General features: G+C 72.4%; 46 protein-coding genes, 9 tRNA genes and 1 riboswitch (2 of these 56 running past the window's edge). Of the genes, 28 read left to right on the top strand and 27 right to left on the bottom strand.

The genetic code is table 11. From position 1 onward, the window contains the following. Window positions 1-1,559 carry the 3' portion of a sigma-70 family RNA polymerase sigma factor gene (locus AB0946_RS34050; protein ID WP_366764535.1) on the top strand. Its footprint begins 385 nt before the window's first position, so the window shows 1,559 of its 1,944 coding nt (coding positions 386-1,944); the start codon falls outside the window, past its left edge; it ends in the stop codon at window positions 1,557-1,559. On the opposite strand, the gene AB0946_RS34045 is transcribed toward AB0946_RS34050, so the two are convergent. Then, window positions 1,546-4,941, bottom strand: coding sequence for a BTAD domain-containing putative transcriptional regulator (locus AB0946_RS34045; RefSeq protein WP_366764534.1), 3,396 nt, complete (start codon window positions 4,939-4,941; stop codon window positions 1,546-1,548). The two genes, AB0946_RS34050 and AB0946_RS34045, sit on opposite strands and share 14 nt — an antisense overlap. A 109-nt stretch (window positions 4,942-5,050) precedes the next feature. Further along, window positions 5,051-7,126, bottom strand: a complete 2,076-nt coding sequence (locus AB0946_RS34040) for an asparagine synthase-related protein (RefSeq protein ID WP_366764533.1) — start codon at window positions 7,124-7,126, stop codon at window positions 5,051-5,053. Window positions 7,127-7,862: 736 nt separating this feature from the next. Here AB0946_RS34040 and AB0946_RS34035 point away from each other — a divergent pair. From AB0946_RS34035 to AB0946_RS34020, 4 genes are all read left to right on the top strand, one after another. Further along, window positions 7,863-9,287 carry an MFS transporter gene (locus AB0946_RS34035; protein ID WP_366764532.1) on the top strand — a complete coding sequence of 475 codons (1,425 nt, stop codon included), beginning with the start codon at window positions 7,863-7,865 and terminating at the stop codon, window positions 9,285-9,287. A gap of 73 nt (window positions 9,288-9,360) precedes the next feature. Continuing rightward, window positions 9,361-10,578, top strand: a complete 1,218-nt coding sequence (gene lhgO / locus AB0946_RS34030) for an L-2-hydroxyglutarate oxidase (RefSeq protein WP_366764531.1) — start codon at window positions 9,361-9,363, stop codon at window positions 10,576-10,578. A gap of 33 nt (window positions 10,579-10,611) precedes the next feature. Then, a complete protein-coding gene (trmB, locus tag AB0946_RS34025) occupies window positions 10,612-11,445 on the top strand; it encodes a tRNA (guanosine(46)-N7)-methyltransferase TrmB (RefSeq protein WP_366764530.1) in 834 nt (277 codons plus the stop codon). Between the two features lie 42 nt (window positions 11,446-11,487). Then, window positions 11,488-12,783: a PrsW family intramembrane metalloprotease gene (locus AB0946_RS34020; protein WP_366764529.1), complete on the top strand. Its 1,296-nt coding sequence runs from the start codon at window positions 11,488-11,490 to the stop codon at window positions 12,781-12,783. A gap of 44 nt (window positions 12,784-12,827) precedes the next feature. On the opposite strand, the gene AB0946_RS34015 is transcribed toward AB0946_RS34020, so the two are convergent. From AB0946_RS34015 to AB0946_RS34005, 3 genes are all read right to left on the bottom strand, one after another. Continuing rightward, the gene (locus AB0946_RS34015; RefSeq protein ID WP_366764528.1) at window positions 12,828-13,772 is read right to left on the bottom strand and encodes an aldo/keto reductase; all 945 of its coding nucleotides are present in this window, start codon (window positions 13,770-13,772) and stop codon (window positions 12,828-12,830) included. A gap of 95 nt (window positions 13,773-13,867) precedes the next feature. Beyond that, the gene (locus tag AB0946_RS34010; protein WP_366764527.1) at window positions 13,868-14,905 is read right to left on the bottom strand and encodes a M23 family metallopeptidase; all 1,038 of its coding nucleotides are present in this window, start codon (window positions 14,903-14,905) and stop codon (window positions 13,868-13,870) included. An 11-nt stretch (window positions 14,906-14,916) separates the two neighbouring features. After that, a riboswitch (cyclic di-AMP (ydaO/yuaA leader) is annotated at window positions 14,917-15,082 on the bottom strand. Between the two features lie 242 nt (window positions 15,083-15,324). Then, window positions 15,325-16,506 carry a PP2C family protein-serine/threonine phosphatase gene (locus AB0946_RS34005; protein ID WP_366764526.1) on the bottom strand — a complete coding sequence of 394 codons (1,182 nt, stop codon included), beginning with the start codon at window positions 16,504-16,506 and terminating at the stop codon, window positions 15,325-15,327. A gap of 124 nt (window positions 16,507-16,630) precedes the next feature. Here AB0946_RS34005 and AB0946_RS34000 point away from each other — a divergent pair. Continuing rightward, window positions 16,631-16,704, top strand: a tRNA-Met gene (locus AB0946_RS34000). Window positions 16,705-16,855: 151 nt separating this feature from the next. Here AB0946_RS34000 and AB0946_RS33995 read toward each other — a convergent pair. Beyond that, entirely contained in the window at window positions 16,856-17,986 is a 1,131-nt protein-coding gene (locus AB0946_RS33995) for a dihydrofolate reductase family protein (protein WP_366764525.1), read from the bottom strand. Window positions 17,987-18,068: 82 nt separating this feature from the next. On the opposite strand from AB0946_RS33995, the gene AB0946_RS33990 reads away from it, so the two are divergent. Beyond that, the gene (locus AB0946_RS33990; RefSeq protein ID WP_366764524.1) at window positions 18,069-18,596 is read left to right on the top strand and encodes a MarR family transcriptional regulator; all 528 of its coding nucleotides are present in this window, start codon (window positions 18,069-18,071) and stop codon (window positions 18,594-18,596) included. 105 nt (window positions 18,597-18,701) lie between these two features. Then, window positions 18,702-19,346 carry a GTP cyclohydrolase II gene (ribA, locus tag AB0946_RS33985; protein WP_366764523.1) on the top strand — a complete coding sequence of 215 codons (645 nt, stop codon included), beginning with the start codon at window positions 18,702-18,704 and terminating at the stop codon, window positions 19,344-19,346. Here the strand turns inward: ribA and AB0946_RS33980 are convergent. Then, window positions 19,343-20,764, bottom strand: coding sequence for a DHA2 family efflux MFS transporter permease subunit (locus AB0946_RS33980; RefSeq protein ID WP_366764522.1), 1,422 nt, complete (start codon window positions 20,762-20,764; stop codon window positions 19,343-19,345). The two genes, ribA and AB0946_RS33980, sit on opposite strands and share 4 nt — an antisense overlap. A gap of 12 nt (window positions 20,765-20,776) precedes the next feature. Next, window positions 20,777-21,373 (bottom strand): NAD(P)H-dependent oxidoreductase, encoded by a 597-nt coding sequence (locus AB0946_RS33975; RefSeq protein WP_366764521.1) that lies wholly within the window; start codon window positions 21,371-21,373, stop codon window positions 20,777-20,779. Between the two features lie 147 nt (window positions 21,374-21,520). On the opposite strand from AB0946_RS33975, the gene AB0946_RS33970 reads away from it, so the two are divergent. Together AB0946_RS33970 and AB0946_RS33965 are read left to right on the top strand one after the other, a co-directional pair. After that, window positions 21,521-22,207, top strand: a complete 687-nt coding sequence (locus AB0946_RS33970; RefSeq protein WP_366764519.1) for a TetR/AcrR family transcriptional regulator C-terminal domain-containing protein — start codon at window positions 21,521-21,523, stop codon at window positions 22,205-22,207. A gap of 179 nt (window positions 22,208-22,386) precedes the next feature. After that, complete coding sequence (locus AB0946_RS33965) at window positions 22,387-23,040, top strand: hypothetical protein (RefSeq protein WP_366764518.1); 654 nt, start codon at window positions 22,387-22,389, stop codon at window positions 23,038-23,040. A gap of 132 nt (window positions 23,041-23,172) precedes the next feature. Here the strand turns inward: AB0946_RS33965 and AB0946_RS33960 are convergent. The 5 genes from AB0946_RS33960 to AB0946_RS33940 form a co-directional block, all read right to left on the bottom strand. Then, window positions 23,173-23,245: transfer RNA gene (locus AB0946_RS33960), tRNA-Lys, on the bottom strand. Window positions 23,246-23,344: 99 nt separating this feature from the next. Next, complete coding sequence (locus AB0946_RS33955; protein WP_366764517.1) at window positions 23,345-24,850, bottom strand: amino acid permease; 1,506 nt, start codon at window positions 24,848-24,850, stop codon at window positions 23,345-23,347. A 142-nt stretch (window positions 24,851-24,992) separates the two neighbouring features. Then, window positions 24,993-27,188: a DEAD/DEAH box helicase gene (locus AB0946_RS33950; protein ID WP_366764516.1), complete on the bottom strand. Its 2,196-nt coding sequence runs from the start codon at window positions 27,186-27,188 to the stop codon at window positions 24,993-24,995. Window positions 27,189-27,425: 237 nt separating this feature from the next. Then, window positions 27,426-27,938: a hypothetical protein gene (locus tag AB0946_RS33945; protein WP_366764515.1), complete on the bottom strand. Its 513-nt coding sequence runs from the start codon at window positions 27,936-27,938 to the stop codon at window positions 27,426-27,428. A gap of 265 nt (window positions 27,939-28,203) precedes the next feature. Beyond that, a complete protein-coding gene (locus tag AB0946_RS33940) occupies window positions 28,204-28,554 on the bottom strand; it encodes a metallopeptidase family protein (RefSeq protein ID WP_058081062.1) in 351 nt (116 codons plus the stop codon). A gap of 98 nt (window positions 28,555-28,652) precedes the next feature. On the opposite strand from AB0946_RS33940, the gene AB0946_RS33935 reads away from it, so the two are divergent. From AB0946_RS33935 to AB0946_RS33915, 5 genes are all read left to right on the top strand, one after another. After that, window positions 28,653-30,182, top strand: coding sequence for a metallophosphoesterase (locus AB0946_RS33935; RefSeq protein ID WP_366764514.1), 1,530 nt, complete (start codon window positions 28,653-28,655; stop codon window positions 30,180-30,182). Window positions 30,183-30,262: 80 nt separating this feature from the next. Continuing rightward, window positions 30,263-30,335, top strand: a tRNA-Glu gene (locus AB0946_RS33930). 36 nt (window positions 30,336-30,371) lie between these two features. Continuing rightward, a tRNA-Asp gene (locus tag AB0946_RS33925) sits at window positions 30,372-30,446 on the top strand. Window positions 30,447-30,470: 24 nt separating this feature from the next. Then, window positions 30,471-30,544, top strand: a tRNA-Phe gene (locus AB0946_RS33920). Window positions 30,545-30,629: 85 nt separating this feature from the next. After that, a complete protein-coding gene (locus AB0946_RS33915; RefSeq protein ID WP_366764513.1) occupies window positions 30,630-30,950 on the top strand; it encodes a hypothetical protein in 321 nt (106 codons plus the stop codon). Here AB0946_RS33915 and AB0946_RS33910 read toward each other — a convergent pair. Then, the gene (locus AB0946_RS33910; protein WP_366764512.1) at window positions 30,947-32,005 is read right to left on the bottom strand and encodes an ABC transporter permease; all 1,059 of its coding nucleotides are present in this window, start codon (window positions 32,003-32,005) and stop codon (window positions 30,947-30,949) included. The genes AB0946_RS33915 and AB0946_RS33910 overlap by 4 nt on opposite strands. An 87-nt stretch (window positions 32,006-32,092) precedes the next feature. Between AB0946_RS33910 and hrpA the strand changes: the two genes are divergently transcribed. The 3 genes from hrpA to AB0946_RS33895 all read left to right on the top strand — a co-directional run bounded on the left by hrpA (window position 32,093) and on the right by AB0946_RS33895 (window position 36,829). Then, window positions 32,093-36,037 (top strand): ATP-dependent RNA helicase HrpA, encoded by a 3,945-nt coding sequence (gene hrpA / locus AB0946_RS33905; RefSeq protein ID WP_366764511.1) that lies wholly within the window; start codon window positions 32,093-32,095, stop codon window positions 36,035-36,037. A 94-nt stretch (window positions 36,038-36,131) separates the two neighbouring features. Continuing rightward, window positions 36,132-36,206, top strand: a tRNA-Asp gene (locus tag AB0946_RS33900). A 428-nt stretch (window positions 36,207-36,634) separates the two neighbouring features. Then, window positions 36,635-36,829 carry a DUF6274 family protein gene (locus tag AB0946_RS33895; protein ID WP_366764510.1) on the top strand — a complete coding sequence of 65 codons (195 nt, stop codon included), beginning with the start codon at window positions 36,635-36,637 and terminating at the stop codon, window positions 36,827-36,829. Window positions 36,830-37,304: 475 nt separating this feature from the next. Here the strand turns inward: AB0946_RS33895 and bldC are convergent, their stop codons facing one another. Together bldC and AB0946_RS33885 are read right to left on the bottom strand one after the other, a co-directional pair. Continuing rightward, the gene (gene bldC / locus AB0946_RS33890) at window positions 37,305-37,511 is read right to left on the bottom strand and encodes a developmental transcriptional regulator BldC (protein ID WP_003949541.1); all 207 of its coding nucleotides are present in this window, start codon (window positions 37,509-37,511) and stop codon (window positions 37,305-37,307) included. 517 nt (window positions 37,512-38,028) lie between these two features. Next, window positions 38,029-38,871, bottom strand: coding sequence for a hypothetical protein (locus AB0946_RS33885; RefSeq protein WP_366764509.1), 843 nt, complete (start codon window positions 38,869-38,871; stop codon window positions 38,029-38,031). Window positions 38,872-39,071: 200 nt separating this feature from the next. Between AB0946_RS33885 and AB0946_RS33880 the strand changes: the two genes are divergently transcribed. Both AB0946_RS33880 and AB0946_RS33875 read left to right on the top strand, forming a co-directional pair. Further along, window positions 39,072-40,178: a Glu/Leu/Phe/Val dehydrogenase dimerization domain-containing protein gene (locus tag AB0946_RS33880; RefSeq protein WP_366764508.1), complete on the top strand. Its 1,107-nt coding sequence runs from the start codon at window positions 39,072-39,074 to the stop codon at window positions 40,176-40,178. A 288-nt stretch (window positions 40,179-40,466) separates the two neighbouring features. Further along, a complete protein-coding gene (locus AB0946_RS33875) occupies window positions 40,467-40,718 on the top strand; it encodes a DUF3073 domain-containing protein (protein ID WP_030656912.1) in 252 nt (83 codons plus the stop codon). A gap of 66 nt (window positions 40,719-40,784) precedes the next feature. Here AB0946_RS33875 and purM read toward each other — a convergent pair whose 3' ends face one another. The 9 genes from purM to purS all read right to left on the bottom strand — a co-directional run bounded on the left by purM (window position 40,785) and on the right by purS (window position 50,767). Continuing rightward, window positions 40,785-41,852 (bottom strand): phosphoribosylformylglycinamidine cyclo-ligase, encoded by a 1,068-nt coding sequence (gene purM, locus AB0946_RS33870; RefSeq protein WP_366764507.1) that lies wholly within the window; start codon window positions 41,850-41,852, stop codon window positions 40,785-40,787. 32 nt (window positions 41,853-41,884) lie between these two features. Then, window positions 41,885-43,414, bottom strand: coding sequence for an amidophosphoribosyltransferase (gene purF, locus AB0946_RS33865; RefSeq protein WP_366764505.1), 1,530 nt, complete (start codon window positions 43,412-43,414; stop codon window positions 41,885-41,887). A 201-nt stretch (window positions 43,415-43,615) separates the two neighbouring features. Next, window positions 43,616-44,071, bottom strand: a complete 456-nt coding sequence (locus tag AB0946_RS33860) for an META domain-containing protein (protein ID WP_366764504.1) — start codon at window positions 44,069-44,071, stop codon at window positions 43,616-43,618. Window positions 44,072-44,107: 36 nt separating this feature from the next. After that, window positions 44,108-44,905, bottom strand: a complete 798-nt coding sequence (locus AB0946_RS33855) for a sterol carrier family protein (RefSeq protein ID WP_366764503.1) — start codon at window positions 44,903-44,905, stop codon at window positions 44,108-44,110. Window positions 44,906-44,943: 38 nt separating this feature from the next. Next, a complete protein-coding gene (locus AB0946_RS33850; protein ID WP_366764502.1) occupies window positions 44,944-46,968 on the bottom strand; it encodes an esterase-like activity of phytase family protein in 2,025 nt (674 codons plus the stop codon). Further along, window positions 46,965-47,315: a hypothetical protein gene (locus AB0946_RS33845; RefSeq protein ID WP_366764501.1), complete on the bottom strand. Its 351-nt coding sequence runs from the start codon at window positions 47,313-47,315 to the stop codon at window positions 46,965-46,967. The genes AB0946_RS33850 and AB0946_RS33845 overlap by 4 nt, the downstream gene beginning before the upstream one ends. 256 nt (window positions 47,316-47,571) lie before the next feature. Beyond that, window positions 47,572-49,830 carry a phosphoribosylformylglycinamidine synthase subunit PurL gene (gene purL / locus AB0946_RS33840; protein ID WP_366764500.1) on the bottom strand — a complete coding sequence of 753 codons (2,259 nt, stop codon included), beginning with the start codon at window positions 49,828-49,830 and terminating at the stop codon, window positions 47,572-47,574. Continuing rightward, window positions 49,827-50,507, bottom strand: a complete 681-nt coding sequence (purQ, locus tag AB0946_RS33835; RefSeq protein ID WP_171154909.1) for a phosphoribosylformylglycinamidine synthase subunit PurQ — start codon at window positions 50,505-50,507, stop codon at window positions 49,827-49,829. Before purQ ends, purL begins: the two co-directional genes overlap by 4 nt. After that, window positions 50,504-50,767, bottom strand: a complete 264-nt coding sequence (gene purS, locus AB0946_RS33830) for a phosphoribosylformylglycinamidine synthase subunit PurS (protein WP_014673609.1) — start codon at window positions 50,765-50,767, stop codon at window positions 50,504-50,506. The genes purQ and purS overlap by 4 nt, the downstream gene beginning before the upstream one ends. A gap of 311 nt (window positions 50,768-51,078) precedes the next feature. Between purS and AB0946_RS33825 the strand changes: the two genes are divergently transcribed. The 8 genes from AB0946_RS33825 to AB0946_RS33790 all read left to right on the top strand — a co-directional run bounded on the left by AB0946_RS33825 (window position 51,079) and on the right by AB0946_RS33790 (window position 55,627). Then, window positions 51,079-51,396, top strand: a complete 318-nt coding sequence (locus AB0946_RS33825; RefSeq protein WP_171154906.1) for an Lsr2 family protein — start codon at window positions 51,079-51,081, stop codon at window positions 51,394-51,396. Window positions 51,397-51,563: 167 nt separating this feature from the next. After that, window positions 51,564-51,635: transfer RNA gene (locus tag AB0946_RS33820), tRNA-Gly, on the top strand. A gap of 80 nt (window positions 51,636-51,715) precedes the next feature. After that, a tRNA-Gly gene (locus AB0946_RS33815) sits at window positions 51,716-51,788 on the top strand. Between the two features lie 129 nt (window positions 51,789-51,917). After that, window positions 51,918-52,856: an ABC transporter ATP-binding protein gene (locus AB0946_RS33810; protein ID WP_366764499.1), complete on the top strand. Its 939-nt coding sequence runs from the start codon at window positions 51,918-51,920 to the stop codon at window positions 52,854-52,856. Next, entirely contained in the window at window positions 52,853-53,641 is a 789-nt protein-coding gene (locus tag AB0946_RS33805) for an ABC transporter permease (RefSeq protein ID WP_366764498.1), read from the top strand. Before AB0946_RS33810 ends, AB0946_RS33805 begins: the two co-directional genes overlap by 4 nt. 16 nt (window positions 53,642-53,657) lie before the next feature. After that, the gene (locus AB0946_RS33800; protein WP_366764497.1) at window positions 53,658-54,920 is read left to right on the top strand and encodes a histidine kinase; all 1,263 of its coding nucleotides are present in this window, start codon (window positions 53,658-53,660) and stop codon (window positions 54,918-54,920) included. Then, entirely contained in the window at window positions 54,917-55,531 is a 615-nt protein-coding gene (locus AB0946_RS33795; protein ID WP_366764496.1) for a response regulator transcription factor, read from the top strand. Before AB0946_RS33800 ends, AB0946_RS33795 begins: the two co-directional genes overlap by 4 nt. Window positions 55,532-55,554: 23 nt before the next feature. Then, window positions 55,555-55,627, top strand: a tRNA-Gly gene (locus AB0946_RS33790). A 44-nt stretch (window positions 55,628-55,671) separates the two neighbouring features. Here the strand turns inward: AB0946_RS33790 and AB0946_RS33785 are convergent. Beyond that, a complete protein-coding gene (locus AB0946_RS33785; RefSeq protein WP_366764495.1) occupies window positions 55,672-56,571 on the bottom strand; it encodes a phosphoribosylaminoimidazolesuccinocarboxamide synthase in 900 nt (299 codons plus the stop codon). 104 nt (window positions 56,572-56,675) lie between these two features. Beyond that, on the bottom strand, window positions 56,676-57,534 hold the 3' portion of the coding sequence (locus AB0946_RS33780; protein ID WP_366764494.1) for a N,N-dimethylformamidase beta subunit family domain-containing protein. The gene runs 641 nt beyond the window's last position; only the last 859 of its 1,500 coding nucleotides appear in the window; its start codon lies off the right edge, out of view; the stop codon is at window positions 56,676-56,678.

The raw sequence follows: 57,534 nt of genomic DNA, 5'->3' as shown, positions 1-57,534 counted from the left end.
GGGCCTATCTGCTGACCTCCGTCCGGCGGGTCGCCGCCCACTGGGCGAAATCCGCCCGGCGGGAGCAACTCGTCGACGACTTCGCCCTCTTCGCCCAGCAGGCCGCCCGGGTCCCGCAGGCCGCCGACGACACCGCGTTCATCGGCTCCTCCGGAGCGGAGCTCGGTCTCGCCGCCGACGTCCGCGCCCTGCGCGAGGCCGAGCAGTCCATGGCCGTGCGGGCCTTCCGCTCGCTGCCCGAACGCTGGCAGGCCGTGCTGTGGCACACCGAGGTGGAGGACGAGTCCCCGAGCGAGGTGGCCGTCCTGTTCGGCCTGGACGCCAACGGCACCCGGGTGCTCGCCAGCCGCGCGCGCGAGGGGCTGAAGCAGGCGTACCTCCAGGCCCACGTCAGCGCAGCCCTCTCCCTCGACGAGGAGTGCGCCCGCTACGCCGACCAGCTCGGCGGCTACGCCCGCCGCAAGCTGCGCGTCCGTGCCGAGCGGGGGCTGCGCAAGCACCTGGAGGAGTGCGCGAGGTGCCGGCTGGCGGCGGCGCAGATCGAAGAGGTCGCGAGCGGCATCCCCGCGGTCGTCCCGGTCGCGGTCATCGGCTGGTTCGGGGCCGCCGGGTACGCCAAGGCCCTCGGGATCGTGGCCGGGGGCGCGGGGGCGGGGGCGGCCGGCGCCGCCGCGGCCGGTGGCTCGTCCGGCGGGGCGAGCGGTGGGGGCGGGGCCGCGGCCTCCGAGGGACTCGGGGCGCCGGTGAAGGCCGGCATCGCGGCCGGTGTGGTGGCGGTGGCCGCCGCCGCGGTCGCGCTGGCCCTGGTGAACGACGGCCGTCCGGCGAAGGAGGTCGCCCGGCCGGCGCCGGACCCCTCCCCGTCCGTGTCCGCGCCGGCGGTACGGCCCGGGACGCCCGCGCCCGCACCGCCTCCCCGCCCGTCGCCGCCGAAGCCCGTCGCCCCCGCTCCCGAACCGGCGCCGACGCCCGCCGGCGCTCCCGCCCACCGGCCCGCCCACACGCCCGCCGCCCCGCCACCCCCGGCGAAGCCGGCCCCCGAACCCGTCCCGGCGCCCACCCCCACGCCGAAGCCGGAACCCACGCCCGAGCCGACCCCGACGCCCACTCCGACGCCGGCGCCCGCCGTCTACGAGTTGAGCGAGCTGCGCTTCGACGTCGCCGGTGACGGCACCCGGCCCGAGATCGCGCTCGGCGAGAGCAGCTGGGTGTGGCAGCGCTACGGCCTGTCCGTCGCCGGCGAGCGGTACGCGCGCGGGGCCACCGTCCACGGCGACTCCTCCGTCACCGTCGTCCTCAACCGGCAGTGCACCGCCTACGACGCGCTGGCCGGCGTGGACGACCTGACGCTCGGCCTCGGCGAGGTCTCCTTCTCCGTCTACGCCGACGGGGTACGGCTGTGGCGGTCCGGCATGGTCGAGGGCCGCGACCCGGCCGTCCCCGTCCACGTCGACCTCACCGGGCGGACGACCGTACGGCTCGTGGTGGAACCGCACGGCAACGCCCTCGACCGGGCGGCGCTCGCGGACTGGGCCGAGTCCCGGTTCACCTGCCGGTAGCCGGGCCGCCCCGGGATTCCGCACCGGCCGCCACCGCGGCACCAAGCTCGCGCAGGACGTCCGCCACGCCGAAGGAGGCACCCCGGGCGCACTCGGCGGCGTGGCGGCCGGCCGGGAGGGCCGCGCGGGCCCCGGCGCGTACCCGGGCGGCCTCGCCGCGCTCCGGCTCGGGCCGTTCGAGGCCGTCGCGCCAGCGGTCCGCGGCGGCGTACAGCCGCAGCGCGCCCGGCAGATCGCCGAGCCGGGCCAGCAGACCGGCCGCCACGTCCACCAGACCGGCCGTGATCGACTCGGCGCACTGGTGGTCCACGGCCTCCCGCAGGGCCTCCGCCAGGATCGGCAGCCCGTGCGCGGGCCCCGACTCGTCGGCCGCGAGCAGTGCCTCGACCATCCGCTGGGCCGCGACGAACTGCGGGGGCGGGGTGCCGTCCCGGATCACCACGCGGGTCGCGTCGTACAGCTCGCGGGCGTGCGCGTGCTGGTTGTCGTGCAGGGCGATGTGGGCGCGCAGGAGCAGTACGAAGGCCCCGGACTCCGGTACCGCGAACCGGTCGGCGGCCGCTCCCGCCTCGTCCAGCGCGGCCAGCGCGGCCTCCCGGTCGCCGGAGCGGTAGGAGATCTCGGCGAGCCGGGCTATGAGGAACGGGGCCTCGGCATGGGCGCCCACCTCGTAGGCGAGCCGCAGCGCTTCCTCGTACTCGCCGCGCGCCTCGTCGTACCGGCCCCGGGTCATGGCCGCCTCGCCGGACGCGCTGCACACCTGCGCCCGCATCCAGCGGTCGCCGACGCGCCGGGTGAGCGTCCGCAGCTCGGCCAGGTCCTCGTCGACGCCCCGCAGGTTGCCCGGGGAGTCGACGGTCACGTGGGCGCGGTACATCAGGGCGACCCCGAGCTCCCAGTCGCCGCCGTAGCGGCGGCAGTTGTCGACGCACTGCGTCATCAGCGGGCGGATGTCCGTCGGACCGCCCAGGTAGTAGGAGGTCAGCGGCCAGATGATGCCCGGGAGCCGGGCGGCCCGCGGTCCGCCGCCCTCGTAGGCCGTCCGCACGCGCGCGAGGTACTCCCGGGCCCGCTCGTCGGCCGCGAGGTTCTCCGTGCCCGTCTCGGAGGTCAGGAACAGGTCCAGCATGCGCAGGTCCATCCGCAGTTCGCGCAGCGGATGCCCTTCCTCCCCGCCGGGGGCGGCGAGGAAGGCGCCCACCGGGTCGGCGGTCTCCGTCCGCGCCCTCACCTCGTCGGCCGGTGCGTCCGGGGGCAGCGTGTCCAGGGCGACGCCCAGGCGGAGCACCAGCCGCACCCAGGCCACCGCCTCCTGACGGTGGTTGCGCAGCCACCAGAACCAGCCGGTGGCCAGGACGACGGCGCCCGCCTCCGCCTCGTCCCCCGCCCGGACCGCGCGGTCCAGGGCCACGCGGATGTTGTCCAGCTCGGTCTCCAGGCGGGCGATCCAGGGCAGCTGGGCCGCCGAACGCAGCCGCGGCTCCGCCTCCTCCACCAGCGCCCGCACCCACGCGCGGTGGCGTCGCTCGGCCGCCGCACGCAGCCCGGGGACCTCGGCCGCACGCTCGGTGGCGTACTCGTGGATGGTCTCCAGCATGCGGTACCGCATGCCGGCGCCGGTGCCGTCCGGGTCGTGCGGGGCGGCGACCACCAGGGACTTGTCGACCAGCGCGCCGATCAGGTCCGCCGCCGGGCCGGTGCACACCGCCTCGGCCGCCGCGAGGTCCCAGCCGCCGGCGAAGACGGACACCTCGCGCAGGACCGTCCGCTCCCGCTCGTCCAGCAGCTCCCAGGACCAGTCCACGACCGCGCGCAGGGTCTGCTGGCGGGGCAGGACCGTGCGGCTTCCGGAGGTGAGCAGGCGGAAGCGGTCGTCCAGGCGGTCGGCGATCTGGCGCGGGGTCAGCAGTCTGAGCCGGGCCGCGGCCAGCTCGATGGCCAGCGGCAGCCCGTCCAGCCGGCGGCAGATCTCCGTGACGGCCACGGTGTCGCCGAGCACCGCGTCGGCGTCGGGACGGACGGCCTTCGCGCGCTCGGCGAAGAGGCGGTGCGCCTGCTCCGGGACGAGGGGCTCGACCGGGCGCACCGACTCACCGGGGACGCCGAGGGGTTCACGGCTGGTCGCGAGGATCGTGAGCCCCGGGCAGTGGGTGAGGAGGGTCTCGGCGAGGGCGGCCGCCGCGCCGATGACGTGCTCGCAGTTGTCGAGGATCAGCAGGTGGCTGCGCGGGGCGCAGTACTCGATCAGCAGGGCCGTGGGGTCGGCCTGCGGGGTCGCCAGTTCGTTGGTCAGCAGGACGGTCTCGCGCAGACCGAGCGCGCTGACCACCGCGCCGGGCACCGCCTCCGGATGGTCGAGCGGGGCGAGCTCGACCATCCAGGCCGAGGGGAGCGGTGCGGCGGCCTCCTCGGCGAGACGGGTCTTTCCCGAGCCGCCCGGTCCGGTGAGCGTGACCAGGCGGGCCCTGTGCAAGTCGGAACGAATGGCGTTCAGCTCCGGTTCCCGCCCGACGAAGGAGGTCAGGCGGGGACGGAGATTGCCGGTGCGCTCGGGGTGTCGCGGGGGCGCGGGGTGCGACGGAGGCGCCGGGGACGTGCGGGTGTTCGTGGGCTGGGGGGTCTCCTGGTGCGCGGGGGTCTCCGGCTGCGCGGGGGCGTCCCGGGGCTCCTGCTTCAGCAACGAGGTGTGCAGGGAGCGCAGTTCCGGGCCCGGGTCGGTGCCGAGGGAGTCGGCGAGGGTGCGGCGGGCGGCCTCGTAGGCGGCGAGGGCGTCCGCCGGGCGGCCCGTGTCCCGCAGGGCGCGGATGAGGAGGGCGTGCAGGGGCTCGTCGTACGGATGGGCGGAGGTCAGTTCCCGCAACTCCGGTACGACCTCTTGGGCGCGACCGAGGTCCAGGGCCGCGGCGGCGCGGGCGCGGGTCGCCTCCAGGCGCAGGGCTTCGGGGCGGGCGGCTGCGGTGCGGTCGGGGAGGTCGGCGAGGGCCGGGCCGTACCAGAGAGCGAGGGCCTGGGTGAGGGTGCGGTGGGCAGTGACCGGGTCGCCGGCGGCGAGGGCCCGGGTGCCGCTGTGGGCGAGCCGTGCGAAGACGTGGAGGTCCACGTCGTCCTCGGCCGCTTCGAGGCGGTAGCCGCCCGGGGTGGAGGCGATGGCGTGCCGGCCGAGGGTACGCCGGAGACGGCCGACGAGGGCCTGGAGCGCGGCGGGGGCGTCCTGGGGCGGGTCGTCCGCCCAGATCTCCCCGACGAGGGTGTCGGGTGCGGCGGTGCGGCCGGGGCGGAGGGCGAGGGCGGCGAGCAGTGTCCGCAGGCGCCGGCCGCCGATGGGTACGGGGGTGCCCCGGTCGTCCGCCGCTTGGGTCACGCCCAGGATTCTGTACCGCACCTGGTCATTGTGGCGGGGGGTGCGGGACGGGGCACAGGATTTCGGTTCCGGGGGGCGGCGCGGGGCCCGGTGCCGCCCGTCGCACTCCCCGGTTGAGCCACCCCACCGCTCACGCCCCCGGTGTGAGCGCGCTCCGCCTCGGCTGGATCCCCGAGGGGACCGCGCGGGAGCGGGTCGGGGTGCCCGTCCAGCAGGTGCCGCGGCGGGAGAGGAGGCGGCGCAGCCAGAGTTCGAGGGAGACGAGGTCGGCCAGCCCGTCCAGGGGAAGGGCCTCGCCCGCCGCGGCCGAGCGCAGCGCCTTGCGCACGACACGCGCCTCCACCAGGCCCGCGTCGGCCAGCAGCGGTGTGGCGAAGAGGTCCAGGAGGGGGTCGGCGGCCGCACGCAGCCCCGCGCGCGCGGCGGCCGCCGAGGACGCGTGGGAGGGCGCGCCCCAGCCGGGCGGGAGGCCGGTGACGCCGGCGCCCTCCAGGACGGTACGGAGGATGGCGGCGCGGGCGCCGGGCTGGACGCGCAGGGCCTCGGGGAGGTCGCGGCAGGCGCGCACGACCTGGTTGTCGAGGAACGGCGCGTGCAGCCGCTGGGAGCGGATCTCCGTGGCCTGTTCCAGGACGCGGAGGTCGGCGGCGTGCCGGGCGAGTACCGCACGCGCGCGGTAGTCGCCCGGGCGCTGTGCGCCGGTCGCGGAGCGGTCCGCCTCCGCCTGGAGCAGAACCGATACTTCAGCCAGCGCCTCCCCCGTCAGCCACCGGGCGGCCGGGCCGGGTCTGGCCCAGGACAGCGCGGCGAGGGACGCGCCGACCGCCCCTTTGGGCTCGTCGAAGCGGCGCCGCATCAGCCGTTCGGCCAGCACCTCCAGGCCCGCCCGGTAGGGGGTGCGGGCGAGGCGCCGGGCCGCGCCGTACACGCGCGCGGGGACCATCACGGAGCCGTCCGCGCGGGCGAGCGCGGCGACCGGCCGGACCAGGTGGCGCCGTTTGCGGTCCACGAGCAGGTCGGCGAGGCGGGCGGGGTGCGCGTCCAGGACCTGGCGGGCGCCGTGGCCGGTGAAGTGGTCGGCGCTGCCGGCGGCGAGCCGCGCGCGGTGCCGGGCCGCCTGGACCAGGGAGGGGCCGGGTTCGTCGGTCAGCGGGCCCTCGAGGTCGGCGTACGGCAGGGTCTCCTCGTCGCCGGTGACCACGACGTGGTGCAGCCGGGGGTTGGCGGCCAGGGCACCGGCGCGTTCGAGTTCGGCCTCGCGGCCGGTCACGGCCAGATCGTTGAACGTGACGGCGAGGAGCCGTTCGCCCGCGCCCGTGCCGTGGCCGAGGAGCGTGCCCGGTCTGCCGGGCAGCCCGGCGGCCAGCAGCGCGAGTGTGCCGGAGGCGGGGCCGCCGGAGAGGTCGGCGCCGATGCCGGGGACCGGCATGCCGCGCGCGGCCCGCCGCTCGGCCGGTCCCATGCCGGGGACCGGTCCGGGGTCCAGGTCGGGCACGTGCCGGGGTGCCGACAGCCGGGTGCGGACGGCCTCCACGAGCGCGTCCCGGACGGCGTCCACGGCGCGGCCGGGGTCGGCCGGGGGCGCGGCCACGGCGAGGGAGGCGACCGGCTCGTATCCGGCGACCTCCCGCGCCCCGGCGCGCAGCACCAGCGCGTGCCCCGGCGGAATGCGCCGTACGCCCTCGTAGGGAGTGCTGTCGCGCAGCGCGGCCGGGACGTCCGGGGCGGCGAGCAGGGCGGCGAGGTGGGTGAAGTCGAGGTTGGCCTCGACGAGGTCGGCGAGGGGCAGCGCGGCGGTGGCGTAGGCGGTGCCGCCGGCCCAGGGGGTGTAGAACACCGGCCGGGCGCCCGCGAGATCGCCGCAGACGGTGATGCGGCGGCCGGCCTGGACGACGGCCGTGTAGCTGCCGGGCCAGGTGGTCAGATGGCGCACGGCGCCCCCGCGCGCGGTGAACAGGCCGCGCCGCAGCTCCTCGTCGGTGGCGCCGCAGATGCCGAGGACGGCGATCCGGTGCTGTGCGTCGGCGTGCACCACGCGCACCTCGTCCGGGCGCCAGTCGCCGACGGCCCACAGCGGATCGGGGTCGCCCCACAGGAGGTGGGAGCCGACCGGGTGGAGGGTCTCGCCGTCGTATCCGACGGCACCGGCGGAGCCGATCCCGGCGGCGCCCGCGGCGGTGCTGCTCCAACCCACCAACCACCGCATCGACGCCTCCACAGGCTGTGGACGAACAGTGCACCGTACGAACCGGACCCCATGCTGCCATGAAGGGCGCGCGGGAGAGGGACGGCGGCACCGCCTTCGATCGGGGGAAAACCAGGGGGGACACGCGGAGCGGGCCTGGGAGTTGGCGGCCGGACGGCGTCCGCGCAGTGGGTGGGGGCCGGGCGGCACCACACGGGCCCGGCGCGAATGCGCCCCCTGCGCGCTCCCCCAAACCGCCCTTCGCGCCCTCAAGTTGCATGGTCGGAGCGGCAATTGAGCGCACACGACGGGGGGCGGTTTTCGGCCAATTAAACGGAGGGGCACCGGAGATGAGCACGCTCCGTAGGGACCTGCGGAGCGCGCGGGAGGTCCACACGCGCGCACGGCCCGGGAGGCGGGCATCGCCTCCCGGACCGGTCCGCCACCCGCGGGGATGAAGGCGGCGGTGTCCCCCAGCCCACTGGATCCAGTACAGCGGGCCGACCCACGCAAGAGCCATGGAACCGCTCCCCGGGTGGCCGGAGAAGAGCGCACGGACAGGCGCACGGCCACACGTGCGGGGGCACGCGGCGACAGGCCGTGCACGGTGCGTACAGGGCCGGGGCCTTCGTACGGACCACAATCCCGCCAACCGGAACAATGCCCCTTAACGCTTGGGATGCGGCGAACTACGCTGGGTTTACGAATGCCGCGTGGTTATGCCAGCGCGGCAGCCGTCTGTGTCGAGGGGTGGCGCATGTCCAGGGAGCAACGCGGGCCGAACGAAAAACTCGGCGCCGTTCTCGCCCTCGCGGGAATCAGCAACGCGGGGCTCGCCCGCCGCGTCAACGACCTCGGCGCGCAGCGCGGGTTGACGCTTCGCTACGACAAGACGTCCGTGGCGCGCTGGGTGTCGAAGGGCATGGTGCCGCAGGGTGCGGCGCCGCACCTCATCGCCGCCGCCATCGGCCAGAAGCTCGGCCGGCCGGTGCCGCTGCACGAGATCGGCCTGGCGGACGCCGATCCCGCGCCCGAAGTGGGCCTCGCCTTCCCGAGGGACGTGGGCCAGGCGGTGAGGTCCGCGACGGAGCTGTACCGCCTCGACCTCGCCGGCCGCCGCGCCGGCGCCGGCGGCATCTGGCAGTCGCTCGCCGGGTCGTTCGCGGTCAGCGCGTACGCGACGCCCGCCTCGCGCTGGCTGATAACCCCCGCCGACAGCTCGGTCGCGCGGGAGGCGGGCTCCGTCGAGGGGTCCGGCGCACCGATCAAAGTCGGCCACAGCGATGTGCAGAAGCTCCGGGAGGCCGCCGAGGACGCCAGGCGGTGGGACTCCAAGTACGGCGGCGGGGACTGGCGTTCGTCGATGGTGCCGGAGTGCCTGCGGGTGGAGGCGGCTCCCCTGCTGCTCGGCTCCTACTCCGACGAGGTCGGCCGCGCCTTGTTCGGCGCCTCGGCCGAACTCACCCGGCTCGCCGGGTGGATGGCCTTCGACACCGGGCAGCAGGAGGCCGCGCAGCGGTACTACATCCAGGCGCTGCGGCTCGCGCGCGCGGCCGCGGACGTCCCGCTGGGGGGTTATGTCCTCGCCTCCATGTCGCTGCAGGCGACCTACCGGGGCTTCGGCGACGAGGGCGTCGACCTGGCGCAGGCCGCGCTGGAGCGGAACCGGGGGCTGGCGACCGCGCGGACGATGAGCTTCTTCCGGCTGGTCGAGGCGCGGGCGCACGCGCGCGCGGGGGACGCGCAGGCGGCCGGCGCGGCGCTGAAGGCGGCGGAGGGGTGGCTGGAACGGTCCCGTCCCGGTGACAACGACCCGTCCTGGCTCGGTTTCTACGGGTACGACCGGTTCGCCGCGGACGCCGCCGAGTGCTACCGGGACCTGAAGGCACCGCGTCAGGTGCGCAGGTTCACCGAGCAGGCGCTGTCGAAGCCGACGGAGGAGTTCGTGCGGTCGCACGGGCTGCGGCTGGTCGTCTCGGCGGTCGCCGAGCTGGAGTCCGGCAACCTCGACGCGGCGTGCGAGCAGGGGGTGCGGGCCGTGGAGGTGGCCGGGCGGATCTCGTCGGCACGCACGACGGAGTACGTGAAGGACCTCCTGCACCGGCTGGAGCCGTACGGGGACGAGCCGCGGGTGGTGGAGCTGCGGGAGCGGGCCCGCCCCCTGCTGATGGCTCCGGCGTAGGGCCGCGCCCCTTCGGATACGACCCGGCGTTTGAAGCCGTTGTCAGTGGCGCAATGCACTATCGGAGGCGGAGGTGGTGCAGGTGCGGGCCGGGGCGTACGACTGTGATGTGCTCGTCATCGGTGGGGGGATCGTCGGGCTGTCGACCGCGTACGCGATCACCCGGGCCGCGCCCGGTACGCGCGTGGTCGTGCTGGAGAAGGAGCCGGGGCCGGCCCGGCACCAGACGGGGCGCAACAGCGGGGTGATCCACAGCGGGATCTACTACCGGCCGGACTCGCTCAAGGCGCGGTACGCGGTGCGGGGCGCCGCCGAGATGGTGAAGTTCTGCGCCGAGTACGGCATCGCGCACGCCGTCACCGGCAAGCTGATCGTCGCCACCGAGCGGGACGAGCTGCCGCGGCTGCACGCGCTGGTGCAGCGCGGCCGGGAGAACGGCATTCCGGTGCGGGAGCTGGGACCCGCGCAGATCACCGAGTACGAACCTCAGGTGCGCGGCCTCGCCGCCATACACGTCGGTACGACCGGGGTGTGCGACTTCGTGGGCGTCGCGGGCGAGCTGGCGCGGGCCTCCGGCGCGGAGATCCGGTACGGCGCCCGGGTGGTACGCGTGGACCGGCGGCCGGAGCGGGGCGTGGCCGTGCTCACCGCCACCGGGGACGTCGTACGCGCGCGCGTGCTCGTGAACTGCGCCGGGCTGTACTGCGACGAGGTGGCCCGGCTGACCGGCGACGACCCCGAGGTGCGGATCGTGCCGTTCCGCGGGGAGTACTACGAGCTGGCGCGGCCGGAACTGGTGCGGGGGCTGGTGTACCCGGTGCCGGACCCGGCGTTCCCGTTCCTCGGGGTGCATCTGACGCGCGGGATCGACGGCGGCGTGCACATCGGGCCCAACGCGGTGCCGGCGCTCGCCCGGGAGGGGTACGACTGGGGGGTCGTACGGCCCCGGGAGCTGGCCGGGACGGTCGCGTGGCCGGGGTCCTGGGCCATCGCCCGGCGGCACTGGCGGTACGGCGCCGGTGAGCTGCGCCGGTCGGTGTCCAAGGGGGCGTTCCTGGATGCCGTGCGAAGACTGCTGCCCGCGGTGGAGGCCGCGGATCTGGTGCGGGCCCCGGCCGGGGTGCGGGCGCAGGCGGTGCTGCGGGACGGGACGCTGGTCGACGACTTCCTGATCCGGGAGGGGGCGCGTGCGGTGCACGTGCTGAACGCGCCCTCGCCCGCTGCCACGGCCTCGCTGCCGATCGGGCGGGAGATCGGGCGCCGGGCGCTGGCGATGCTCGGCTCGCTGTAGGGGCCCGTCGGCACCCGTAAAATCGGTCGTACTGTGTCTGACTCCCTGAACGCCCCCGCCCCGCCCCCGGTCCCCCACAGCCCCGGTGTCCCCGTCCGGCACACCCGGGCCAAGGGCGAGCCGCGCTTTCCCGACGGGCCCAAGGCCGATCCGGCCGGGTCGCACTTCGAGCGGCGGATCCGGAGCTTCCAGCCGCGGCGGAGCCGGGTGACGGCCGGGCAGGCCGACGCGTTGCAGCGGCTGTGGCCCAAGTGGGGGCTGGACATCGACGGGCAGCGGGTGATCGACCTCGCCGAGCTGTTCGGCAACGACCGGCCCGTGGTGCTGGAGATCGGGTTCGGCATGGGCGAGGCCACCGCGCGGATGGCCGCGGGCGACCCGGACACCAATATCCTGGCCGTCGACGTGCACACCCCCGGCCAGGGCAACCTGCTGGGTCTCGCCGACCGCGACGGCCTGTCCAACGTCCGGGTGGGCAACGGGGACGCGATCATCCTGCTCCGGGAGATGCTCCGCCCCGACTCGCTGGACGGGCTGCGCGTCTACTTCCCCGACCCCTGGCCCAAGAAGCGGCACCACAAGCGGCGGCTCATCCAGCCCGAGTTCCTGACGCTCGCCGCGTCCCGGATGAGGCCGGGCGCGCTCCTGCACTGCGCGACCGACTGGGAGCCGTACGCCGAGCAGATGCTGGAGGTGCTCACCGCCCATCCCGGCTTCGAGAACACCCAGCCGGACGGCGGTTTCGCGCCGCGCCCGGAGTTCCGGCCGCTGACCCGTTTCGAGGGGCAGGGACTGGACAAGGGACATGTGGTGAACGACCTGCTGTTCCGGCGCGTACCGCACAGCACCGCTGAGCTGGGCCGATAATCCGCTCCAGCCCCTCGCCCCGCCACCGTTAGGGTCGATGCCGTGGCCACCAGTCCTCCGTTTCCGACGTACCCCCCGAGCCCCGGCGAGGACGTGCTGCGCCACCCGCACTGGTGGCAGCGCACGTGGGTGCGGTACGGGGCACTGAGTTCCCTGCTGGCCCTGTCCGGCCTGGTCATCCTCGCGCTCGTACGGCGGCAGACGGGCACGGAGGGCTTCCTCGTCGGCCTCGGACTGGCCGTACTGCCCGTGCCCTGGCTGATGGCCGCCTTCCGGTGGCTGGACCGGGTGGAGCCGGGCCCCTGGCGGAATCTGGTCTTCTCCTTCGCCTGGGGGGCCTGTGCGGCGGCGCTGATAGCCATCGTGGCCAACAGCTTCGCGACCAAGTGGATCGCCACCTCGACCGCGGACCCGGCCAGCGCCGACACGCTGGGCGCCACCGTGATAGCGCCGATCGTGGAGGAGTCCGCGAAGGCCGCCGCCGTCCTGCTGGTGTTCCTCTTCCGCCGGCGTGACTTCACCGGGATCGTGGACGGGGTGGTGATAGCGGGCGTCACCGCCACCGGGTTCGCGTTCACCGAGAACATCCTCTACCTCGGTACGGCCTTCGGGACCGACCAGCTCACCGGCGACCGCGGCATCGCCTCCGTCACCGCCGCCACCTTCTTCGTGCGCATCGTGATGTCCCCGTTCGCGCACCCCCTGTTCACCGTCCTCACCGGCATCGGCTTCGGCGTCGCCGCGCTGTCCGCCGAGCGGCAGCACGTGCGGCGGGTGCTGCTGCCGGTCTGCGGGCTGCTGCTCGCGATGAGCATGCACGCCTTCTGGAACGGCTCCTCCACCTTCGGCGAGTACGGCTTCTTCGCCGTCTACGGCGGCTTCATGGTGCCCGTGTTCGCGGTGGTGACCTGGCTCGTGGTCTGGACCCGGCAGCGGGAGCTGCGGACCGTGCGGGCCGAACTGCCCACGTACGTGCTGGCCGGGTGGCTGGGCCCGGCCGAGCCGTTCGCGCTCGGGTCGATGCGTGCGCGCCGGATGGCCCGGGACTACGCCCGGCACCACCACGGGCGCCAGGCGGCGCGGGAGGTGGCCCGGTACGAGGCGTACGCGACCTCGCTGGCGTTCCTGCGGCACCGGGGGCGCCGGGGCAAGGCCGGCCCCGACTTCGTCGTCCGGGAGCGTGAGCTGCTGGACGAGCTGTGGAAGCGCAGGGACGTGGCCCGGCCCGCGCTGGAGTACGCGAGCAGGGCGTCGGTTCCCGCGCCGGTGTTCTGGGGGCCGGCGCCGTACGGGTATCCGGCGGTGCCGTATCCCGCGTACAACCCGTACCGGACGTAGGGCCTCTCGTTCGGATCAGCCCGGCATGATCCGAACGAGAGACCCTAGGCGGACGCCTCCGTCAGCCGGGTCACCTCGGCCTGCGTCAGCTCCAGCTCCGCGACCCCCAGCAGCGCCGGGAGCTGTTCCACCGTCCTCGCCGAGGCGATCGGGGCCGTGACCGTGGGCTGGGCGGCGAGCCAGGCCAGGGCCACCGTGGCGACCGGGACCCCGTGCGCCGCGGCGATCTCGTCGAGGGCCGCGAGGACCTTCTGGCCGCGCTCGGACTCCGCGTGCTTCTGGGCTCCTTCGGCGCGGGCGCTGTCGACGGTCGTGCCGGGCCGGTACTTGCCGGTGAGGAAGCCCGAGGCGAGGGAGAAGTACGGGACGGCGGACAGCCCCTCGCGGGCGACGAGGTCCTGCAACGGGCCCTCGTAGGTGTCCCGGGAGACCAGGTTGTAGTGCGGCTGGACGGCGACGTAGCGGGCGAGGCCCTCGCGGTCGGAGAAGTCCAGGGAGGCCCGCAGCCGCTCGGGGCTGATGTTGGAGGCGGCGATGTGCCGGACCTTCCCGGCCTTCACCAGCTCGTCCAGCGCGCCGATGATCTCCTCGACCGGCACCTCGGGCTTGTCGAAGTGGGTGTAGTAGAGGTCGATGTGGTCGGTGTCCAGGCGGCGCAGGGAGGCGTCGGCGGCGGCCTTGATGTTGGCCGCGGACAGGCCCTGGTACTCCGGGTGCTGGCTGACCTTGGTGGCGATGACGACCTCGGAGCGGTTGCCGCGTGCCTTGACCCACTTGCCGATGATCGTCTCCGACTCGCCGCCCTGGTTGCCCTCGATCCAGGCGGAGTAGGAGTCGGCGGTGTCGATGAAGTTGCCGCCGGCGGCGGTGTAGGCGTCGAGGACGGCGAAGGAGGTCTGCTCGTCGGCGGTCCAGCCGAAGACGTTGCCGCCGAGGGCGAGCGGGAAGACCTCGAGATCGGACGGGCCGAGTTTACGAAGTGACGTCATACGTCATGGCAACACCGGCGGTGGGTGATCGCATCCCACCGCCGGGGCGGAGTCCCCGTCAAGATCTCGCAAAGATCCCGCGCGGGACGGGACCGTCAGGGGTTGAGACCCTTGCCGCGCAGCCACGCCATGGGGTCGATGCCGGTGGCCTGGCCGTCGGGGTGGACCTCCATGTGGACGTGCGGCCCGGTGACGTTGCCGGTGGCGCCGACGCGGCCGATGACCTCGCCGGTGGTGACCTTCTGGCCGACGGAGACGCTGATCGAGGACTGGTGGCAGAACCACAGCTCGGTGCCGTCGTCCAGGGTGAGGATCGTGCGGTAGCCGTAGGAGCCGGCCCAGCCCGCCTCGGTGATCGTGCCGCTGTGCACGGCCTTGATCAGGGTGCCGGTGGGGGCGGCGAAGTCGAGGCCGGTGTGGTAGCCGGAGGACCACATCCCGCCGGCCTGGCCGAAGGTCGAGGTGATCGTGTACGAGGAGGTGGGCAGCGTGTACTGCTCGGCCAGCTTGGCCAGCCGCTCTTCCTCGGCCTTCTTCGCGGCGGCGGCCTCCGCCTTCTCCTTGGCCGCGGCGGCCTGGGCGGCGGCCTTCTGCTCGGCCTGGGCGGCGGCGTCGGCGCTCTGCTTCTCGGCGGCGGCGACCGCGGCGGCCGTGGCCCTGCTCTCGGCCTGGCCCTGCTGCTGCTCGGCCTGGGCCATGATCCGGTTGCGCAGCGCCTCGCCCGCGTCGGCACTGTCCTCGCCGGCGGCCGTGGTCACGCCGACGGTGCTCAGCGTGGCCGTGGCGGCCTCGGCCGGGTGGGCGTCGGCCGAGTCGTCGTGGAAGAGGGAGCCGACCGAGGGCAGGTCCGGCAGGGAGATCGAGACCGGCGGCTTGCCGGTGTTGGCGCTGGCCATGCCGCCCGCGCCGACGGCGGCCATGACGCCGACGCCCAGGACGGTGGAGCTGCGCGCGAAGCCGCCGCGCTGCTTGGCGACGCGATGCCGGCCGCGCACCGGGGCGACGGACTCCTCGGTGGGGTTCCACTCCTCCCAGGGGCCCTCCTCGGCGCGGTAGGCGCCGTACCCGAAGGTCTCGGGCTCGCGCTGTGCCGGTATGAACGGGGCTTCTGGGGCAGGCCGGTTGGACGCCACGCGGGCGTACTCCTTTCCTTCCTTTCGCCTACCGGGTTAGCTGACGGGTTCGGAGCAGGAAGGTCTCCTACGCGCGTATACCGGTCGTGGACTCCGCGAGTTCACGACGGCATTCGCGTGATTCACCCCAGGGTGGTGGTTCCCCGGCTCCCTTGCGGGATTCGGCGCGTGCGCACGGAGCCGCCTCTTGTGACGGCTGTGACGACCGCGCTGCGTTATCGAACGTTAATAGACCCGACAGTCACTTTCCAAGCCGTTCGGCTTGATCATTCGCGTCTTCACCAGCGGAGCTATCGGCCACTACCCCGTCAAAAGGGGCGAGTTGACCGAGCATCGGACTCGTTCAGCAGTCACTTTCGGTTTTGATGGTGACTCAGACGTTATGCGCACGGCGGTCGTCCGGTCACCTGCGGTGACGGTCAGGGGCGCCGCACGGCGAGCAGCGCCATGTCGTCGGCCATGCCGCCCCCGGAGTGCCGGCGCGCCTCCTCGGCGAGCCGGCCGACCAGTGCGGCCGGGCCGGCGAAGGTGCGTCCGGCGAGCCGCCGTTCGGGGTCGTAGAACCGGCCGTGGGCGTCCCGCGCCTCGGACAGGCCGTCGGTGAAGAACAGCAGGGTCGCGCCGCTCGGGAAGGCGGTCTCGGTGGCGCGGTCCGGCCACATGCCGAGGTCGCCCATGCCGAGCGGCAGCGCGGGCTCGGCCGGGGCCAGGGTCCGCAGGGTGCCGTCGGCGTGCAGCAGCAGCGGCGGCGGATGGCCGCGGTTGACGATCCGTACGGCGCCGTCGCCGTGCGGGAGTTCGGCGAGCACCGCGGTGGTGAACCCCTCGAAGGCGTCGATCCCGTCGCGCCGGGTGCCCTCGCGGGCCAGCGCCCGCTCCAGCCGCTCGGCGACCGCCTCCAGCGTGGCCTCCTGCTCGGCCGCCTCCCGGAACGCGCCGATCACCACGGCCACCGCGGCGACGGCGCCCATGCCCTTGCCGCGCACGTCCCCGACGACCAGCCGGACGCCGTAGGGGCTGTCCTGTACGGCGTACAGGTCGCCGCCGATGAACGCGTCCTGCCGTGCCGCCTCGTAGCAGGCGGCGATCTCGTAGCCGCCGATCCGCTCGTCCGGTTCCGGCAGGACGGCCCGCTGGGCGGCCTCGGCGATCTCGCGGGCGGAGGCGAGCCGCCGGTCGCCCCGGCGGACCACCCGGTTGATGGCGACGGCCAGCAGGGCGACTGTCGCGACGGTGACCACGTCGGTGAGGGTGCCCACGGTGGGATGGGCCCCGGCGTCGGTGTGCACGGCGTAGGCGGCGGCGAGGGAGACGAGACCGGTCAGGACGGTGGTGCGCAGCGAGGACAGGGGCGCGGCGACCAGCGGCGCCGCGGTGAAGAACGGGACGGCGGTGAAGTCGTCCGGGGTGAGCAGGCCGTACAGGACGCCGCAGACGACGAGCAGGGCGGGCAGGGTGCGGGCCAGGGCACGGGGGCCGGGGCGGCGGCGGGCGCCCACCGGCACGGCTTCGTCACCGAGCCCCGGGTCGGGCACGGGGTCGCCGGGGAGCCGGCCGCCCGCCCTGGCGTACGGGCTCTCCTCCACCTTTCCAGGGCGCACCGCGTGTCTCCCGCTTGTCCGACGTACCTCCAGGTTTCCGGGCCCCGGGGCGGGCGGCGACCGGTGTGGTCCGAAAGGGGTGTGCGAGCGGTCCCGCGCATGGCGTACACTGGAGTCACAACGACGCGGGGTGGAGCAGCTCGGTAGCTCGCTGGGCTCATAACCCAGAGGTCGCAGGTTCAAATCCTGTCCCCGCTACTGAAGGCTCAGGGCCCGGAATCCCCAGGATTCCGGGCCCTGAGTCGTTTCCGGCCCCTCTTCGGCGCCCGCGGGGCGCGGGGGCCGCGCGGGCGGTCACGACGCACCCCCGCGCCCGCCCGCCAGGCACCCCCGGCGGGCGGGCGGACGCTCACAGCAGGTGGGCGTTCGGCGCCTTGGCCGGCTCCTCCAGCTCGGGCAGCACCACGACCCGTGTGCCCCCCGCGGCCAGGACCCCGCTTCCGTCGGCCCCCGCCACGAACGTGTCCGGCTCACGCCAGGCGGTGACCACCCTGCGCACCCCCGCCCGGAGGATCAGCTCGGCACACGGTGCCGGGCGGGACGCACGCCGCGCACAGGGCTCCAGACTGCTGTACACGGTGGCACCGGCCAGCCGCGCGTCGTCCGCGTCGATCTTCGCGAGCGCCGCCTCCTCCGCGTGGACGACGGGATCGCCACCCTCCCGCGAATGGCCCCGGGCCAGCTCCGTACCGTCGGCTGCCACGACCACCGCACCGACGCTGAACGCCGTCTTGGACGGCGGACACTGCGCCGCCAGTTCACAGGCGGTCCGCAGCCAGTGGCGGTCGGCGGCGGTGGCGACCGCCCCGGTGCCGGGGGCCGTCGGCGCGTACCGCATGAGCACGACGTCCTCGATCCGGCGGGTGTCGAGCAGGCGCAGCCGTCCGGGCTGGTAGGCCCCCGGCCCGAACAGGCGGGGCGCCTCGGGATCGCCGACGAACAGCGGGGCCAGGACCAGCTGGAGCTCGTCGGCGAGGCCCTGGTGCAGCAGCTGGGTGTGGACGGTGCCGCCGCCCTCCACCATCAGGCGGCCGACACCGCGCACGTCGTGCAGGTGCTCCAGCAGGGCACGCCAGTCCAGGTCCGGACCGAGCGGGACGACGTCGGCGCTGCGCCCGAGGCGGCGGGCGGCCTGCTCGGCGCCCCGGTCGGTGGTGTAGACGATCTTGTCGCCGCCGGTGTGCCAGAACCTGGCGTCCGGATCGAGGTCGCCGGTGGCCGTGACCGTGACCTTCAGCGGGTACTCCGGCTCGCCCCGCGCCACCCGGTCCGCGCGCCGCTCGGCGGAGTTGACCAGCAGGCGGGGGTTGTCGGCGCGGATCGTCCCGGCGCCGACGAGGATCGCGTCGACCGAGGCCCGTACCGCGTCGACCCGGTCGAAGTCGGCCGGGCCGGACAGCAGCAGGCGGTCGGGGCCGGTGTCGTCCAGATAGCCGTCGAGGGAGACGGCGGCGGACAGCAGCACGTACGGCAGGGGCATCGGCGCCCTCTCTTCCGGAGGCGGACTCACCCGTCCGGCGGACGAGCTTGGTTCAACTTTTAAACAAACTTACACTGGGGGCATGACGACCCGCTGGCTCACGCCCGAGGAGCAGCGCGCCTGGCGCGCCTACATGGCCGCCTCCCGTCTCCTGGAGGACGCCATCGACCGGCAGCTCCAGCAGGAGGGCGGCATGCCGCACCTGTTCTACTCGGTGCTGGCCAACCTCTCCGACGCCCCCGACCGGCGGCTGCGCATGACCGATCTGGCCGAGACGCTGAAGATCACCCGCAGCCGGCTCACGTACGCGGTGACCCGGCTGGAGCGGGACGGCCTGGTGCGCCGGGAGAACTGCCGCCGGGACAAGCGCAGCTCGCTCGCCGTGCTGACGGACGAGGGGGTGGCCGTCCTGGAGCGTACGGCACCCGGGCACGTCGAGACGGTCCGCAGCACCCTGTTCGACCGGCTCACCCCGAAGCAGGTGGGGCAGCTGGAGGAGATCTGCACGGGGATCGCGCGCGGGCTGCAGGGCGAGGACGACCGGTCCGGTACCGAGGACGTCCCCTGGCGCCGCCGTTCGTCGTGCTCGTCGCCCCCGGCGTCCTCTTGAGCGGGCCGGGCCGCCGGGTCCGGCAATTGCTTTAACTTTTAAGCAGGAGTAGGGTCCGTCCGAACCACTGCTTCAAATCTGAAGCAACCGTCCCGGAGGACCCGCATGCCCGACATCCCCGTCGCCACCCCGCGCGCCCGCGTCCGGGTACCGCTGCGCTTCGCCGACGGCTACGGCACCGACGCCGAACTCGTCACCTTCCACGGCCTCGCCGACGGCAGGGAACACCTCGCCGTCGTCCTCGGCGAGCCCGGCCCGGTCCCGCTGGTGCGCCTGCACTCCGAGTGCCTGACCGGGGACGTCTTCGGCTCGGCCCGCTGCGACTGCGGACCGCAGCTGCGCGAGGCGGTCGAGCGCATCGCCGGCCGCGGCGGCGTCCTGCTCTACCTCCGCCAGGAGGGCCGGGGCATCGGCCTCTACAACAAGCTCGACGCGTACGCCCTCCAGGACGAGGGGCTCGACACCTACGCGGCGAACGCCGCCCTCGGCCTGCCGGAGGACGCCCGCGACTACACGGCAGCCGCCCAGATGCTCGGCGCCCTCGGCATCACCGAGCTCGACCTGCTCTCCAACAACCCCGACAAGGCCGCACAGCTGCGCTCGCTGGGGATCGCGGTACGGGACCGGGTGCCGACCGGTGTCTTCACCACCGCCCACAACGTCCGCTACCTGCGCGCGAAGGTGCTGCAGACCCAGCACACCCTGCCGCTGGCGGAACTGACCGAGCTGACGGAGCTGACGGCGGGCTAGGGGAGCCGGAGGGCGGAGGGGACGGCGGCGGCGAGCAGGGCGGCCGTCACGGCGTAGGTGAGCCGGAAGCCGTCCGGTGACGGGCCCGCCGCGGCCAGCACCACCGACAGCAGGGCCGTACCGACCGACGCGGCGAGCTGGGCGTTGATGCTCAGCGCGGTGCTCGCCCCGGGCAGCCGGTCCGGGGGCAGGCCACGGGTCGCGGTGGTCATCGCCGGCATCAGCGTCATCCCGGCGCCGACGCCCATGACCGCGCCCGCGACGACGATCCGCCAGGGCGCGACCCCCGCCGTGCCGGTCTGCCAGGCCATCAGCCCCATTCCGAGGGCGGCCACCGCACAGCCGGCCGTGATCAGCCGGCGGGGCGCCGCCGTGTCGATCCGGCGGGCCGCGACCTGCATCGTGACCCCGACCACGAGCCCGGCCGGCGCCCCGAGCAGCCCGGCCGCCGTCGCGCTCAGGCCCCGTTCCTGCTGCCAGTACAGCGGCCCGAGCAGCATCGACCCGAAGTAGCCGCAGGTGAACGGGGCCAGCGTGCCGATGCCGGCGGCGAAGGTGCGGTCCCGCAGCAGCCGCAGGTCCAGCAGCGGCGCCCGGACGGTGAGCGCCCGCCGTACGAAGGCCGCCGCGAGGACGGCACCGGCGAGCGTCGGCAGCAGCGCGCCGGGTGCCGTGAAGTCCCCGCGCTCACCGCCCCGGGCCAGGCCGTACAGCAGCAGGGCCAGACCGGGCGAGAGCATCAGCAGACCGGGAACGTCCAGCCGGGGCAGGTCCCGGCCACGGGCCTGCGGGGCGTCCCGGGGCAGCAGTCGGGCCGCCAGCACCAGGGCCAGGGCGCCGACGGGCAGGTTGATCAGGAAGATCCAGTGCCAGGACGCGGCGTCCACCAGCCGGCCGCCGAGCACCGGTCCGGCGACGGGGCCGATCAGGATGGGCAGCCCCAGCAGGCCCATCGCCCGGCCGAGCCGGGCCCGGTCCGCGACCCGCATGCCCATCGCCATGCCGACGGGTTGCAGCAGGCCGCCGCCCAGCCCCTGGACCACGCGGAACGCGATCAGACTCCCCGCGTCCCAGGCGCAGGCGGCGAGCAGCGAGCCCAGCGTGAACAGGGCGAGCGCGGTCATGTACGTCCGTTTGGCGCCGACGCGGCCCATCGCCCAGGCGGCGGCCGGAATGACCGCGGCGAGCGCGAGGGTGTACGCGGTCGCGGTCCACTGGATGGTCTCCAGCGGGGCGCCGAAGGACTCCGAGAGGTGGCGCAGCGCGACGTTGACGATCGTCATGTCCAGCACGGACATGATCGTGCCGAGGACGACGACGGTGACGACCCGGTAGAGGACGGCCGGGGAGGCGGTGGGGCCCGCCACGCCGGCGGGGGGAGCGGGCCGGGCGGAACCGGCGGACCGGAGCCTGCTCATCGCAGCCGCCCCTCAGCCCGCGTAGGGGCGCTCGGCGCGCGCGGCACGCAGCGCCCGGCCCCACCAGCTGAGCTGGCCGAGCATGCCCTTGGCCGCGCCCGCGCACACGTCGGCGTCGCGCGGGGTGCCGTCCTCGCCCAGGCCGGACCAGGGTCCGTGCAGGCTGACCGAGTCGCGCACGGTCACGGCGTGCAGTTCGGCGAAGACCAGCCGGAGCTGCTCCACCGCGCGCAGCCCGCCGCCGAGACCGCCGTACGACACGAAGCCGACCGGCTTGGCCTGCCACTCGCGGTGGTGCCAGTCGATGAGGTTCTTCAGGGCCGCCGGGAAGCTGTGGTTGTACTCGGGGGTGACGATCACGAACGCGTCGGCGGCGGCGAGCCTCGGTGACACGTCCCGCAGCGCGGCGACGGCCTCGGGGCTCGGGGTGCCGCCCCACCCGGGCAGCACCAGCGGCAGGTCCACCCCGGCGAGGTCGACGACGTCCAGGTCGAGGCCCGGGTCGGCGGCGGCCGTGGTGAGGAACCAGTCGGCGACGGCCCTCCCCAGCCGGCCCTCACGCACGCTGCCGACGATGACGGTGACGCGAAGCGCATCGGAAACGGACACAGTTGTCCCCCTTGTGGCGATTGCCGGTTCGGCGGTGACCGGTTCCGGTGACCGCCTCACCCTGAAAGTACAACGAGCGTTGTACGAATTACAACGCCCGTTGTACTTCGGCTAGGGTGGCCCGGTCACGACGGAAGGGCGGCAGGCGTGGGCGAGACGAACGAGTCCCGGCCGGCACGGGCACGGGGCGAGGTGTCACCCCGCAAGCTGCAGAAGCAGATGGCCATCGCGAGCGCGGCCTGCACGGTCTTCGGCCGCGAGGGCTACGCCCGCGCCTCGGTCGACGCGCTCGCCGCCGCGGCCGACGTCTCCACCCGCACGCTCTACAACCACTTCCCCGGCGGCAAGGCCCAGCTCTTCCAGACGGTCGTGACCTGGACGTCGAGCGAGGTCCGGGACGCCCAACTGGCACGCCTGCACGCCGTACTGGACCCGGAGCGCCCTCCGCACCCCGGCGACCTGGAACGTGACCTGGTGGCGCTGGCCCGCGCCTTCCACGGGCTCATGACCGACTACGCGAACCACTTCGCCCTGGTCCGGCACATCCACGCGGAGGCCGACCACGTCCCGCCCGAGGTCCTCGAGGCCTGGCACGAGGCCGGCCCGGAACCGGTCGGCCGGGCCCTCACCGAGGCGATGGCCCGCCTGGAGGACGCCGGTCTGCTGGACCTGCGCGGTGACGCGGGCGTGGCCGCCGGCCACTTCACGGCCCTGATCTCCCACCGCATCATCCAGACGACCCATTACGGCGTCCTGCCCCTGCCGGAAGCGGAGACGGACCGCCTGCTCAGGGCCGGGGTGAGCGCGTTCCTCAGGGCGTACGGGGCGCGGTAGCGGGGGCCGCCCCGGCCGGATCGGGCAGGAACAGCACCGTTCTGCGCCGTCCAGGGCTGTCCACGGGCTTCTGTGCCGGATCGCGCGGGACACCACCTTGTATGACCATGTTTGTGGTCTGTACCAGGACCGACCGGGCACCGTGCCCGCCGCCCGCCCGCATCACCGTGGAGGTCGCCGTGTCGGAATCCAACGTGACCGGCCAGGACACCGAGCCGTCCCGCGCCACGCGCCCGCGCCCGAGACCCCTCGTGTACGGCATGGGCGCGGCGCTCACCGGTGTGCTGGCCCTCGCCTCCTGCGGCACCGGCAACGACAACGGCGGCGGCGCCACCACCCGCACCCCGACCGCACCCGCCACGTCGAACTTCTCCGGCACCGTGCCGTCCGGCATGTCGTCCTGGGCGGAGTCGAGGAAGGCGGAGGCCAGCGCCTCCGCCTCCGCCGCGGCCTCGTCCGCCTCCGCCCGCGCCTCCGAGTTCGAGGCGTCCGTGTCCGCGGACACCGAACGCGCCCGTGCGGAGGCCCAGAAGCAGCTCGCCAAGGTGAAGGGGCGGGGCAACGCGACGAACGACGTCTCCATGACCGGCGTCCCCCTGTCGCAGACCCACAACGTGCGCGCGCTCCTCGTCACGATGACCAACCGCAGCGACAAGCCCGCGTCCTTCGCGGTCCAGGTGGACTTCAGCGACTCCCACGGCAAGGTCGTGGAGACCGTCGTCGTGGGGGCGCAGAACGTCAAGCCGGGGCAGAAGGCGGAGCGCTACGCCATCAGCCACAAGCCTCCCGAGCCCCATCTGACCGCCGAACTGGCCAAGGCGCAGAGGTACTGACGACGGAGGGGCCGGCACGGGCGTACCCGGCGGTGGAGGCTCCTGCCGAACACGACGGCGCCCGAGCCGGCCGAAGCCGTCCCGGGCGCTGTGCCGCGCGACGCGAGGGGTGACCCCCGGGTCCGCGGACGGTAGGCCGTGTGGGACTCGAACCCACAACCAAGGGATTAAAAGTCCCCTGCTCTGCCAATTGAGCTAACGGCCCGTGCGATGTTGCCTGTCCGAGCATAGCCGGACGAGGCCGTGTCGCCGATCGGGTATCGGGGACACGGCCCCGTCGGGTGGCGCCGGTATGGAGGGATGGTTACTTTTCGGCCGGGATGGGAGCCGGGACGGGGCGCCGGGCGAGGAACCAGTGGCGGGCGGAGGCCAGCCACCAGGTCGCCGCGAAGCCGAGGACGACCAGGACGGCGACCGGGGCGTAGTTGAACGTCTTCCAGGTGACCGGGGAGACCTGCGGCAGCATGAACAGGACGGTGATCGCCAGTACCCAGATCACCGAGATCACCCCGATGGGGCGGGACCAGCGGCCCAGGTGCCAGGGGCCGGGGGTGAACGCGGCGCCCTTGCGGACGCGGAGGAAGGTCGGGATGACGTACGCGATGTACAGGCCGATCACCGCGATGGACGTCACCGCCGCGTAGGCCGTCGTGTTGATCAGGTACGGCAGGCCCAGGGCCAGGGCGCCGAGCGCGGCCAGCCACACCGCCGCCACCGGGGTCCGGGTGCGCGGGCTGACCGTGTGCCAGACGTGGGAGAAGGGCAGCGCGCCGTCCCGCGAAAAGGCGTAGATCATACGGCTGTTGGCCGTGACCGAGGCCATGCCGCAGAAGAGCTGGGCCCCGATCACCACCAGCAGCAGGAGCTTGCCGGCCGTGGCACCGAGGGCGTCCAGGAGGATCTGGGCGGGCGGTGCGCCGGTGGGGGAGGTGAGGGCGCCGTCGTACGACTGGATCGCGAACGTGAAGCCCAGCAGGAGGACGAGGCCCGCGATCCACGACGTCCAGATGGAGCGGACGATGCCCTTCGGGCCCGCGGTGGCCGCGTCGTGCGTCTCCTCGGTCATGTGGGCGGAGGCGTCGTAGCCGGTGAAGGTGTACTGGGCCATCAGCAGACCCAGGAGCACCACGTACGGGGTACTGCCCCAGCCCGTCTCGTTGACGAAGTGCGTGAAGACGAAGGACGCCGACTGGTGGTGGTCGGGGACGAGCGCCAGCGCGCCGACGATCACCGCGACACCGAGGACGTGCCACCACACGCTCACGCTGTTCAGGAACGCGACGATCCGGACGCCGAAGGTGTTCAGCAGGCCGTGCAGGAGGAGGATCGCCGCGAACAGCAGCACCGTGCGGCCGGGGGTCACCCGGAAGCCGAACTGGAGGTTCAGCCAGGCGCCGAGGAAGGAGGCCGCGCCGAAGTCGATGCCGGCGGTCACCGCCACCTGGCCCAGCACGTTGAACCAGCCCGTGAACCACGCCCAGGCCGCCGCCGAACGCGGGGGCGCCAGGCGGTGCGCCCAGAAGTACAGGCCCGCCGAGGTGGGGTAGGCCGAGCAGATCTCGGCCATGGACAGGCCCACGAGCAGCGTCATCAGGCCCACCGCCACCCAGCCCCAGGTGATCACCGCGGGACCGCCGGTGGTCATGCCGAAGAGGTACAGGGTCAGGCAGCCGGACAGCACCGAGATGATCGTGAAGGAGACGGCGTAGTTCGAGAACGCCGACATACGGCGGGCGAGGACCTGGGTGTAGCCGAGCTGGGCCAGCCGTTCCTCGTCCGACAGGCCACCGGCGCTCACGTCATCTGTCATGCCCCCAGCAATTCCCTCACCGGGTGCGTGACATGCGTCACTCGGTGACCGGAAATCGATGGCCGGGGTACGCGCGAGGGCCCGTACGAACAGTGTCGTACGGGCCCTCGCCCTGTCTCACCCGGCGTCAGCCGATGCCGTGTCAGCCGTTGCGCTTCCAGCGCGGCTTGTCCTCGCGGCGGCCGAAGGAGCCGGTGCCGCGGTGGTCGTCACGACGGCCGTAGGGGCGGTCGTGACCGGCGGACCGGAAGCCCGGGCGGTCGTCGCGGCGGTCGCGGTTGAACGGACGGTCGCTGCCCCGGTGGCCACCGCGCTCGTCCCGGCGGAAGCCGCCCCGGTCGTCACGGCGGTCGAAGGAACGGCCACCGCGGTCACGGTCGAACGGACGGCGCTCGCCGCGGTCGTCACGGCGCTCGAAACCACGGCCGCCCCGGTCGTCGCGGCGGTCGTCACGGCGCTCGAAGGAACGGCCACCGCGGTCGTCACGACGGTCGTCACGACGCTCGAAGCCACGGTCGCGGTCCCGGTCGCGGTCGAAGGGACGGCGGTCGTCACGGCGCTCGAAGGAACGGCCACCACGGTCGTCACGACGGTCGTCACGACGCTCGAAACCACGGTCCCGGTCGCGGTCGCGGTCGAACGGACGGCGCTCGCCGCGGTCCTCGCGGCGCTCGAAGGAACGGCCACCCCGGTCGTCGCGGCGGTCGTCACGGCGCTCGGAGCCACGATCGCGGTCGAAGCCCCGCCGCTCCCGGCGCTCGTACGGCGCCGAGGCCGCCGGACGCTCCTCGCGCTCGGTCTCGCGCTGCACGGGCTCCTCGGCCACGGCGAGCTGCTCCGCCGCCGTAGCCTGGGCCTCGGCCACCGCGGCCTCCGGGTCGTCGCCACGCTCGCGGGCGACCCGGGCGACCAGCCGGTCGGCCTCCTCGCGCAGCTCGGTCGCGCGGCGCTGGGCGCGCTCCAGCTGCTTGGTGAGCTGGGCGACCTCGCGCTCGGCCTGCTGGGCGGCGTTGGCGGCGGACTCGGCCTGGACCTCGGTCATGGAGCGGGCGCCGGTGATCTCGGCGACCTCCGGGTCGAAGGCGGCGCCGCCCTGGATGATGTGGCGGGCCGCGTCGACGCCGGCGTCCTCCATGAGACGGAAGATCTGGCGCCGCTGGTGCGGCAGGGACAGCGACACGACCGTGCCGGTGCGGCCGGCACGGGCGGTGCGGCCCGCGCGGTGCAGGTAGTCCTTGTGGTCGCCGGCCGGGTCCACGTTGAGCACCAGGTCGATGCCGTCGACGTGGATGCCGCGCGCGGCGACGTCGGTGGCGACCAGGACGTTGACGTAACCGTCCTTGAAGTCGGCCAGGGTGCGGGTACGGGCGCCCTGGGTCATGCCACCGTGCAGCGCGTCGGCCTTCACGCCGGCCTCGCGCAGCTGCTCGGCGACGCGGTCGGCGCCCAGCTGGGTGCGGACGAAGATGATCGTGCGGCCCTTGCGGGAGGCGATGGCGGCGGTGACCGGCGCCTTGTCCTTGGGCTTCACGATGAGGATGTGGTGCGACATGGTCGTCACCGCGCCCTGGGCCGCGTCCACCTCGTGCAGGACGGGCTCGTTCAGGTAGCGGTCGACCAGGGTCTTGATCTCGTTCTCCATCGTGGCGGAGAAGAGCATGCGCTGGCCGCCGGCCGGCACCTGGTCGAGCAGCTCGGTGACCTCGGGAAGGAAGCCCAGGTCGGACATCTGGTCGGCCTCGTCCAGGACGGCGATCCGCACGTCCTCCAGGGAGCAGGCGCCGCGGTTGATGATGTCGCGCAGCCGGCCCGGGGTGGCGACGAGGATGTCGACACCGCGCTCCAGGGCGTAGATCTGGTTGCCCATGGAGGTGCCGCCGCAGACGACCTTCATCTTCAGGCCGAGGACGTCGCCGTACGGCTGGAGGGCGTCGGCGACCTGCATGGCCAGCTCACGGGTCGGGGTGAGGATGACCGCGCGGGGCTTGTGCTTCTGGGTACGGCCGCCCGCCAGCTGGGCCAGGGTCGGCAGGCCGAAGGAGAGGGTCTTGCCGGAGCCGGTGCGGCCACGGCCGAGGATGTCCTTGCCGGCCAGGGCGTCCGGGATGGTCGCGGCCTGGATCGGGAAGGGGGTCGTCACGCCGTTCTGTGCGAGCTTGCGCACGATGCCCTCGGGGAGGCCGAGGTCGGCGAAGGTGGTCTGGGGGGTGTCAGCGGCCTCGGGGGCCTGGGTGACCTCGGTCGTCTCGTCGACGAGTGCGTTCTCGATCTCGGTGGTGTTCTCGATCTCGATCTCGTTCTCGGACACGACGAACTGGTCAGTACTGGACACGGACATGCGAATGCGAAACCTTCCGGAGTCTCTTCGGCACGCGCCCGTCAACTCCGTGAATCGCTCACGACCGCCTCAATGCGGTCCGCCACGGCAAAGGAGAGTACGCGCCACACGGCGCGCTCTGTGGTGGCGCCGGGCAAATGGGATCAAACGATCTACCACCATACGCACCTACCACCCCCGAAGGCAAATGGAGCCGCAGAGGCACAGCTCACACTCGCCGTTCCGCCGCGCACGCGTCTACGCCGGTACGCCCGCCGCCGGTGCCGGCTCCCGCTGGACCAGCTGGGGGCCCGTCTCCTCGTGCGCCGACGAGGAGGGCTCGGCCGACGGGGGCTCGGTGACGGGTGGGGGCGGGGTGGAGGCCGGCGGTTCGGGCGGGGCGGAGGTCGCGGGGGGCGTCGGCGGCGCGTTCGTCGGCACCGGCTCGCCGGGCTCGGCGGTCTCGCCCGGCTCGGCCGGCGCGCGGGAGGCGCTGCGCGCGGCGGACGGGGTGGCCGACGCCGGGTCCTTCTTCCCCCGCTTCGCCCTGCCGCCGTGCCCGTGCTTGCCGTCACCGGCCCCGCCGCCTTCCCCGGCGAAGCCGCCCGCGCCGGCCACCGGGCCGCCGCCGGGCACCTCACCGCCGTGCTGCCCTGCCGAGTGGGAGGGCCGGGCCCTGCCCGCGTCGTCGCCCACGCTCACACAGCCGGCGGCGGCGGTGACGGCCAGTGCCGCGACGGCGAGACGGACGGGTACGTACAAGGGGCGCACGGTGGCCACCTCCGGGGGCAAGGAAAGGAGTCAACCTCCCCAACTCCAGCCGCCCGCAGGAGGACACGCGCCCGGTCCGCACCGACGCCCACGCCGGGTACCCGCCCCTCCACCGCACATGGCGGCGTGCCGGGCCGTGCGACTCGATCCCCACCGCCCGTGAGCACACGCGGGCCCGTGCGGTCATCAGCCCATCTGAACCGGACGCCCGGCCCCGCGGCCACGAGCATCGCGCACGCCTCATCGCCCGCGTGCCCCGGCGTGCTCAGCCGTAGCCGAGGGCGTGGAGGCGGGCGTCGTCGATTCCGAAGTGGTGGGCGATCTCGTGCACCACGGTCACCTCGGTCTCCGCGACGACGTCCTCGCGGCTGTCGCACATCCTGAGCGTGGGCCCGCGGTAGACGGTGATCCGGTCCGGCAGGACACCGGCGTACCACTCACCCCGCTCGGTGAGCGGGGTGCCCTCGTAGAGCCCGAGCAGCTCGGGGTCGTCGGCGGGCGGCTCGTCCTCCACGAACACGGCCACGTTGTCCATGAGCCGCGTCAGCTCCGGCGGAATCCGGTCGAGCGCCTCGGCGACCAGTTCCTCGAACTCCTCGCGCGTCATCTCCAGCACAGGGTCATTGTCCGGTAACACCGCCGCATATCCACCAGTGGACCTGGGCATACGGCACCAATGGCACGTCCCGCGTCCCCGTCGCAGCCCTGAGCACCATGCTGAACCGGACCCCGAACCGCCCACGTCCCGCCCGCCGCCATCCCCTGCCCGCCCTGGAACTCGCCGCCCGCCCCAGCCCCTGGCTGCGGGCCCTGGGGCTCACCACGGTCGTCCTCGTCGGCGCCTGGCTGGGTCTGCTGGTCGTCGGCAACGTCCGGGCCCCGGTCGGCCCGATGGACACGACGATGGCGCTGCGCCCCTCCCTCAGCGGCGGCACGAAGATCAACGTGTCCCCGCTGGGCTCGCTCAGCCTCGACAGCCACGTGGCGCCGGTCCGCCTGGACGTGAACGTCGACCAGCTGGACCCACTGCGCTCACAGGCGCTGGTCGACCACCCCGAGCGGCTCTCCGGTCTTCAGGACGAGGTCACCCGGGACGTCGAGCACGGCACGCTGGACCTGGCCGTGCGCTCCTGCGTCGCCGTGGTCTCCGGGGCCACGGCTCTCGGGCTGGCCGTGTACCGCCGCCCGCGCCGGGCCGTGGCCGCCGGCGGGCTGGCCCTGGCCCTGCTGGCCGCCTCCGCCGCGTCGGCGTACGCCACCTGGAACCCGAAGTCGGTCCTGGAGCCGCGCTTCTCCGGACTGCTCAGCTCGGCGCCGTCGGTGGTCGGCAACGCCCGCAGCATCGTCACGGAGTTCGACGTGTACCAGAAGGAGCTGGCACGCCTGGTGACGAACGTGACGAAGCTCTACGACGTCACCTCCACCCTCCCCGCCTACCGGCCGGACCCCTCCACGATCCGCGTCCTGCACGTGTCGGACATCCATCTGAACCCGGCGAGCTGGAAGATCATCGGCTCGCTGGTGGAGCAGTACAAGGTGGACGTGATCGTCGACTCCGGCGACACGATGGATCACGGTACGGCGGCGGAGAACGGCTTCCTCGACCCGATCCGGGACCTGGGCGTGCCGTACGTCTGGGTGCGCGGCAACCATGACTCGCGGACGACCCAGCACTACCTGGAGCGCATGAAGAACGTGCACGTCCTGGACGACGGGCGGGCGGAGACGGTGGCGGGCCTGCGGTTCGCGGGCATCGGTGATCCGCAGTTCACCCCCGACCGCTCGACGGCGCCCGGCAGCGCCGCGTCCGAGCAGCTGGCGGGCGACCGGCTGGCCAGCGCCCTGCGCGATCAGCGGACGGCCGGCACCCCCGTGGACGTGGCGGTCGCGCACGAGCCGTCCGCCGCCCGGGAGACGGACGGCACGGTGCCGCTGGTGCTGTGCGGGCATCTGCACCACGAGGGGACGGAGCTGCTGCGGTACGGCACCCGGCTGCGCATGGAGGGCTCGACCGGTGGCAGCGGACTGCGGGCGGTGGAGCACGAGTACCCGGCCCCGATCGAGGCGTCGATCCTCTACTTCGACCGGGACAGCCGCAGGCTGCAGGCCTGGGACGCGATCAAGCTGGGCGGCCTGGGGCTGACGACGGCCGAGGTCAGCCGTCATCTGGCGGACGACAACCAACCGGGCGCCATCGGCACCTCACGGTCCCCTTCCCCGACTCCTCCCAGCACCTCGCCGTAAACCGTTTTGGCGATACCCCTCGCCATCCCATATGCTTCTCACGTCCCCGACGCGCTGAGAAGCGCCCAGGCGGGCCGATAGCCCTCATCGTCTAGCGGCCTAGGACGCCGCCCTTTCAAGGCGGTAGCACGGGTTCGAATCCCGTTGGGGGCACGCAATACCGTGTGCGACACTGTTGCACGCAAGCTTGGTCCTGTGGAGCAGTTTGGAGTGCTCGCCACCCTGTCAAGGTGGAGGCCGCGGGTTCAAATCCCGTCAGGACCGCTGGTGTTTCACGTGAAACACCGTGGCTGGGTAGCTCAGTTGGTACGAGCGTCCGCCTGAAAAGCGGAAGGTCGCCGGTTCGACCCCGGCCCCAGCCACAACCGCCCTCATCAGGGCTTGAGCCCCTCTCCAGGATCCCTGGAGAGGGGCTCTCTGTATCGGGACCACGTTCAGCGGGGAGACATGGGCCGGGACCAGGGCAGAGTCGCGCAGGACACCGAGCTGGAGAAGGACCGTGCCCGGTACGGGCTGCTCGCGGTCGTCGTCAGCAATCTGGCGATCGCCGCGGTCGCCGTCTTCGGTGTGTGGCAGCTCGACGGGGACAAGGCGGTGATCGTCGGCATCCTCACCGCCGCGTTCACCGCTGTCAGCAGCACGACCACGGCCTACCTGGGCATCAAGGCCGTCTCCAACACCGCGAGGTCGATCGCCCTCGGCAACGGCCCGGCCCGCCGGCACACCGAGGACACCCCGCCGGCCCCGCCCGCCCAGCGCGTCCCCTAGGCGGCGTGGGCCGGCTGCCTCGGTCTGCCGCCCGGGTGGCGGTGCCGCCAGATCAGGAAGACCGCGCAGGAGACGACCGCCCAGCCCGCCAGCACCAGGAACGGGAACGCGTGCTGGTGCCCGCGGAAGTACACCGCCGTGTGCTGGGCGTTCACCGAGGCACCGGGCGGCAGCCAGCGGCCGATGGTCCCCAGCACGGACGGCAGCAGGGGCCAGGAGACGGCACCTCCGGACGACGGGTTGCCCAGCAGCACCATCAGCCCCCACGTCGGCAGCATGGCCCAGCGCCCGAACAGGGTGTTGAACATCGTGAAGACCATGCCCGAGGTGAACATCGTGAAGGTGAGGATCGCCCAGGACTCCACGAACGGCAGCCGTAGCGCCCCCAGCAGCCAGTCCACCACCGCGGCGATCGTGAACCCGCCGAGCACGGCATAGGCGACGGTGAAGCAGATCCGCTCCAGCGGATTGAGCGCCGACGCGTGCACGCTGAGCTGGATGGCGCCGACGAATCCGATGATCACGGCGGCCAGGGAGATGTAGAAGATGGCCAGTCCTCTCGGGTCGCCCTTCTGCAACGGCTTCAGGTCGTGGAGCACCACGGTGACGCCGGTGGCCTTGCCGACCTTCAACGCCGCCTCCCCCAGCACCTGCGCCACCGTCGCGCCGGAGGCCCCCGACACGTCGACGGTGATCGTCCGGCCACCGGAGGGCGCGTCGACCACCGCGAAGACCTCCTGCTGGTCCACCGCCCGTACCGCGTCCTCCCGGTTGTCGTACGGCCGCAGCTTCAGGGAGGCGCCGAGCGCCTTCTCCATGCCGTCGACGAACCGGCGGGCCCCGGGCTGGTCGTAGGCGCCCGTCACCGCCGTGGGGATGCTGTGCGGGGTCGGGTTCGCCATGGCGTACGTGTAGGACCCGGCGAAGAAGCCGGCCGCGACGGAGATGATCAGGAGCAGGACCGTGGCGGGGAGGAAGGGGGATGCCTTGAACGCCGCCCAGCGCTCCGCGCGGGTCGGGGGGCGGCCGTGGTCTCCGTGGAGGGAATCAGGCATATCGACCACGCTAGGTCATGCCGTGACATCACGCCCCGGTCAAATCGTTCGCTTGTTTTTCGCCCCAGGTGAGATCCTGGATCGCGTATGTCTACGCATCCCGCTCCCGCCCTCGGCACCCTCGCACCCCGTCTGACCGAGCTGTCGCTGCGCGACGCGCACCGGCTCGGGCGGCGGCTGGAGGGCGCACGCAAGATCCGTAAGCCGGAGGCCCGTGCCGCCGTCCTCGCCGAGATCGACGGCGAGATCGGCAAGGCAGAGGCCCGGATGGCCGAGCGGCGCTCACGCGTGCCCGCCGTCACCTACCCCGAACAGCTGCCGGTCAGCCAGAAGAAGGACGAGATCGCGGCCGCCATCCGCGATCACCAGGTCGTCATCGTGGCCGGTGAGACCGGTTCCGGCAAGACCACCCAGATCCCGAAGATCTGCCTGGAGCTGGGCCGGGGCGTGCGCGGCATGATCGGGCACACCCAGCCCCGCCGGATCGCCGCCCGGACCGTCGCCGAGCGGGTCGCGGAGGAGCTGAGGACGCCCCTCGGCGAGTCCGTCGGCTGGAAGGTGCGGTTCACCGACCAGGTGAACCCGGACGCCACCTTCATCAAGCTGATGACGGACGGCATCCTGCTCGCCGAGATCCAGACCGACCGCGAGCTGCGCGCCTACGACACGATCATCATCGACGAGGCCCACGAGCGGTCCCTCAACATCGACTTCCTGCTGGGCTACCTCGCCCAGCTGCTGCCGAAGCGGCCCGACCTGAAGGTCGTCATCACCTCGGCCACCATCGACCCGGAGCGCTTCTCCCGGCACTTCGGCGACGCCCCGATCGTCGAGGTCAGCGGGCGGACGTATCCCGTGGAGGTGCGCTACCGGCCGCTCCTCGAAGAGGACTCGGACGACGCCGACCGGGACCAGATCACCGCCATCTGCGACGCCGTCGAGGAACTCCAGGCCGAGGGCCCGGGCGACATCCTCGTCTTCCTCTCCGGCGAGCGGGAGATCCGGGACACCGCGGACGCGCTGGAGAAGAGGAAGTACCGCTTCACCGAGGTGCTGCCCCTGTACGCCCGGCTCTCGCACGCCGAGCAGCACCGGGTCTTCCAGCCGCACACCGGGCGCAGGATCGTTCTGGCGACCAACGTCGCCGAGACCTCCCTGACCGTGCCGGGCATCAAGTACGTCATCGATCCCGGCTTCGCCCGGATCAGCCGCTACAGCCACCGCACCAAGGTCCAGCGGCTGCCCATCGAGCCGGTCAGCCAGGCCAGCGCCAACCAGCGCAAGGGCCGCTGCGGCCGTACGTCCGACGGCATCTGCATCCGCCTGTACTCCGAGGACGACTTCCTCGCCCGCCCGGAGTTCACCGACGCGGAGATCCTGCGGACGAACCTGGCCTCCGTCATCCTCCAGATGACCGCGGCCGGCCTCGGCGACATCGACAAGTTCCCCTTCATCGACCCGCCGGACCACCGCAACATCCGCGACGGCGTGCAGCTCCTCCAGGAGCTGGGCGCGCTGGACCCGGCGCAGAAGGACCCCCGCAAGCGGCTCACCGAGACCGGCCGCAAGCTGGCCCAGCTGCCCGTCGACCCCCGTCTGGCCCGGATGGTCCTGGAGGCCGACAAGAACGGCTGCGTCCGCGAGGTCATGGTCATCGCCGCCGCGCTGTCCATCCAGGACCCGCGCGAGCGCCCGGCCGAGAAGCAGACCCAGGCCGACCAGCAGCACGCCCGCTTCAAGGACGAGACCAGCGACTTCCTCGCCTATCTCAACCTGTGGCGGTACGTCCGCGAGCAGCAGCGCGAGCGCGGCTCGTCGTCCTTCCGCCGGATGTGCAAGCAGGAGTACCTGAACTTCCTGCGCATCCGCGAATGGCAGGACATCTACACCCAGCTGCGCACGGTCGCCAAGCAGATGGGCATCCACCTCAACGACGACGAGGCCCCCGCCGACCGCATCCACGTCTCCCTCCTCGCCGGCCTCCTCTCCCACATCGGGATGAAGGACGTGAAGGACGGCAACAAGAACGAGTACCTGGGCGCCCGCAACGCCAAGTTCGCCGTCTTCCCGGGCTCGGCGCTGTTCAGGAAGCAGCCGAAGTTCGTGATGTCGGCCGAGCTGGTGGAGACGAGCCGCCTCTGGGCGCGGGTCAACGCCAGGATCGAGCCGGAGTGGGTCGAGCCGCTGGCCGGGCACCTGCTCAAGCGGACGTACAGCGAACCGCACTGGGAGAAGGACCAGGCGGCCGTGATGGCGTACGAGAAGGTCACGCTGTACGGCGTGCCGATCGTCGCCCAGCGGAAGGTGAACTACGGCCGGATCGACCCCGAGGTCTCCCGCGAGCTGTTCATCCGCAACGCGCTCGTGGAGGGCGACTGGCGCACGCACCACAAGTTCTTCGCCGACAACCGCAAGCTGCTCAGCGAGGTCGAGGAGCTGGAGCACCGCGCCCGGCGCCGGGACATCGTGGTCGACGACGACACGCTCTTCGACTTCTACGACCAGCGGGTGCCCGAACACGTCGTCTCGGGCGCCCACTTCGACTCCTGGTGGAAGCGGAAGCGGCACGAGCAGCCGGACTTCCTGGACTTCGAGCGGGAGATGCTCATCCGGGAGTCGGCGGAGGCGGTCACCAAGGCCGACTATCCCGACACCTGGCGGCAGGGGCAGCTGAAGTTCCGGGTGACGTACCAGTTCGAGCCGGGTGCGGACGCCGACGGTGTGACGGTCCACATCCCGCTCCAGGTCCTCAACCAGGTCACGGACGAGGGCTTCGACTGGCAGATCCCGGGCCTGCGCGAGGAGGTGGTGACGGAACTGATCCGCTCCCTGCCGAAGCCGATCCGCCGCCACTACGTGCCGGCGCCGAACTACGCGAAGGCGTTCCTGGAGAGGGCGGTGCCCCTCCAGGAGCCGCTGACCGTCACGATGGCGCGCGAGCTGAAGCGGATGGTCGGCGTTCCGTTCGAGGCGGAGGACTTCGACTGGGCCAAGGTCCCCGACCATTTGAAGATCACGTTCCGGATCGTCGACGAGCGGCGCCGGAAGCTGGCCGAGGACAAGGACCTGGAGGCGCTGAAGCTCCGGCTGAAGCCGAAGGCACGCCAGGCCCTGTCGCAGGCCGCGGCGGCGACCGCGTCCCGCGAGGGCGGGGAGTCCCTGGAGCGCAAGGGCCTGACGAACTGGACGATCGGCACCCTCACCCGCGTCTTCGAGACACGCCGGGCCGGCCAGCCGGTCAAGGCCTACCCGGCACTGGTGGACGACGGCGACACGGTCTCCGTCCGCCTCTTCGACACGGAGGCGGAACAGGCGGAGGCCATGTGGAAGGGCACCCGCCGGCTGATCCTGCGCAACATCCCGGTCAATCCCGCGAAGTTCGCGTCCGAGAAGCTGACGAACGCCCAGAAACTCGCCCTCTCGGCCAACCCCCACGGCTCGATCCAGGCCCTGTTCGACGACTGCGCGATGGCCGCGGCGGACAAGCTGATCGCGGACTTCGGGGGGCCGGCGTGGGACGAGGAGTCGTACCGGAAGCTGTACGACAAGGTGCGCGCGGAGATCGTGGACACCACCGTCCGTACGGTCGCCCAGGTGCAGCAGGTCCTCGCCGCCTGGCAGGCCTGTGAGCGCCGCCTGAAGGCCGTGAGCAGCCCGGCCCTGCTCGCGAACCTGACGGACGTCCGCAAGCAGCTGGACGCCCTTGTGAAGCCCGGTTTCGTCACCTGGGCGGGCATACGGCGCCTGCCGGACCTGCTGCGCTACCTGGTGGCCGCGGACCGGCGCCTGCAGCAGATGCCGACGAACGTCCAACGGGACACCACGCGCATGGAGAAGGTCCACGAGATGCAGGACGAGTACGCCTGGCTCCTGGAACAGCTCCCGAAGGGCCGCCCGGTGCCGGCCGACGTCCTGGACATCCGCTGGATGCTGGAGGAGTTGCGGGTCAGCTACTTCGCCCACGCGCTGGGCACGGCGTACCCCGTCTCCGACAAGCGGATCGTCAAGGCGATCGACGCGGCCGTGCCGTAACCGCTCCCGCACGGAGGGTGAGTTCGACCAGGGGCCTCGCCCTCCTGTACAGTCTCTTCTCGCAGCGCAACGCAGGAAAAAGCGCCGCGAGCAAGGTCCTGTGGAGCAGTTTGGAGTGCTCGCCACCCTGTCAAGGTGGAGGCCGCGGGTTCAAATCCCGTCAGGACCGCATCACGACCGAGGCCCGCATCCCGCAAGGGAGAGCGGGCCTCAGTCGTATCCCCACCAAGCCCAGCCAAAGACCCGCACCCCACGGAGGGCAGCGGGCTCGGGCGCACCCGAGCCAGAGGCCGCGCCCGCGGCGGAGCCGCCATCCCGACACGGCAAACACCGCCAGGACCGCACCCACACCGAGGCCCGCGTCCCGCAAGGGACAGCGGGCCTCAGTCGTGTCCTCCACCAAGCCCAGCCGGCGGTCCGCACCCCACGGAGGGCAGTGGGCCCCGGGCGTGTCGTCGGGCAGGGAACCGGCCCGTCCGCGCCGGCGCCCCGCGGAGCGGCCGAACCGGCGGAGCACGCGCCGTCTTGACGGCGTCCCATTCCGCCGGTACTCAGGGAGCAGGGCTCGTTCCCTCTGCACGGCCCCGGAGGTGGCGTATGACGGCGTCGGTCAGGCACGAGACGCGGGCGCTCCTGAGGGCGCATCTGTCGGCCGCCTCGTCCTACCGGCACCTCACCCGCCACTGTCCGATCTGCCACCGCCTGCTGCGGCTCGCGATGGACGGCGCCCCGCAGGCCCGGGAGGCCGAGCAGGAGGCCCCCGAGGACGGCGCGGCCGTCCGTCGCGTCTGACCCCCGCCGGCCCCAACCTCCTTACAGGCGTGGGAGTCTGGGGCGCGCGCCCCGCACGGACGCTCCTCTAACGCATGCGGGCCGCGAGCAACAAGCGTCCGGGCGTGTGACGGGAGTCACCGCATGAGTTTTTGAAACAGCGGTACTTACCCCCCTCATACAACGGGTCAATTTAATATGTGCAATTGCACCGCTCCCAGAGGTCGCACACAGCGGTTCCGACACCCCTCCCCAGACTCCGACAGGGACGCTCACAAGCGCCACCCACACCCCCCGACCTGCGCACAAAAAAGATCGCGCTGGACCCGGCGGAGTCCAGCGCGATCGACGACGCACCCTGTACAGCTTGCCTATGACGTTCTCTTCGGCCTGGGCGAGGGTCCTGTTGGGGCAGGTCCCGCGTCGCTTGGAGCCAGGGTTTCGGGCGCCTCGGCCGGTTGGGGGAACCGACCGTCTTGCCCGGTTATGAAGTTGTTCAGGCCTCGCTGCGCTGCTGCGGGATTCCCGCGAGCAGGGCGCGGACCTCGGCCTCGCGGTAACGGCGGTGCCCGCCGAGCGTACGGATGGACGTGAGCTTGCCGGCCTTCGCCCACCGCGTGACCGTCTTGGGGTCGACGCGGAACATGGTGGCGACCTCAGCCGGGGTCAGCAGCGGCTCGGCATCAGGGGTGCGAGCGGTCATGAGCGGCCTCCTCGGGAGAACCGAACCTTCTCGGTTCTTTCCTCTAAATTCTGCACCTTGACCCGCGTTGCCCGAAATGGCGGACGCGAGTCGAGTCGGTTATAGGACGAACGGCTTGTCCTCGGCACTACAACTACACCATCTGTCCAGCCGCGTCGGCCAAACCGATGGAATTGCCCTCCCAGGTGTTCATCAGCGACGGAAGCCGATGGACCATGCCATAGCGGACAGTCACGCCACTGTGACGATCAGTCACAGGACGATCAGAGGTCACCAGACCCCCCAAAGCGTGCAATGCTGAGAATCCGCCCATCATGGAACACAGTTGGACGGATGGAGTCCTCCCCGGACTCCTTGTCCTATTTTGGCACGAGGGATGCCAAGAGACGCAAGAGCCGGGTAAGTGCCGTCCATCACCCTTGGGACGTACGTCCGGATCGGGTCCGACGCCCCGTCAGATGGCCGGGTGGGTAGAACGTACGTCCTCCATCACCCATTTGACCGTGACGTACCTCACTCAGTTCGCGGAGCGCCGGTCCCGTACCGCCCGCCACCGCTCCACGAGGCGCCCGTACGCCTCTCCGGCCGCCGCCCCGTCTCCCCGGCGCAGCGCCTCGATCCCGGCCGCCACGTCCGCCGCCGAGTGGTCGCCCTCCAGCTCGCCGGCCGGCAGCACGTGCACCAGGCCGCCGTAGTCCAGCTCCACCAGCGAGCGCGGGTGGAACTCCTCCAGCCAGCGGCCGACGTCGACCAGGCCGTCGATCAGCGGGCCCTCCTCGACGGCGTCCTTCAGCGTGCGCAGCGCCCGCGCCACCCGGCGCCGGGCCTGCACCATCGGCGTGCGGTAGCGCAGCACCGGGGGCACGTCGGCGGTCCCCTTGTCGTACCGCCGCTCCTCGTCCGAGACCAGCACGAACCAGTTCAGCGGCACCTGCCAGGTCGCCGTGCGGATCCACGGGCGCGCGTCCGGGTTGCGGGCGAGCCAGCGCTCGTAGTCCTGGGCGGCCTGCCGGCGCACCACCGGCGGCAGCACCGCGTCCAGCACCGGCGGGGGCAGCTCCCCGGCCAGCTCCTCCAGGGCCTGCCAGCCCCGCAGCCGGGTCCGCCAGGGACACACGCAGACCACCCCGTCGACCTCCAGCACGAAGGCGTCGCCGCTCTCGTGCACCGGCACCGCGATCGGCGGGACCGGCAGCAGGCCGGCCAGGGAGCGACGCAGCTCGTCCTGGTACGAGGGGCGGTCGGAGCGGCGGGCGTAGCGCTCCCAGTGGCCGCGCTCCGGCTCCGGGAAGGCGCCGAGCGGCTCGTACACGCGCAGGTACGCGGCATAGGGGACGACCACGGAGGACACCTTCGGCACGCCTGCTCCCTCCCCATCGGACCCGGCTCGAAACCACTGCAAATCGTGTCACGCCCATACGTGCACAGAGGGCCTCGGAGAGTGATCCTGAACACTGCGCGGACGGTGAGGGAACCGAGGCTCTACGCTCATGCCACGGTTTCCCGCCACCCGCACGGGGACCGAACCCCACTCGCCGCTAGTACACAGGAGTCACCACAGTGACCGACGTAACCGGCGCGCCTGCCGATGTCCTGCACACCCTGTTCCACTCGGACCAGGGCGGCCATGAGCAGGTCGTGCTCTGCCAGGACCGCGCCAGCGGCCTCAAGGCCGTGATCGCCATCCACTCCACCGCCCTGGGCCCCGCCCTCGGCGGCACGCGCTTCTACCCGTACGCGACCGAGTCCGAGGCCGTCGCGGACGCCCTCAACCTCGCGCGCGGCATGTCGTACAAGAACGCCATGGCCGGGCTCGACCACGGCGGCGGCAAGGCCGTGATCATCGGCCATCCGGAGCGCGACAAGACCGAGGAGCTGCTCCTCGCCTACGGCCGCATGGTCGCCTCCCTCGGCGGCCGCTACGTCACCGCGTGCGACGTCGGCACGTACGTCGCCGACATGGACGTGGTGGCCCGAGAGTGCCGCTGGACCACCGGCCGCTCCCCCGAGAACGGCGGCGCCGGCGACTCCTCCGTGCTCACCGCCTTCGGCGTCTACCAGGGCATGCGCGCCTCCGCCCAGCACCTGTGGGGGGACCCCTCGCTGCGCGGCCGCAAGGTCGGCATCGCCGGCGTCGGCAAGGTCGGCCACCACCTGGTGAAGCACCTGCGGGACGAGGGCGCCGAGGTCGTGATCACGGACGTGCGCGTGGACGCCGTCCAGCGGATCGTCGAGCAGTACCCCGTCGGGGTGACGGCCGTCGCCACCACCGAGGACCTGATCCGGGTCGAGGGACTCGACATCTACGCACCCTGCGCCCTCGGCGGCGCGCTGAACGACGACAGCGTCCCGGTGCTCACCGCCAGGGTGGTCTGCGGCGCGGCCAACAACCAGCTGGCCCACCCGGGCGTGGAGAAGGACCTCGCCGACCGCGGGATCCTCTACGCCCCGGACTACGTGGTGAACGCCGGCGGAGTGATCCAGGTGGCCGACGAGCTGCACGGGTTCGACTTCGACCGGTGCAGGGCGAAGGCGGCGAAGATCTTCGACACCACGCTGGCCATATTCGCTCGTGCGAAGGAAGACGGCATTCCGCCGGCCGCGGCGGCCGACCGGATCGCCGAGCAGCGGATGGCCGACGCCCGCGCGACCCTCGTCGCGCACTGACCGATCGCACACATGAGCGGTACCCGTCGGCGGGAACTTCGAGAGAACTCTCACTCCCACCGGCGGGTCGTTCCCCGATAAGTGGTTAAAATCGCCACTGACCAGCGAGGACAGGGCGCCTCGAAGGTCCTGGGCAGACGCGCGTGCTGCGGGCGACGTACCGTATGGGCGCGGGCTCAGGTACCGTGGAAGCCCTACGGACCGGCCTCTCTCTGAGAGTCCGTTCCAGATCATGAACGCGTGTCAGACTCTGGGGCCGTCGAGCCCCGTCGTTGAGGGGGTCGAGCCATGGGGCGCGGCCGGGCCAAGGCCAAGCAGACGAAGGTCGCCCGCCAGCTGAAGTACAACAGCGGCGGGACGGACCTGTCACGCCTGGCCGAGGAGCTGGGCGCATCGACGTCGAACCAGTCGCCGAACGGCGACCGCTTCACGGACGATGAGCATGACGACGACGACCTGTACTCCCGCTACGCCGACCTCTATGAGGACGACGACGAGGACGAGGACGAAGGTCCCGCACAGCACCGTCGAGGCGCTTGACCTTGCACTGAGCACCAGTCCGGTCGGTGGCACAGCCACCGACCGGCTCTTGTGCTGTCCGCGAGGTCAGACCGCGTAGTCCCCCACCAGCTCCGCGCCGGTCGTCTTCTCGCCCCGCTCGGTGATCTCACCGGCGACCCAGGCGTCGACGCCCCGGTCGGCCAGCGTCGCGAGGGCGACCTCCGCGGACTCCTCCGGGACGATCGCGATCATGCCGACGCCCATGTTGAGGGTCTTCTCCAGCTCCAGGCGCTCCACGTTCCCGGTCGTCCCGACCAGGTCGAAGATCACGCCCGGGGTCCAGGTGGAGCGGTCGACCACGGCGTGCAGCCCGTCCGGGATGACGCGGGCCAGGTTCGCGGCGAGCCCGCCACCGGTGATGTGGCTGAAGGCGTGCACCTCGGCCGTGCGGGTGAGCGCCAGGCAGTCCAGCGAGTAGATCTTCGTGGGCTCCAGCAGCTCCTCGCCGAGGGTGCGGCCCAGCTCGGCCACCTCCGACTCCAGGGCCAGACCCGCCCTGTTCAGCAGGACGTGGCGGACCAGGGAGTACCCGTTCGAGTGGAGCCCGGAGGACGCCATGGCGATCACGGTGTCACCCGTGCGGATGCGATCCGCGCCGAGCAGCCGGTCGGCCTCCACGACGCCCGTACCGGCGCCGGCGACGTCGAAGTCGTCCTCGCCCAGCAGTCCGGGGTGTTCGGCCGTCTCACCGCCCACCAGGGCGCACCCGGCCAGCACACAGCCCTCCGCGATGCCCTTGACGATGGCCGCGACACGCTCGGGGTGCACCTTGCCGACGCAGATGTAGTCGGTCATGAACAGCGGCTCGGCGCCGCACACCACGATGTCGTCCATGACCATGGCGACCAGGTCGTGGCCGATGGTGTCGTAGACGCCCATCCGGCGCGCGATGTCGACCTTCGTGCCGACGCCGTCCGTGGCGGAGGCGAGCAGCGGGCGCTCGTAGCGCTTGAGCGCGGAGGCGTCGAAGAGCCCGGCGAAGCCGCCGAGGCCGCCCAGGACCTCGGGGCGCTGCGTCTTCTTCACCCACTCCTTCATGAGCTCTACGGCGCGGTCTCCCGCTTCGATGTCGACGCCCGCGGCTGCGTAGCTGGCACCAGTCGTCTCAGACATGGGGTGAGAACCTTCGTGTCGTACGGCAGAACTTACGGGCGGCGGATCGCGTCGGTCGCCGCGGTCGCGGCCGGACCGGCCGCCAGCTCGGTCTCCAGCAGCTGCTTGCCGAGCAGCTCCGGGTCCGGCAGCTCCATCGGGTACTCGCCGTCGAAGCAGGCGCGGCACAGGTTCGGCTTGGCGATCGTGGTCGCCTCGATCATGCCGTCGATGGAGATGTAGGCCAGGGAGTCGGCGCCGAGGCTCGTGCCGATCTCCTCGATGGTCATGCCGTTGGCGATCAGCTCCGCGCGGGTGGCGAAGTCGATGCCGAAGAAGCAGGGCCACTTCACGGGCGGGGAGGAGATCCGGATGTGGACCTCGGCGGCGCCGGCCTCGCGGAGCATACGGACCAGGGCCCGCTGGGTGTTGCCGCGCACGATCGAGTCGTCGACGACGACCAGGCGCTTGCCCTTGATGACTTCCTTCAGCGGGTTCAGCTTCAGCCGGATGCCCAGCTGGCGGATGGTCTGCGAGGGCTGGATGAACGTACGGCCCACGTACGCGTTCTTCACGAGACCCGCACCGAAGGGGATGCCGGAGGCCTCCGCGTAGCCGATGGCGGCCGGGGTGCCGGATTCCGGGGTCGCTATGACCAGATCGGCCTCTACGGGGGCTTCCTTGGCCAGCCGGCGGCCCATCTCCACGCGGGAGAGGTAGACGTTCCGGCCGGCGATGTCGGTGTCCGGGCGGGCCAGGTACACGTACTCGAAGACACAGCCCTTGGGCTTCGCTTCCGCGAATCGGGAGCTGCGCAGGCCGTTCTCGTCGACGGCGACGAACTCGCCCGGCTCGATCTCGCGGACGAAGCTGGCGCCGGTGATGTCCAGCGCGGCGGTCTCGGAGGCGACCACCCAGCCGCGCTCCAGCCGGCCGAGGACCAGCGGGCGGATGCCCTGCGGGTCACGGGCGGCGTAGAGGGTGTGCTCGTCCATGAAGACGAGGGAGAAGGCGCCCCTGACCTTCGGGAGGACCGCGTGGGCGGCCTCCTCGATGGTCAGCGGCTTGCCGTCCTCGTCGACCTGGGCGGCCAGCAGGGCCGTCAGCAGGTCGGTGTCGTTGGTGGCCGCGACCCGGGTGGAGCGGCTGTTGTTGTCGTTGGGCAGGTCGGCGACCATCTCGGCGAGCTGCGCCGTGTTGACCAGGTTGCCGTTGTGGCCGAGCGCGATCGAACCGTGCGCCGTGGCACGGAACGTCGGCTGGGCGTTCTCCCACACGGAGGCGCCGGTGGTCGAGTAGCGGGCGTGTCCGACCGCGATGTGACCCTGGAGCGAACCGAGCGAGGTCTCGTCGAAGACCTGGGAGACCAGGCCCATGTCCTTGAAGACGAGGATCTGGGAGCCGTTGCTGACCGCGATTCCCGCGGATTCCTGACCCCGGTGCTGGAGGGCGTAGAGCCCGAAGTACGTGAGCTTTGCGACCTCTTCACCCGGAGCCCAGACGCCGAAGACGCCGCAAGCGTCCTGGGGGCCCTTCTCGCCGGGAAGCAGATCGTGATTGAGTCGACCGTCACCACGTGGCACGCAACCGAGTGTAGGCGAGGTCGACCACTGGTCCGAATTGGGGATGCGCGCCCATAACGGTCCGACCGGTCCGGATCACCTTGGGGGATTTGGCGTTTGCCCTGCTCAGGCCCGTTCTTCACCGGTGGCCGAGGGCTCCCGGCGGGCCGTACGGGCCGGTCACGGGCGTCTTCGCCGGCTTCCCGAGTGAGGTGTCGCACATCATCCGGAGGCGGTCCGGCTGAGGTGGACGCGGTCGCCGTCGCCGTCGGTGAGCGTCGCCTTGCCGTCGTCCGCCTTGGCGGTGAGCGTGCCGGTGGTGAGGATGCGCGCGAGGGCGCGTTCGAAGTCCATGCGCTCCTCGCCGCAGGCCATCCTGGTCGTGCGCAGGTCGCCGAGGGTGATGCGGTCCCCGCGCACGGTGGCGCGGGCGCTGAAGTGGTTGCACCCCAGGTTGCCGCCCGCCTTGCCGTCCTCGTCGATGCGCAGACGGGCGGTGGCGGGGGCGTGCCGGGTGGCGGCGCCGACGGTGATGCCGTCGACCCGCCAGTCGATCCCGGTCACCGGCTGCTGGACGCTCACCGCTCCACTCTCCGCCTTCTCGCCGCCACAGGCCACCGTGAACGGGAGAAGCACGGCGGCCACCGCCAGGGTCACGCGCTGCTTGTACCGGTTCATGGTGGTTCGACGTACCCGGGCGGCCCCCGGTTCCGGCTACGCCATGACCGGCAGCAGCCCCCCGATGTCCGCGCGCTCCCCGCTCGCGCTGACCTGGGCGGCGGCCAGCGCGTCGGCCCAGGCCGTGCGGCCGGTGGCGAGCCGGATCCAGGTCAGCGGGTCGGTCTCCACGACGTTGGGCGGGGTGCCCCGGGTGTGCCGGGGGCCCTCGACGCACTGCACGACCGCGAACGGCGGCACCCGCACCTCGGTGGTGCCGCCGGGCGCCTTCACCGCGAGGGCGTCGGCGAGCAGCCGGGTGGCGGCGGCCAGGGCCTGCCGGTCGTACGGCACTTCGAGACCGGGGACGGCGGCGTTCAGGTCGTCGGTGTGGACGACGAGTTCGACGGCGCGGGTGACGAGGTAGTCGTCCAGCGGCAGGGCGCCCGCGCTGGTGTCCAGCAGCCGGCTGCCGGGGTGCTCGGCCAGCAGGGCGCGCAGGCTCCGGTCGACGTCGGCGAGGTGGGCGCCGGGGTCCGGGTGGGCGGCGGCGAGACCCCGGGTGTAGTCGGCGATGGCACCGGCGCGCGACCCGGTGGAGAACGCCCACTCGACCACGGTGACGGTCTGCCGGGGCGGGGCGGGCCGCTCCAGGGCCCGCTGGACGGCGGTGACGGCCATGCCGATGTGCGCGAGCAGGTCCCGTACGGTCCAGGCGTCGAGCCGGGTGGGCCGGCCGAGCTGGTCGGGGCCGAGGGCGCGGACGGCGTCCCGCACGTGGGTGAGCTGGGCGAGGACCGCCGTACGGGTCTTGGCGGAGTCGTAGGTCCTGGTGCGTTTCCTGGCCGTGGGCATGGCGGTGACCCTAGTCATGGGCGCGGCTCCGGCGCGATTCAGGGGCGCAGCTTCACCGCGAACGAGTAGAGACGGGTGATCTGGTCGTCGCTGTCGTTGTCGTCGGAGACCAGGTACAGCGGGTGCCAGCCTTTGTAGTGACCGGATGTCCAGGGGGCGCCGAGGGCCATGCCCTCGACGTTGTCGAGGAGCGGGTACCGGGCGGACGAGGCCGGGGCGGTGACCTGGCCACGGCCGCCCACGGGGCAGGTGGCCAGGTCGACGACCAGTTCGTCGGCGGCGAAGATCTTCGGCGGCTGGTGCCACAGGGAGGTCAGTCCGGTGACGTTCTGGGCGTGGGCGAGGGAGAGCTGGACGATCCGGATCTCCGAGCCCAGTCCCGCGGTGTACTGGCGTTCCAGCGCGAGGAGGTTGCCGTCGTCGTCGATGGCGTTGAGCTCGGACAGGTACATGCCGTCGTCGGCCATGAACGCGTACTGCCCGTCCGGGGTGTAGGCGCCGCCGGCCGTTCCGGTGTAGCGCTGGATGCGGATGATGCCCCGGCCGCGCTGGTCGCCGTCCTTCGCCAGGGGTGCCTCCCAGCCGGCGTACAGATGGCGGCCGTCCGGGGAGACGGCCAGTGACTCGATGCTGCGGCCGGTCTGCGCGGCGCCCTCGGGCCAGAAGCGCAGTTCCTTCGGGATGGGGAGGTCCTTGCCGATCTGCCGGCCGGTGGCGATATCGAAGCGGCGGATCGCCGGGCCGGTCTCGGAGGCGATCAGCATGGTCTTGCCGCTCTTCTCGATGACCATGCCCTCGCCGTCGTACCAGTCGCCGTCGATCGGGAACTTCGTGCCGTCGGCGCGGCGGAGCGGCACCGACGTGGCGGGGACGGGGTCCAGCTCGAAGGGGGATCCGAGGTCGAGCGGCCAGACCCGGCCCGGGGAGTTGTCGGCGAGGGCCAGCGCCCTGACGTCCTTGCCCTGCGAGACCAGGGCCAGGGCGGACAGGCCCGCGATCTTCTCGTAGTAGACGTTCTTCTTGTCCAGGGCGTCGGAGTGGTCGAGGAGCACCGCGCGGGGTGCCGCCGGGTCGGACGGCGAGGGGACCGCGCAGGGACCGGCGGCGGCCGCCGGGTGGTTGTCGTGCCACCAGTCGACGAGGGGCGGGACGCCCAGGCCGAGGGCGAGACCCAGGACGCCGGCCGTCAGCGACAGGACCGGGGTGCGGACGCGCTGCCAGCGGGTGGGCTCGGGCGGCGGCTCGTACCGGGACCAGCGGGACCGTACGGCGGCGTTGTGGACGAAGCCGAGGGCGCCGACGCCGTTGCTGTCCTGGTCCTGCGGCTTCTGCGGCACCTCGGGCCTGTGGGTGCGGATGCGCTTCTTGACCTCCAGGAAGAGGTCGTGCAGGCCCAGCATCTCCGGGCCGCCCGGTAACCCCTCGCGCATGACGCCGACCAGGGCGCCGGTGAACAGGGTGCAGCGCTTGGGGTCGGGGGCGTGCGAGGGCCGGTCGCGCGGCCCGGACGTCATGACGTAGGAGCCCTCGACGTCCTCCAGCGTCGACACGGCCATCTCGACGACGTGCCGGTGGCCGTCCGTCATCTCGGTCAGCACCTGCCCGCTGTAGCAGCAGTCCAGGATCAGGACCCGGCGCAGCGCGGAGCCGGTGTCGCGGATGGCACGGCGGACGTCGCCGGCCCGGACACAGGTGTCCGGCTGGTCCTCCACCGAGTCGGGCAGGGTGAGCAGCAGCTGCTGTTCCTGGCGGTCCTTGAGGCCGTGACCGGCGTAGTAGACGATCAGGGTGTCCTGGGCGAGCGCGGCGGCCTCCCGGATCGGGCGGACCAGCTCGGCCGGTGAGGTGGGGTTGGAGACCGTACGGATCCGCCGGCCGTCGTCGGGGATGCCCCAGATGTCCGGTTCGGTGAGTACGGCCCGGAGTTCCGTGAGGTTGAGCCTGACGCTGCGCAGCGGGTCCAGGTGAGCGTAGTCGTCCACGCCGATCAGGACGCAGGCGGAGCGGTCCGGGTCGATCCGGCCGGGGTTCTCGGCCGTCCCGGGGTGTGGGGCGTCGCTCACCGCGGCTCCCCGTCCGCGTCGTCCCCGTCCTGCCCGAAGCCGCGCAGCAGTTCGGCCACCCGGTCGGGGTCGGCCCCGGTGATGTCGATGGTGACACGGGCCCGTGGCCGGACGCTCTGCCGCCAGGCCAGGTACGACAGTTGGAGCTGCCCCAGGCCGCTGACGGCGGACAGCACCGCGAGGACCAGGTCGACACCCGGGCCCATCCGCCCGGTGCCCGCGCCGGTTTCGGCGACCCGGGTCACCCGGACCTGGCCGCGCAGCGCGCGGTCCGCCGCCAGCCAGTCGTACAGGGACAGCAGTTCTTCCTCGCGGGCGGCTCCGGCCGCCTCGAACCTGATCTCCATCCGGCCGCTCCCCCGGGCTCACTCACGGATGTCGCCTACTGCCCAACTCCCCCACAGGCACAGGTGGGTCGGCAAGCCACATTTTCCCCGCGCCGCGCGCGGTCACGCCTGTGGCCGAAGAGACTTCCCGAACCTTCACCGCCGACCCGCCGGGCATGGAGAGGGGACCACGCCCGGTGAACGGGAAAGCCCCCGCCGGGACGTGGGTCCGGGCGGGGGCTTCGGCGTGCCGTACGGGCCGTGGCCCCTCGACGCGCTACGCCAGCAGCGCGGGGATCGTGCCTTCGTGGGCCTCGCGCAGCTCGGCGAGGGGGAGGGTGAACTCGCCCTGCACCTCGACCGCGTCGCCGTCCACGACACCGATACGGGTGGCCGGCAGGCCGCGCGCACCGCACATGTCGTTGAAGCGGACCTCCTCCGAGCGCGGCACGGCGACGATCGCGCGGCCGGCCGACTCGGAGAACAGGAAGGTGAAGGCGTCCAGGCCGTCGGGTACGACCAGACGCGCGCCCTTGCCGCCGAGCAGCGCGGACTCCACCACGGCCTGCACCAGACCGCCGTCGGACAGGTCGTGCGCGGAGTCGATCATGCCGTCGCGGGAGGCGGAGATCAGGATCTCGGCCAGCAGGCGCTCGCGCTCCAGGTCCACCTGCGGGGGCAGACCGCCCAGGTGGTCGTGGATCACCTGGGACCAGGCCGAGCCGCCGAACTCCTCCCGGGTGTCGCCGAGGAGGTAGATCAGCTGGCCCTCCTCCTGGAAGGCGACCGGGGTGCGGCGGGCGACGTCGTCGATCACGCCGAGCACGGCCACCACCGGGGTCGGGTGGATGGCGGCCTCGCCGGTCTGGTTGTAGAGCGAGACGTTGCCGCCGGTCACCGGGGTGCCGAGCTGCAGGCAGCCGTCGGCGAGACCGCGCACGGCCTCCGCGAACTGCCACATCACCGCCGGGTCCTCGGGCGAGCCGAAGTTCAGGCAGTCCGAGACCGCGAGGGGCCTGGCGCCGGTGGTGGCCACGTTGCGGTAGGCCTCCGCCAGCGCCAGCTGGGCGCCCGTGTACGGGTCCAGCTTGGCGTAACGGCCGTTGCCGTCGGTCGCGATGGCGACGCCGAGACCGGTCTCCTCGTCCACGCGGATCATGCCGGAGTCCTCCGGCTGGGCGAGGACGGTGTTGCCCTGCACGAAGTGGTCGTACTGGGAGGTGATCCACTTCTTGGAGGCCTGGTTCGGCGAACCGACCAGCGCGAGGACCTGCGCCTTCAGCTCCTCGCCCGTCTCCGGGCGGGGCAGCTTGTTCGCGTCGTCGGCCTGGAGGGCGTCCTGCCACTCGGGGCGCGCGTAGGGGCGCTCGTAGACCGGGCCCTCGTGCGCGACCGTGCGCGGGTTGACGTCGACGATCTTCTCGCCGTGCCAGAAGATCTCCAGCCGGTCGCCGTCGGTGACCTCACCGATGACGGTGGCGATGACGTCCCACTTCTCGCAGATCTCCAGGAAGCGGTCGACCTTGTCCGGCTCCACGACGGCGCACATGCGCTCCTGCGACTCGCTCATGAGGATCTCCTCGGGCGAGAGCGTGGAGTCGCGCAGCGGGACGTCGTCCAGGGTGACGCGCATGCCGCCGGAGCCGTTGGAGGCCAGCTCGGAGGTGGCGCAGGACAGACCGGCCGCGCCGAGGTCCTGGATGCCGACGACCAGCTTCTCCCGGAACGCCTCCAGGGTGCACTCGATGAGCAGCTTCTCCTGGAAGGGGTCGCCGACCTGCACGGCGGGCCGCTTCGAGGGCTTGGCGTCGTCGAAGGTCTCGGAGGCGAGGATCGACGCGCCGCCGATGCCGTCGCCGCCGGTCCGGGCGCCGTAGAGGATGACCTTGTTGCCCGCGCCGGAGGCCTTCGCGAGGTGGATGTCCTCGTGCCGCATCACACCGATGGCACCGGCGTTGACCAGCGGGTTGCCCTGGTAGCAGGCGTCGAAGACGACCTCGCCGCCGATGTTGGGCAGGCCCAGGCAGTTGCCGTAGCCGCCGATGCCCGCGACCACGCCGGGCAGGACGCGCTTGGTGTCGGGGTGGTCCGCGGCACCGAAGCGGAGCGGGTCGACGACCGCGACCGGGCGGGCGCCCATCGCGATGATGTCGCGGACGATGCCGCCGACACCCGTGGCCGCGCCCTGGTAGGGCTCGACGTACGACGGGTGGTTGTGCGACTCGACCTTGAAGGTGACGGCGTAGCCCTGGCCGACGTCCACCACGCCGGCGTTCTCGCCGATGCCGACGAGCAGCGCGTCGCTCTGCGGCGCCTTCTCGCCGAACTGGCGCAGGTGGACCTTGGAGGACTTGTACGAGCAGTGCTCGGACCACATGACCGAGTACATGGCGAGTTCGGCGCCGGTGGGGCGGCGGCCGAGGATCTCCACCACCCGCTCGTACTCGTCCTTCTTCAGGCCGAGTTCGGCCCAGGGCAGCTCGACGTCGGGGGTCGCGGCCGCGTGCTCGACCGTGTCCAGAGGCGTCCGGCTCATGCGCCCACCAGCTTCTTGAGGATCGAGGTGAAGAACGGGAGCCCGTCGGTACGGCCGGTACCGATCAGCGGCTCGACGGCGTGCTCGGGGTGCGGCATGAGGCCGACGACGTTGCCCGCCTCGTTGGTGATGCCGGCGATGTCGTTGAGCGAGCCGTTCGGGTTGAAGTCCAGGTAGCGGAAGGCGACGCGGCCCTCCGCCTCCAGCTTGTCGAGCGTGTACGCGTCGGCGACGTACCGGCCGTCCATGTTCTTCAGCGGGATGTGGATCTCCTGGCCGGCGCGGTAGTCGGCGGTCCAGGAGGTCTCCGCGTTCTCCACCCGCAGCTTCTGGTCGCGGCAGATGAAGTGGAGGTGGTCGTTGCCGAGCATGGCGCCCGGGAGGAGGTGGGCCTCGGTGAGGATCTGGAAGCCGTTGCAGATGCCGAGGACCGGCAGTCCGGCCTTGGCCTGCTCGACGAGCGGCTCCATCACCGGCGAGAAGCGGGCGATGGCGCCGGCCCGCAGGTAGTCGCCGTAGGAGAAACCGCCGCACAGCACGACGGCGTCGACCTGCTTGAGGTCCTTGTCCTTGTGCCACAGGGCGACCGGTTCCGCCCCGGCGATACGGATCGCGCGCCGGGTGTCGCGGTCGTCCAGGCTCCCCGGGAAAGTGACGACGCCAATACGAGCGGTCACTTGGCCGCCTCCGCGACTTCGTCGACCCTGACCGTGAAGTCCTCGATCACGGTGTTGGCGAGGAAGGATTCCGCAAGATCGCGGATGCGGGCGAGCGCGGCCTCGTCGACCGGCCCGTCAACTTCCAGTTCGAAACGCTTTCCCTGACGTACGTCCGAGATCCCTTCGAAACCCAGGCGCGGCAGCGCACGCTGGACCGCCTGGCCCTGGGGGTCGAGGATCTCCGGCTTGAGCATGACGTCGACTACGACGCGTGCCACTGGCACTCCCGGTGTGTGGTGCTGAGCAGGTTCCTTCAGACTACCCGCACAAAATTTCTACGCGGGTAGAGTTGGAGGAAAGTACGTGAGGCGCATCACGATCGGGTGTCGAAGCCACCCACCCGCGAAAAGTTCTGGGAAAGTTCCACAGTCCGTCCGCGGCACCTATTGCACCCGGACGCGCGGACGGATTTAGTCGGGCTTCACTTTGCATTGCCGGGCACTGTACAAATGAATTGGCAATAGCCGATACTCGGCACGTCGTCGGCGTTGAGCTGTAACGACGTGCTGCACGAAGGGACCGATTATTCGTGGCGCAAAAGGTCGTGGTCACTCTCTTTGACGACATCGACGGCTCGGAAGCGGCGGAGACGATCGCCTTCGGACTCGACGGCAAGTCGTACGAGATCGACCTGAACGAAAGCAACGCCGAGAAACTCCGCGAGGCGCTCGCCCCCTACGTCGAGGCCGGCCGCAAGCGGTCGCGGTCCGGCAAGGCGTACAAGCAGACGGAGGTCGCCCCCGACCCGGCGGCCGTCCGCGCCTGGGCCCAGGCCAACAAGATGGACGTCCCCGCCCGCGGGCGCATCCCGAAGAAGGTCTACGAGGCGTTCAGCGCCGCGCAGTGAGCCCGCGAAGGGGCGAGTCCCCAGGGTCCGTCAGAGAGCCCTGGGGACCGTGCACTTGGGGCATTCGGGACCTCGGGAGGAGCCGACTTGCGCTACCCCCCTGCTGATCAGCTAATGTCTGGGACACGCCGAGGGGCGAGGCCGACGGGCCGGATCCCGAGGACCGTGCGGGTGTAGTTCAGTAGTAGAACATCCCCCTTCCAGGGGGAAGGCGCAGTGTGCGATTCCTGTCACCCGCTCTGCACCGCCGACACGACCACGCTTGTGGATCAGGTAGGCTGGTGCTCGCACCGATCGGTGGGAGCCGATCGGCAGCAGTGCGGACGTAGCTCAGTTGGTAGAGCGCAACCTTGCCAAGGTTGAGGTCGCGAGTTCGAGCCTCGTCGTCCGCTCGGGATGAGACCCCGGTCCACCGGACCGGGGTCTTTTCGTGTACCCGGTGGGGCACCTCTGACATGTGTCATGCCGAACCGTGACACCGCGCACTGCCGGCCGGCGCGGCCCGCCGGGACGCTGGTGTCATGGACATCGACGGACACGAGCACGTGATCGAGGTCACCGACCTCAGGCGTGTCTACGGGGGCGGGTTCGAGGCGGTACGCGGAATCAGCTTCTCCGTGGCGCGCGGGGAGATCTTCGCCCTGCTGGGCACCAACGGAGCCGGAAAGACCTCCACGGTCGAACTGCTGGAAGGGCTCGCCGCGCCGGCCGCCGGCCGGGTCCGGGTGCTCGGCCACGACCCCTACCGTGAGCGGGCCGCCGTACGGCCCCGCACCGGCGTCATGCTCCAGGAAGGCGGCTTCCCCGCCGAGCTGACCGTGGCGGAGACCGCGCGGATGTGGGCCGGCTGCACGAACGGCGCCCGGCCGGAAGCGGAGGTGCTGGAGCTGGTCGGGCTCGCGGGCAAGCGGGGCGTACGGGTCAAGCAGCTGTCCGGCGGGGAGCGCAGGCGCCTGGACCTGGCGCTCGCCCTGCTCGGCGACCCGGAGGTGCTGTTCCTCGACGAGCCGACGACCGGTCTCGACGCCGAGGGCCGCCGGGACACCTGGGAACTGGTGCGCCGGCTGCGCGACGCGGACACCACCGTGCTGCTCACCACGCACTACCTGGAGGAGGCCGAGGGTCTCGCCGACCGGCTCGCCATCCTGCACGAGGGCCGCATCGCCGCCTGCGGCACTCCGGCCGAGGTCACCGCCGGCCGCCCCTCGCGCATGTCCTTCGAACTGCCCGAGGGCTACTTCCCCGGCGACCTGCCGCCCCTGGCCGAGCTCGGCGTCTGCGGGCACGAGAGCGAGGGCCGGGTCGTACGACTGCGCACCCGCGAACTCCAGCGGACCGCCACCGCCGTCCTCGTCTGGGCCGAGCGGGCCGGTGTCGAGCTGCGCGGCCTGGACGTGCGGTCCGCCTCGCTGGAGGAGGCGTTCCTCGGGATCGCCCGGGACGAGGAGGCGGCGGCATGAGCGGCACGACCCCGCACACCCCGGCACCCTCCGTACGGCGGCTGCGGGCGCTGGCGCGGGCCGAGCTGGCCCTCCTCGGCCGCAACCGCGGGGTCGTCCTCACCGCGCTCGTCGTACCGCTCGCGCTGCCGTTCAGCGTGCGCCCGGCCCTCGACCAGCTGGACCTGCACAAGCTGGGCATCAGCGTCGGCACGGCCATGCTCACGGCCGCCATCGGCTTCTCCTTCCTCTTCGCCGTCTACACCTCGCTCGTCAACGCCTACGTCGCCCGCCGCGAGGAACTCGTCCTCAAACGGCTGCGCACCGGCGAACTCACCGACACCGAGATCCTCGCCGGCACCGCCCTGCCCGCCGTCGCCCTGGGCCTGGCACAGGCACTGGTGCTGGGCGTCGGCTGCGCGGTCCTGCTGGACGCCGGGGCGCCCAGGGCGCCCTACCTGACCCTGCTGGGGCTGGTGGCCGGACTGGTCCTGAGCGCCGCGCTCGCCGCCCTCACCGCGTCCGTCACCCGGACCGTGGAGAGCGGTCAGGTCACCGCGCTCCCGCTGGTGTTCGTGTCGATGACCGGCTCCGGGATCGCGTTCCCCACCGAGGCCATGCCCAAGAGGCTCGCCTCCGTCTGCGAGCTGCTCCCGCTGTCCCCCGCGATCCGGCTCGTGCGGGCGGGCTGGACCGGCGGGGCGAGCGCGTACGAGGTGCTCGGCGCGCTCGCGACCGCGCTGGCCTGGACCGTGGTGGCGGTGTTTGCTGTACGGCGGTGGTTCCGGTGGGAACCCCGGCGCTGAGGGACGGGGGACGCGCGTGGTGGGGCGGATACGGCGGTGGCAGCAACGGCACTGGCGGGAGCGCAGCAAGGCGGAGCGGGTCGAGCTGTACACGGTCGTCACCTGGTACGGCACGACCTGGTTCTTCTCGCTCGGCTGGCTGCTGCTCCCCCTGGTCGGCGGGCTCGGCCACCGGCCCGTGGCCCTCGTCCTCGGCGCCCTGATCGTCCTGGTGACGGCCCTGCAGTGCGCGGCCTCGAACCGGCTGACCCGGCCCGCGCTCGACCACTACCTGGGGCGCGCCCGGCTGCCGGCCGGGGCCCACGGCGTCCCGGCCGTCCTGCTGGGGCTGGTGCTGGCACTGCTCGTGGCCCTGGCCGCGCTGGACGCGGCCGACCAGGCGACGGTCCGGCTGGCGATCGGCGCCGCCCTGCTGCCGTTCGGCGTGGTCTACGGACTCACCGTCCCGGTACGGGTGTTCCTGCGGTCGGCGGCCCTGCTCGCGGTGCTGCTCATGGGGGCCGTCGGGCTCGCCGACCCCGACGGCGCCGGGATCCTCGTGACCGGTGTGATGGTCGCCTTCCAGACGGTGTTCTCGCTGCTCGCCTGCCGCTGCGGCGCCTGGACCCTGGCCGTGCTGTGGGAGGCGGAACGGGCCCGCGAGGTGGAGGCCCGGCTCGCCGTCGCCGAGGAGCGGCTGCGGTTCGGGCGCGACCTGCACGACGTGCTGGGGCGGAACCTTTCCGTGATCTCCCTGAAGAGCGAACTGGCGGTGCAACTGGCCCGGCGGGGGCGGCCGGAGGCCGTGGAGCAGATGATCGAGGTGCAGCGCATCGCCCAGGAGTCCCAGCGGGAGGTGCGGGCCGTCGTCCGCGGCTACCGCGAGGCCGACCTCGGTGTGGAACTCGCCGGTGCGCAGGGCGTGCTGACGGCGGCGGGGATCGACTGCGAGGTCCGCGCGGAGACCGGCGGGCTGCCCGCGGAGGTGCAGTCCGCGCTCGGCTGGGTGGTGCGCGAGGCCACCACCAACGTGCTGCGGCACGGCGACGCCGGCCACTGCGCGGTGGGACTGACGGTGCGCGAGGGGCTGGCGGTGCTGACGGTGGAGAACGACGGCGCCGTGGCGGCCGACGGTGGCGGCGGATCGGGACTGGCCGGACTGCGGGAACGGCTGGCCGCCGTGGGCGGGACGTTGGAGGCCGGATTCGCCGGAGCCGGCCGGGACCGGTTCCGGTTGGTGGCGGAAGTGCCCCTGGGCTCTGCGGAGTCCGTGACCGATGTGAGAGGAGTCGCCCGGTGAGCGCACCGGTACGCCTGTTGCTCGCCGACGACGAGCACCTGATCCGGGGCGCGCTGGCCGCCCTGCTCTCCCTGGAGGACGATCTGCTGGTCGTCGCGGAGGCGGCGAGCGGGCCCGAGGCGCTGGCCATGGCCCGGGCGCACCAGCCCGACGTCGCGATCCTGGACCTCCAGATGCCCGGCACCGACGGTGTGAGCGTCGCCACATCCCTGCGTGCCGAACTGCCCGGCTGCCAGGTGCTCATCGTCACCGGGCACGGCCGGCCCGGGCATCTGAAACGCGCACTGGCCGCCGGTGTGCGCGGGTTCGTCCCGAAGACCGTCAGCGCCCGGCGGCTCGCCGAGATCATCCGCACCGTGCACGCCGGGAACCGCTACGTGGACCCGGAGTTGGCCGCCGACGCGATCTCCGCCGGGGACTCGCCGCTGACCGCGCGCGAGGCCGAGGTGCTGGAGCTCGCCACCGACGGGGCGCCGGTCGCGGAGATAGCCGAGCGGGCCGGGCTGTCACCGGGAACCGTGCGGAACTACCTCTCCTCGGCGGTCACGAAGCTCGGCGCCGAGAACCGTCACACGGCAGTGCGTCTCGCACGCGAGCGAGGTTGGGTATAGTTGCTCTCGCGCCACGGCGCAACGCGGACGTAGCTCAGTTGGTAGAGCGCAACCTTGCCAAGGTTGAGGTCGCGAGTTCGAGCCTCGTCGTCCGCTCGGGATGAGACCCCGGTCCACTGGACCGGGGTCTTCTTCATGCCCTACGACCAGCTGGTGCCCGTCAGCCGCTCGTACGCCTCCACGTACTTCCGCCGGGTCGACGCCACGACCTCCTCCGGCAGGGCCGGCGGGGGCTGCTCGCTCCTGCGGTCCCAGCCGGACTCCGGCGAGGTCAGCCAGTCCCGCACGAACTGCTTGTCGTACGACGGCTGCGCGCGGCCCGGCTGCCACTGGTCGGCCGGCCAGAAGCGGGAGGAGTCCGGGGTGAGGACCTCGTCGGCGAGGACGAGGGTGTCACCCTCGAAGCCGAACTCGAACTTCGTGTCGGCCAGGATGATCCCCCGGTCGCGGGCGATGTCCCGGGCGCGCGAGTACACCGCGAGCGTGGCCTGGCGCAGCTGGGCGGCGGTCTCGGCGCCGACCTGGCGGGCCACCTCCTCGTAGGAGACGTTCTCGTCGTGCTCGCCGACCTCGGCCTTGGTGGCCGGGGTGAAGATCGGGGCGGGGAGTTCCGAGCCGTCGACGAGGCCTTCGGGGAGGGCGAGGCCGCAGACCGTACGGGACTGCTGGTACTCGGCGAGGCCGGAGCCGGTGAGGTAGCCACGGGCCACGCACTCCACCGGGACCATCTTCAGGGACTTGCAGACCAGCGTGCGGCCCGCCCAGTCGGCCGGGGCGCCCTCGGGCACCTCGGTGCTGACGACGTGGTTCCTGGCGAGGTCGCGGAGCTGGTCGAACCACCACAGGGAGAGCTGGGTGAGGACACGGCCCTTGTCGGGGATCTCCGTGGGCAGCACCCAGTCGTAGGCGGAGATGCGGTCACTGGCGACCATCACGAGGTCGCCCGCCTCGTTCTGGTACAGGTCCCGCACCTTCCCGGTGTGCAGGTGCACCAGGCCCGGAACCTCGATCGGCTCGGGCTTTTCTACGAATCCGGACACGGTTCCTCCCCGTGGTTCTGTCCAATGCCTCGATTCTCCCGTATGGGGGTGATAGGGCGCGCCCGGGGGTGCGGGTCCGGGCGCCGGGACCGGGGAGCGCGGTGTCAGTCGCGTTTGCAGATGCGGTCCAGCAGGTTCGCCGTGGCGCGCTGGACCCGGGTGTCCACGTGGCCGGGACGGTCCAGGGCCGGGGACCAGGCGAAGGTGCCGGAGGCGAACACCCAGGCACCGGACGGGGCGCGGTAGAGCGATGTCTCCTGGTGGCGCGGGACGCCGTCGTTGTCGGTGTAGGGGGAGTGGGCGAGGAGGATGCGCTCGTCGTGCTCGGGCAGTGGGGTGCGCGGGAAGTAACGGTCCGCCTCACCGGCGACCAGACCCGGGATCTCGTCGCCCTCGTGGGCGCCGGTCGCCTCCCACAGCCAGTGGCCGGCGTTGCGGACGATCAGCGGATGCGGCTCGGGGACCCGGCCCGCGTACTGGATGCCGACCAGCTGCTGCTCGGGCCGGTCGATCTCCCGCCACAGCACGGGGCGTCCGGGACCTTTGCGTTTGCGGCAGGTCAACAGCCGGTCGGGGACACCGGACGGGGACGGGCCCAGCTCCACCTGCCAGTACATGGTGTTGGCGGAGAGGAAGACCAGCGAGGTGCCACGGTCGCGGGCGTCCTCGACGGCCCGGCGCATCGGCACCGACCAGTACTCGTCGTGGCCCGGGAAGACCAGGCCCCGGTAGCGGGTGGGGTCGATCCGGCCGGCGTGCAGGTCACGGGCCTCGGCGTAGGCGAGGTCGTAGCCGTAGCGCTCGGCCCAGCGGATGAAGTCGTAGGCGTGGCCGACGTGCAGGGGCAGGCCGGCGCCGGCGTACGGCCGGTCGAAGGAGACGGTGGTCGCGGCGTCGGCCTCCCCCAGCAGCCGGCCCTTCTCGTCCCAGGCGTGGTAGAGGCTGGCGCCGGTGTGGCCGTCC

Origin of the sequence: Streptomyces sp. NPDC046870 (genome assembly GCF_040704595.1) — a bacterium.
GTDB classification, from domain to species: domain Bacteria; phylum Actinomycetota; class Actinomycetes; order Streptomycetales; family Streptomycetaceae; genus Streptomyces; species Streptomyces argyrophylli.
The sequence above is the reverse complement of the archived record's forward strand: the minus strand, read 5'-3'. Positions and strand labels throughout refer to the sequence as shown.

Coding starts and splice junctions, on each gene's coding strand:
- AB0946_RS34040 (WP_366764533.1), bottom strand. CDS start 7,126: ATGCGGTGGTTGGTGGGTTGGAGCAGCACCGCCGCGGGCGCCGCCGGG.
- AB0946_RS34035 (WP_366764532.1), top strand. CDS start 7,863: ATGTCCAGGGAGCAACGCGGGCCGAACGAAAAACTCGGCGCCGTTCTC.
- AB0946_RS34015 (WP_366764528.1), bottom strand. CDS start 13,772: ATGACGTCACTTCGTAAACTCGGCCCGTCCGATCTCGAGGTCTTCCCG.
- AB0946_RS33995 (WP_366764525.1), bottom strand. CDS start 17,986: ATGCCCCTGCCGTACGTGCTGCTGTCCGCCGCCGTCTCCCTCGACGGC.
- AB0946_RS33990 (WP_366764524.1), top strand. CDS start 18,069: ATGACGACCCGCTGGCTCACGCCCGAGGAGCAGCGCGCCTGGCGCGCC.
- ribA (WP_366764523.1), top strand. CDS start 18,702: ATGCCCGACATCCCCGTCGCCACCCCGCGCGCCCGCGTCCGGGTACCG.
- AB0946_RS33980 (WP_366764522.1), bottom strand. CDS start 20,764: ATGAGCAGGCTCCGGTCCGCCGGTTCCGCCCGGCCCGCTCCCCCCGCC.
- AB0946_RS33955 (WP_366764517.1), bottom strand. CDS start 24,850: ATGACAGATGACGTGAGCGCCGGTGGCCTGTCGGACGAGGAACGGCTG.
- AB0946_RS33950 (WP_366764516.1), bottom strand. CDS start 27,188: ATGTCCGTGTCCAGTACTGACCAGTTCGTCGTGTCCGAGAACGAGATC.
- AB0946_RS33935 (WP_366764514.1), top strand. CDS start 28,653: ATGCTGAACCGGACCCCGAACCGCCCACGTCCCGCCCGCCGCCATCCC.
- AB0946_RS33915 (WP_366764513.1), top strand. CDS start 30,630: ATGGGCCGGGACCAGGGCAGAGTCGCGCAGGACACCGAGCTGGAGAAG.
- AB0946_RS33910 (WP_366764512.1), bottom strand. CDS start 32,005: ATGCCTGATTCCCTCCACGGAGACCACGGCCGCCCCCCGACCCGCGCG.
- hrpA (WP_366764511.1), top strand. CDS start 32,093: ATGTCTACGCATCCCGCTCCCGCCCTCGGCACCCTCGCACCCCGTCTG.
- AB0946_RS33895 (WP_366764510.1), top strand. CDS start 36,635: ATGACGGCGTCGGTCAGGCACGAGACGCGGGCGCTCCTGAGGGCGCAT.
- bldC (WP_003949541.1), bottom strand. CDS start 37,511: ATGACCGCTCGCACCCCTGATGCCGAGCCGCTGCTGACCCCGGCTGAG.
- AB0946_RS33875 (WP_030656912.1), top strand. CDS start 40,467: ATGGGGCGCGGCCGGGCCAAGGCCAAGCAGACGAAGGTCGCCCGCCAG.
- purM (WP_366764507.1), bottom strand. CDS start 41,852: ATGTCTGAGACGACTGGTGCCAGCTACGCAGCCGCGGGCGTCGACATC.
- AB0946_RS33860 (WP_366764504.1), bottom strand. CDS start 44,071: ATGAACCGGTACAAGCAGCGCGTGACCCTGGCGGTGGCCGCCGTGCTT.
- AB0946_RS33855 (WP_366764503.1), bottom strand. CDS start 44,905: ATGCCCACGGCCAGGAAACGCACCAGGACCTACGACTCCGCCAAGACC.
- AB0946_RS33845 (WP_366764501.1), bottom strand. CDS start 47,315: ATGGAGATCAGGTTCGAGGCGGCCGGAGCCGCCCGCGAGGAAGAACTG.
- purL (WP_366764500.1), bottom strand. CDS start 49,830: ATGAGCCGGACGCCTCTGGACACGGTCGAGCACGCGGCCGCGACCCCC.
- AB0946_RS33810 (WP_366764499.1), top strand. CDS start 51,918: ATGGACATCGACGGACACGAGCACGTGATCGAGGTCACCGACCTCAGG.
- AB0946_RS33805 (WP_366764498.1), top strand. CDS start 52,853: ATGAGCGGCACGACCCCGCACACCCCGGCACCCTCCGTACGGCGGCTG.